This window comes from Dyella acidiphila, assembly GCF_014863405.1.
Lineage (GTDB): Bacteria > Pseudomonadota > Gammaproteobacteria > Xanthomonadales > Rhodanobacteraceae > Dyella_B > Dyella_B acidiphila.
In genome coordinates this window covers 1-56,314 of the sequence record NZ_JACZZA010000014.1, presented here as the reverse complement: position 1 = coordinate 56,314, position 56,314 = coordinate 1, and the positions used below count along the sequence as shown (strand labels likewise).

Below are 56,314 nucleotides of genomic sequence, written 5' to 3'. Positions count from 1 at the left end.
GGGCGCTGCCGAATGAAAACAGGTTGGCCGAAGCGCCCGTGGCGGCATCCACGGCGAGCACGGCGCTCCGTGGCGCTTCACCTGGCTTGCTGGCGGGAATCAGGGTACTGATCAAAACACTGTTGCTATCGAACAGCGCGGTTGGCGTAGCCACCACCCGCTCGCCGGGCGAGGTCAAGTCGAAATACCAGCCATCGGCTGCTGGCGCCAGCGGATGGGCCGTAAGGTCGCGCAGCATCGCCCCTGAATCTGCGGCGCTCACCTCGCTCAGACGTTGCGCTTGCAGCGTGCTGCGCGTTGCCGTGATGGGATGACCTTGAGGGTCGATCCTGTCACGAATACCATAGACCGATTGGAGCGGAATCGCGGACGTTCTATCGCCGTTGCCCAGGTATTTGCCGGTGCCGAATACCACGATGTAGCGGTTGTGCGCCGGATCGGGAAACAAACGCGGCATCACGGTAATGGGCTGCGCATCCGGCGTCGCTGGACGGTACGCCAGGCTGACGGTCCATTCGGCCGGATGGGTCGATGCCAGGTCGAAGCGCCAGAGATTGCCGGCAAGGTCGCCAGCGAAAGCTATATCGTCGATCTGGTCACCGTTGTAGTCACCGAGTACGGGCGTGGCGAGACCGTAGCTGGCGGGACTATCCGCAGGCGTCTTCAGCTCGCGGATCACCGCGCCGGTTTGCGCATCGAGCACGAACAATGCGCTTTCACGCACAGGCGCCGCTGCCGCATCTTCGTTGCAAGCGGCGAAGACATCGGCCCGGCTGCAGTCGGGAAAATAACCCGTTGCAACCAGTACCGCCCAGCTGCCGTTGCCCAGCCGGGCAATCGCCGGCTGACCGTAGACGTAGCCAAGATCCGCCGGGTTGTAACCATCGCCCGATGCAGCGATGCCTGATGCAGCATCCGCATCGAACTCCCACAACACCGTGCGCGCAGGAAAGGCTTCGCTTGCCGCACCTGGATCCGTGATATCCAGCGCATAAACACCCCGACCGCCAAGGCCGAGCCCGCCGACCAGCAAGCTATGCCATTCATGGGCACCGCGCTGGCTGAAGAACACGTCGCGCATTACCGGCGTGGCATCCACGGTGGGATGAAACTGGAACTCGTCGCCGCGCGTGAACGCACCAAGATGGGCATACGCGGCACGCGGCACATAGGCCCACAATTCCCTGCCCGCATCCGATGGCAGCTGGCAGCCGCCGTCTTCGCCACAACGTGGAAACGGCGTATTGAACGCGTGCAACATGCCGTCGTTGGCGGCAACGTAGAGCACCGGTGTGCGCTTGGCATGTCGCTCCACGAAACTGGCATACGTTTCGGCACCCGGTGCCGCTTCGGGCGCACGTACGGGCATGCCGTGGATCTTGTTCGGCCAGCGCTCGCGATAATGAGCGGCAGGGTATGCCACATGCAATGCCTGTGCATGGACGATCGGGCCAAGCAGGCTGCTGCGAACGCGCATGGTTTTGCCTTCGGCCGCACGCACTCCGCGCAAGTACTCCACCCGTGCACCAAGCGTATCCGCTGCTGCGTCCGAAGCAGCCGGCGCCATAAGACCGCTGATTTCGCCGCTGTCGAAGGCGGCTGCCGGCCGGAATGCCATGCCGGTGACGGCGCCTGCTGCATCCATGTGCGCGGTAAGCAACACCCTGCGATCGGGCGGTGTCGCCAGCGCATCCGAAAGCATGACACCGGCATTCCAGACCACCTGCTTGCGCGAGCCATCACTGTGCAGGCTTACCGCCTGCAACAAACCCGACCAATCCGCCGGATCGTAGCCACCTTCAAAGGCAAGCAAGCCTGCGCTCGCCACGCTGCCGCTCAAGCCCAGCACGGCCAGCGACGGCGTGGCCCGCGAATTGTCCAATGGCAATGGGCTGAGTTCCACCGTGCCGGCAAGCAGGCCCTGCGCGGCGAGCAGATTTCCGGCAAACGCCGTCGCCAGGATCGACCACGCAAGCATTCCCGTCATACGCTTTGACATCGGCATGATCGTGGCTCACGGCGCGGCCGGCGCATTGAACGTGCTCTGCACCACGCGCACCACATCCGGATGGCCGCCGGTGCCGCGTGCCGTTATGCGATAGATGTGCATATCCGGCTGGCCGCTCATGCCGCTGTCGGGGCCGGTGTTGCCCGTTTCGCGCAAGCCGCCGGCACTAGGCGGCTGTTCGCTGCCGAGATCCTCGATGAGATAAGCCGGATTTTCAGCCAGTGCGGCCGAGGGCTCCCAGCTGTCGCGCGTGTAGCCGTGCCGCTGAGCGCCGGTATACGTTTTGCCGATACCCGCTAAGCGGCCAGTCGCACGCATGAACTGGGTGACCGCACCATGGGCTGCGTAGAGCGCGCTGGATGACCGATACACCACGCACCCGTCATCCGGCGAAATGCTTGCTTCCTGGCAATGCAAGCGCAGGCCGGCCTGACTGGCCGTCGACCAGATCTTGTACTCCGCGCCTCGCAATGCAGTCTCTGCACTCAGGCGTGCCTGCTGCGCATGACGCAGGCTGCCGGCCATGCGCTGCTGCAATAGGGCATGCTGCGACATGCTGAGGGCCAGCATCGTGATCAGCAGTAGAAAGACCAGCGCAGTGAGCAGCGCAAAGCCACGCTGCACATTGCATGCCGCTCCCGATGGACAGAGCCTGTTACGGTGTAAAAGCATGGTCGTTTCCTTGCCGCTCATCGGCCGCATTCAAGGATTGAAATTGCGCAAGGCCACCACGGTGGTGAACTCGCGCCGCAGCAGTGGCAGTGGAAAACCCTGCTGCACTGGTGTCACCTTGCGCCCGGCAGCATCGGGGGCGGCCGGCGTGAACAAACCATCGCTCGCATAGGTGTAGGCCAGCTCATCCGATGTCAGCGTAGGCAAGGGCTGCTGGCCATCCATCAACAGATCGATCTCGATCAGGCTCACCGAACGCCATAGACAACCGTGATCGTCACTGCCGCGAAGAGGCAGCGGCAACGCAGGGCAATCGACGCTGGTGCTGTTGTCGACCTGCTCGGCGCTGTAATAGCGAATGCGGCCATCGCCCAGCTGCACGCCGTATTTGAAATCCAGCCGCTCCACACCGCGTGCCACTTCTTCGGAAGAACCGCCGTGTACCGCAGTATCGCCGCCATTGATGCGCCGGATCAGCGCACCGGTGGTATGCCCCTGGCCATCGCCGCTATCCACCACCTTGAGAAAATAGGTAACGGTGCGCCAGTCGCGGCTGGGATCGAACAGCTTGGGCGCTGCCATGCTGTGCGGCATGGCCGGCTGGATGAAATTGCCGCCGGTAGATGCCAGCCGACTGCTGCCCTGCCCGGTTACCGCAAAGATCTGTGCCGTATTGCAGTCGGCCAGCATGGCCAACGGATCGCCCACCGGGAAAACCTTGGATTCCGCGCCGGATGCCATGCCCAGATCGATCGACAGCGAACCATCCGCATTCACCGCCAAGCCACTGCCGTCAGCAGCAAGCGTCCAGCCAGCGGACGGATCGAGATAGCGCACCGTCAACACCGATGCGCCAATGACACGGCTATCTACTGCCTTGCCCATCGCCGGAATGCCGAAGCCCTGCGCACTGCGCTTGCTGCTGGGATCGAGCGGCTTGCACTGGCTGGCAGAACAATCGTAGCCGCGCATGGTGAGGAACGCCGGCACCGAATAAGGCTCGGCCGGTGCCGGCGGATACGGGCTGCCCCAGGACGTGGTGACATCGCTCATGGCCCCCATCAGCGCAGCGGGATCGCTGGCATACACCGTGGGTGCACGGGGCGCATCCAGATAAAACCCCGCCGCCCCCCATCGCGCAGCACCGCCCGAGCCGGCGCAATACTGGCCGCCGCTCATCAACAGATCATCCCGGATCTGCGCCATGGCGAATCGGCCCTCTTCCTGCAGGCGCACCAATTGCTGCTGCACCGAGCGACTTTGTGCGGTGGCGGTGAACACGACCACCACGCCCGCGCTCACTAGCAGCCCCAGCGCCATCGCAATCATCAGCTCGATCAGCGAGATGCCGTGCGGACGCGTCAGACCGCCGCTCACGGCTGGAACTCCCAGGCAAACGTCTGCCGTGCATGGCCGCCATCGGCGAAACCCAAGGCACCGATACCTTGCTCGATCCAGCGAACCGTCATGCGGCAGCTTCCGCCGAAGGGCGGCCGCAAGGCCAGCTGCTCCGCCGTGGGCAAATAAGCGAGACCGCTGCTGTTACAGGCAATGCTCGCCCGCGTATCCGCAGTGAGCAAGGCAGCCAGCTGGCTGCTCCAGGCACCCTTGTCATACGCAGCCAACTGATTGGGCGTACAGCCGGTCGCGCAATCCCGCAGCGCCGCACCGGGATACACACCGTCGTAGTCGCCGCTCCATACCGCAAGCGGATTGGCCTGCATCCGATCCGCCATACCCTGCGCCAGCAAGGTCACCTGGCTGCGCAGATACGCCGAATGCGTAGACCGCGCCGACATCGCCAGCATCCCACCGGCACCCATCAGCCCCACGCTGAGCACCAGCATGGCGACCAGCACCTCGATCAGGCTGACACCGCACTGAGATGACCGATCCGGCATGAGCGACTCCCCGTTATCCAAGCCGCTACTTTGTTCCGGCCGCGGCCCGGCGTAAGTCGTCCCAAGCCCCGCCGCGGGGTACGGCAGGCGCTCTTTTCCTTGCCGTGCCGCCGGCCGTGCGCCCATAGGCGCATTCCGATGGCCGAGTCAGCGCCGGGCGGCTTGCAGCCCAAAGGAAGCCCCCTTAGACTATGCGGCTCCGCCGGAATAGCTCAGTTGGTAGAGCGGCGCATTCGTAATGCGTAGGTCGTAGGTTCGATTCCTATTTCCGGCACCAGATACTCGTCCAACCCAGTCCAACGGCGTTCGACAAACCCCTTAAAACCCGCCGCTTGGCGGGTTTTTTTGTACCATATCGTCCGACGCCGTCCAACCCGATCCGGCTCCTTCTGGGGGTAGATTCGGGGGTAGTTTTCAACCAGGGGCATCCACTATGCCCCATATACCCCCAATTGACTTTCAGCGTCCTTGATCGCTGCCGGGGGTCACGCATACCTGCTCGCGCGTCCTCGCTCGATTGTTTCACTAGCGTTTCAAAAGAGGACACAGCGATGGCTGCTGACACTGGCAAACTCACCGTGCTCAAGGTCAAGTCCGCGCCACTCGGCAAGCACTTCGACGGTGGTGGTTTGTATTTGCATGTGACCGAATCGGGGCGCTACTGGCGAATGAAGTACCGCCATAGCGGCAAGGAGAAATTGCTGGCGCTGGGCGTGTTTCCCGAAGTTAGTCTGGCTGAAGCTCGCAAGCGTCGTGATGAAGCCCGCGCCCTTCTCCGCGACGGCACAGACCCTGGGCAGGTGAAGCGCCAGGAGAAAGTTGCAAATGCTGAAGCCACTGCAAACACCTTTGGTGCGATCGCCGAAGAATGGCTGGCGAAGCAGCAGAACATGTCCCCCGCGACATTGGAGAAGGCGCGATGGACCTTCGATAGCCTAGTCAATCCATGGATCGGCAATCGCCCTATTTCCGAGATTGACGCTCCGGAGATGCTCAAGCTCCTGCAGCGGATCGAGGAGCGCGGCGCTCACGAGACTGCCCACCGCACAAAGCAGCGGTGCGGGCAGATCTTTCGCTATGCGATCGCCACCGGCCGCGCCCGGCACGATCCTACGGCTGACCTACGGGGCGCCCTCACGCCGGCGAAGGTCAAACACCGCGCGGCAATCACGGGCCCGGCCAGGGTAGGCGAGCTGCTGCGCGCCATCGAGGGCTACACCGGCGGTCTGGTGGTGCGCACCGCCCTGAAGCTGGCGCCTCTGCTATTCGTTCGCCCTGGAGAGCTGCGGCAAGCGGAGTGGGCGGAGTTTGACCTAGACGCTGGCCAGTGGCGCATCCCCGCCAGCAAGATGAAGATGCGCGAACTCCACATCGTCCCCCTCCCCACCCAGGCTGTGGTCGCCCTCCAAGAGCTGCAGCCGCTGACTGGGCGTGGTCGGTACGTCTTCCCGGGAGAGCGCAGCCGGCAGCGCCCGATGTCTGAGGCCGCAGTCAACGCCGCGCTGAGGCGCATGGGCTTCGACAAAGACACCATGACCGGCCACGGCTTCCGGGCCATGGCCTCCACCCGACTCAACGAAATGGGCTGGTCCGCGGATGTCATCGAGCGCCAGCTAGCCCATGCCGAGAGAAACAAGGTCCGCGCTGCTTACAACCGGGCCCAATATTTGGCAGAGCGCAAGAAGATGATGCAAGGCTGGGCCGATTATTTGGACAGCCTGCGCGTCGGCGGAAGGGTTGTAGCGCTAAAGACGGCCCAGCTCTAACCAGACCCTTCGTGTCAGGCTTTTGCCTCAAGTCGGTGCATCCTTGGTATGTGACCTATCCGCACTGACCAGCAGGTCATTCATGGAAGAGATGCTCTGAAACTCACGAAGAAATTCGGGATTGTGAGCAGCCAGCCAGTTGACCACCACCGCATTGCCGAGTAACTGGGTTAGATATCCGCGCATTCGCTCACATAACCATCACAAATCAGGCGGCGGGAAAGTGACTATTTGCATAGAGGCCACGGAAAGACGGCGCATACACTAGTAAAGCCTGCATTGTGTGGGCAGTGCACAGAAGGTGCGCGTTATCTAGCAAAAAGGAAGAGAGCTATGAAAGCAATCATCGGATTGTTTGCTGCATCGGCTTGCGCGGTAGGGATGTTCGGCTATACCCCTTCCGTCTTTGCTCAGTCGTCAGGAATCAGCCTCCACTGTGGCGGAGGGATCTGCACGGTTTCCGACCTTCCCGTAGGCACGGCCCACTGGGACTGGTCAGCGTCATCATCGGCCGCCGTCTCCTCGCCGACCAATTGTAGCGACCAGAACCAGTGCCAATTCGAATGCCCAGGCGCGACCGGGCATCCCTCCGTACTCGTTACAGTGACTGCGCTGGGTGGTAGCGACCAAGTTCTCGGCACTGCCTCGGTCTACGGGACGTGTTCAACAAGCAACAATCCTCCGGAATAAATCGCAGACGATGAAAAAGGGCTGAGCAGGCACTTAGCTGCGCAGCCCTTCCCCGGACGCAGCAACACAACGCACATCAATGCGCCCGCTTCGTGTGCTACATCGACGCTGATCACAATTTACGGCAAGCTAATTTCGGAACATTCGGTGCATCCCCAGTAATGCACCGAAGCCTAAGCCGGTGTTCGCTCGCCCGAACCCTAGCATCACCCAACGCGATCAGTTGGTTACGATTTGGAATGGAACCGGGCAGGTTGCTACTTGCGGGTAGTAACCGACGCCAGGGCAGTAGTAGTAGACGTTCCCAGACGGTGGTGGTGCCGCGGTGTCTTCCTCTTCAACGGGTTGCCCTTGGTCCACGGGCTCCTCGTAGTAGACGTCGGAAACATAAGCCGGATAGGGGTAGATCGGTTGGTCGTAGAAATACCAAGCACCGCCCGCAAACCACCACCATCCCAACCGTCCGTCACGGTACTCGTGGCGCCACCCGCCGCCCCGCCACATAGCTTGGTCTGCGGGAGAGAAATGCGCGAAATCGCGACCTTCGAAGTGATGGAAATTGGCGGACCTGTGGACATACGCGCCAGGGGCCCCGGGATCATGCGGATAAGCCGCACCGGGTACTGGCCCGTGGCCATACTCTCCTGGTCGATATGGAGCGTGGCCAGGCTCCGGATGCGCCGGCGTGTGCTGCCGCTGATCTCCATGTTCGTGCTGGGGAGGCTGGTCCTGCGCCACGGAAGCGGTGAAGGGTGCAGCTGCCAAGATCGCGAAGCAAAGTAGTTTCCGCACAAAGTTTCTCAATGGCCTAGGACGGCTAGATCATTGCTTGCGGATGGCTAGCGCTGCCTGAATGCTGGCGGGTCCAACTTAAGCATCCGGCCAGTGCACCAGGGTGTGTATCGAGGTGCATACAAGAGAGGGTCATTGCGTTGTGTAGGAATCCGCCTATAAGAGAACGTGGTGGCGCCATATAGGTGAGCAGCTGCAGATTCCGGCAATGGCTGACCATCATTCCGGTAACTCCTGACCAGCTCGCTGATGCTGACCAGAGCACTAAGTTGCGGAATCCGATCACCCTCTGCACTCCGTCACTTTGATCCGCTGGAGCTCACCAGCCAAAAGCCGGCCAATGGCAGTCCTTCAAGGGGGACGCCGATCGGGCATGCTCCTGGTGCGGCCCAACAGCGGGTAGTCGTGCTCGTGTCATACCCATGCCGGGCTACTGTCGTCACGATGGGCAGTCGCAGGGAGGATGATGGCGAGGTCTGGACATCTGTCGCCGAGGAGCCCCAATGCACATCAACAGCATCCGACTTCGAGAGCTGCGCGCCGCCCGCCAGTGGTCGCAGGAACAATTGGCCAAGCTCAGTGGCCTGAACCTGCGGACCATCCAGCGCCTCGAATCAGGCGCAAAGGTCTCGACGGAGTCCCTGCGGGCACTGGCCGCCGTCTTCGAGGTATCGGCCGAGAGCCTGCTGATGGGCGAGTCGACTCCCAGCCAGCCAATCAAGGCCATGCGCGAGGGCGTTCTGCGTGGCCTGGAGTTCACCGGAATTACCACTCGCGCGGATTTCTGGTGGTTCGCACTCGCCGTGGTCATGGTGCTGGCCTTCGCTCAATCGCTGCATCAGCGTTGCCCAGTTCCAGTTCACACTGACCCAATCGGAGATGGATAAAGGGATTGCCTAATCCGCCCGGACAATTGAGAGCAAAAGTGACGGCGTCCCTCCCACTCTTGAATTTTCCAGATAAGAAGCAAGCATCGCCAATTGCCGCCAGGAGCCACGTGCTCGCCTCCCAGGTCGCTTTGGGTTCGGGAATTAGTTTCCATGCTTCGTTGTACTTGCCTATTGCATTCAAGAACTCGCCACAGTCGGCAAGCATGTCACCCTCAGACGAAAGGGTAACAACTTCCTCATAAACCTTAGCTGGCATTTCCATTGTCGCCGCCCCCGTTGTGTGCTGCCCTCAAATCGACCAATTTTTAAACTTTTCGAACTATCCGCTTCGGGTCGAAAGCAGACATGGGACAGTCAAAGGTTAAAAACGATCTTTACATTAACGACCAAATGCAACCAACTCCAATAAAACATGAAAGTTGCGAACGAAATCAACCAAGCGAATGCCGGCATTCTCAGCTTGGAATGGAGGGCATGAAGCAATTGAGGCGAATCGGCCCCCATGACAAAAAGGCCGCCGTTAAGGAACGTGGGAATATTGATCAGATGCAGATCCCCGAGCAACACGACTAGGCCAAGCACCAAAACGATCACCCGCACGAATTGCTTTTTATCGTCGCCCTCCGGCAGCGCTTGCTCGCGCTTGACTGCTTTGTCGATGGCAACTTTAACAACCTTGGAAAAGGGTGATAGGAAAGCGAAAAAAACGATTGGGTAGATCACCACCAGCAGCCACTGCATGGTCATCACGAACGCCGTGGAATCAGCTGCATCTGGAAGCCGCGCCGCCTCCCTTACGCCAGCTATGTGCTGTGAGCCAAACGCAGATATTTTCGACAAAATCACGCTTGTTCCGGCGCGATCATAGGCCATGCTCGACAAGAAGCTGGCCGCAAGCATGAAGAACATGGCGAAGTAAGCGGGCCTTAAATCCAACTTTCCCAACATCGCAAGCTTTCTAGCAACTCGCGTATCCCCCAAATTCGATCGTCTCATCGCGCATCCCCCATGATGCTTCCTCCCTGCCATTTTTCTGTTTGGTCCGCCTTGGGTAGGAAGCGGACATCGCTCGGCTCATCTGGGCATTAGTCGCACAATCCGTTAATAATCCTTCCAAATTGAATTTTCACTAAGCGGAGAGGGCTGCGCAGGAGCGGCGGCTCTTGTTGCCGCACCTTTGCGGTAACGGCGTTCCTGTAGAAACCACATCAGTAAGCCGTATCCGGCGCCAGCTGTCGACCAAAGCATCGCGTTCTGCAGCACGGATAGCTTCGGATGCGGTACTAGATAAGTCATGACGCAAAACATGGGCATACCCCATGCCAGAACACCCGCCATCAGTACATATCGAAATAACCCCTTTTTGCGGACATTTCCCCAACGCGCAAACTCCTTTTCATGCCTTGATCCTTCCGCCTGCTGAGATCGGTTGGTCCAAGGACGATCCCATATAACACTGCGCAAAAGTCCAACCCCGCAACATATCCAGATTACGGCTAGCAGACAACTCATAACGACACTTGAGTATGCGTCGGCGATGTCGCTTCGAAGGCCGCCAGGGCGACCACTTATGAAGGGTCTATTGATTCTTGGATCTTTAACAAGGTATTTCACCGCAAGAGTAGTTTTGCCGTTTTGAATCGCGCTCCAGTCAGCCTGACTCACCTCGGACCACAAGTTTGTTCGTCCAAATTCATCCTCGCGACTATAGGTGTGCGAGCCGACATCAAAGACATATTGAACTTCAAAGCTCCTCAATATCCGCGTCTGCCGCACATCGGCCTGGACAATTGTTACCTGTCCGGAGTCTTCTAGCGCCCTTGCGTTTTGAACCGTTCTTATCGAGATAGGAAACAACAACAGGACGCAGGAAGCGCATACCCATATGAGTATGCCCACCCAACGCTTACGGATACCCACCAGAACCTGTCGAAAGCTCATGCGTGAATGGCCTCTATGTGTGCACATGGGTCCGTTCCGTGTCGAAAGCGGACATCAGGCTTCGGATCGAAAGCTGCCATCTAACGTCCAACTGCTGGAGGCTCGCGTATAGCCGTCACATCCTGGGTGGTGGTTGCAATCGCAAATGCGGGTGATTTAACGTCAAAGCTTTGGAATTGCCACTCGCCGTCGCGTTGAACCAGTCGAACGGTAAAATAAACTTCGCCATGCTCCATCGTTGCCTCTGCAATATATGAAGCCGTGACAACTTTACCTTTGGCGGCATCCAGAAATACGTTTGCACCACCACGCGATCCTTCGTATTTCTTGAGAGCTCCCAATTTCGCAAGAGTCAAAAAAAAGGCCTGGAACTCTCGTGGCTTGGATTCCGCAGACTGCTTAAGTTCTACGGATGCACGATTGAGCAAATTATCCTTCGACCAAGTCGCCGCAATCAGAGGAATCGATGTATCCACAAAAGCCTTGCTGGATGCATTGAGCCCAGATCTAGCGTGGCCTAGATAGCCGAATATCCCGCACGCAACGACAATAATTGCAAGAAATACAACGCCAAGAACTGATAGAAACCTTCTCACCAAGATCCCCTTACTCAAAGGTCCGCTTCGGGTCGGAAGCAGACTTAACCCAGCTTGCTGGCAATTTAACCCTGTGGCAACGCCATCGCCTTGCCCGTGCTGGCACTGAATCGGGTCCCGCGCAGCAGAATCTACAGCTTGCCGCTCAGCACAGCAGGCCGGGCACTCCGCAGGGCGGTCGAAATTGAATTCGATGCCATCGATGGACTTGATCCGCTGGGCGATCTGGCGCCCATGCTTCGCACACGGTACTTCCAGGTCCACCTGCTGGATATCGACGTTTATACGAGGCTCCCGAGCGATTCGGGTAGCTCTTCCTCGAGCGAGCTCTCGTAATGGGACTGAGCAAAGCTACAAAAAACGGGCCGGAGGTAGTTAAAAACGATTAGCCACCGCCTGCCTGCCCCCCGGCAGCCACTCCAGTGATTCAAGCCTCCGAATCATCATCAGGCTCACTATCGATCTCTCGAAGAGAGTCCTCGATGCGTTTGCGGGCCTCTTTCTCCCACGTCGCCTCCTCTGCACCAGAAGTTTCCAACTGCAGGGGTTCGAGCAGCTCAATGCGCCCCTTCCGGCTATCGGTATTCATGTCGTACTCGTGAACAAATGCGATGCCCATGTATTCGCCGTGAACTTCCACTGGTTCCTCCTTTGGCTAGCCTTCGACGCAGAAGCGTACATCACCGCGACGGCTCGCGAAGCCTTGAAAGTATTGTCGGAGGCAGGAGCTGCAAAGCATGCTTGAGGTAGCCCTCCAAGCCATCATCGGGCCAAGTAAAAATCCAAAGGGATAAGCTCAACGACCCATCCGCCTTCCTCGCCCAACATGGCGGCTGGGTGCATGGACGCGATGCGCAACGCCTCGTCGCGGCTGTCGGCTTCGATGATGAACAAGCCACCCACTACTTCCTTCGACTCGGTGTAGGGTCCATCGCTGACATTTGTCTTGCCGCTGCGCGGACGAAGCGTCCTCCAGGTTTCCAGATCGCCAAGCGACGCGGAAACCAGAACCTTGCCGGTAGCGCGCATCTTCTCGTCCAATGCCGGGCATTGGCTCACCAACTGCTTGACGTCGTCCGGCGCCATAGCGGCGAACTGTTCGGGGGTGAAGTAGGCCAGGCCGAGATATTTCATGGGAGATCCTTTGGACGGTGATGCATTGGCGACGAAGCCGATGGTCGGAAATCGACAATGCTCCTGGAGAGTTTGTGGTGGTTCCCCCGCCAGCCCGTCTGCCTTGGGCAGCGGATATCAGTTTATGTGTGCCGCCATACGCTTCCTGGCCTCGCCGACCACTTCCGTTACCACCCGTACGACCACGTCCGGATGAGAATTCTGGATGTATTCCGAGCTACTGCTTACGAGTACCTGCCTGCCTTGCGACGAGTGTGAGGCCAGGGCAGCCTGATTCGCCAACATGGCTTTGCCAACCTTGATTCTTTCGGCAAGTGGAAGTGCCCCCAGTTCGCCTGTCCCACTCAGCACAACGAATGGTTTGTCGCCAAAATCAAAATGAAGGTCCTGGAAAGCTAATTCGGCCTCAGACAAGCCGCCATCCGGCGCAGGACCGGTATCCAGGTCCTCCGTGAGCATGGCCTCCTGCTCGGAGGGCCGTGCCAGCTGTGCATTCAGCAATCGATGAAGCGCGGGATCGGCATTCGGCGGATCGTCCATACATTTTGGGTATCGTGTGGGATAGCGCGCCAATTCGCCGCCTTGCGCCAACGTTAAACAGAGACGCGCCTGCTTGATGTCGTCTTGATCGCTCTTGCGCCAGTTATCTAGCCAAGGTTGATCAAGCACCTTGGTTGCCGCCAAATCCAAGCCTGGGCTATCGGGATCGATCAAAACCAGGCCTGCCACGTCGTGTGGATGGTCGGCCGCATAAAAAGCGGCATACAAGCCGCCGTCGGAATGGCCAACCAAAATGACCGGCAACGGTATGGCCGCCTTTTCGATCAGTGCGTGCAGATCGTCGACTACGTGGGGCGCAGTCGCCGGCGCGTTGGAAGGGTCGCTGAAACCCATCCCGGCTCTGTCATAACTGCAGACGCGCGTGACAGCAGCCAACCTTCCCTGCACACGTCGAAAGCTCAAACTGTCGTCGCCAGCTCCTGCCTCGAAGATGACCGCGGGCGAACCCTTTCCCATGCAAAATAGATTCAGCCGACGGCCGTCCGGCAATGCAATCAAGGCCTGAGCATGCTCGTAGGCTGCGGAAGGTATGTCACCTAACAACACCCTGGATTTTTCAGCGTTGACGTCAGAGGCAATGAGCAGCAACGCAAGCCCTAGATATACACAGACGGCACGCCAGTCGAATCGCTGCATAACTGAATAATTGTCCAAGTTCGCGTCTTACGACGGATATTCTCTACGGGATTCGAGCCGCCGTCTCGATTCGAAAAGCTCACCCATAACCAGGCGAGCCTACTCCAGCATCCGGCCTTCGACCAAAGGTGCTCTCGCACTCATCGCTTCAAACCAACGGTCACTCGGGTAGGTAAAAAGCAAATAGGCACCCTAGAAAGTAATAAAAAGCGTACCCCAAGCAACTACTACACATAGCGGGGAAACAGGCCACCACGTCTCTGACATGGTAAACATGGCCCCGATGCTGAGTGGCACCTTCATAATTAAATAAGTAGCGCGCGCCCAACTCTTGCCGCGCGCGACGAGGCGCAGAAAAAACCATGACAAGAGGATCGATATCGCCAGCTCGAGCACAACCCATGTCAACCTTTCCTGCATGCGAAAGACCAACGCATTTATCAAGCTGTTGGCCGCACTGACACCAATCGCGATCCAGAGCGCAGCGATACCCTGGCGCACTTCAATCGGCCTTTCCGGCTTACTGGCGCTCACCACAATCCACCGCGCACACCGACGCAACAGTTTGCCGGCAAAAACTCGCGCTTGGTGGTGCCTCTACACCTGTCCATAGACAACCCCATCTAGAGAACCTTCAACGACCCGCTGCCATCATGGCCTGGACATCACTTTAGTACGAAGGCGCATGCCCACTGAATCAACAGGGACCATCACTTGTTGATCTGATCCAAATGAGCCTTGTCTTCCTCCAAGGTGGGAAGACCTATCTCCCTTCTTTGCGCCTCAGTAATCACGTCCGGCTCCGTGGGATAAAGCTCCCACTTTCCCGTCGTTTTGGACCGCACGTATTGCGTTCCATACCATTGAGGCTTGCCGGCACGCGTCATGACGCGATCCCAGGCGTCGGCCGCCAGAACCCGGGCATCCCGGTTGGCCGGATCGATTCTCGCTGCCACCGTGGCAAGGGCCAGCGCCAGCTGTGCATCCTGCATGGTGTCGCCATGCTGAAAAATCAGCGCTGCATCGAAGTAATCCTCGGCGGTGCGAACTTCGCCCGAATTAAGCAGCTGAGTGACCTGTTCGCGGCGGGCAGCATCGCGCTTCCCCACCACGCTCCAATCGATTTTGTTGGTACCAGCCTCGCGGTCCGCCTGGTCAGCTGCGGCAAGGCGCGCCAGCGTGTGATCGGAGGATGCTGCGGCAGCCACCTGGAACGCTTGAAGAAGGACAACCCCGAATGCAATTTTCAGTATTGCTGATGCTTTCGCACAATCGAATCGATGCATATATGACTTCCATGGTCTGAGGTTTCGGCCAGATCGGCTTTGGTTCGGAGGGCGGACATGGCGCATGCCCGCGACGGGCGGAATGTTTCAAACCCCGCCCGTTCTTGCAAACCTGCGCAAGCTCCAGCGATCAGCCGCCGGTTTGGCCAGATCGAGTGGGTGCCGGAGGCGGCACCTGCGAGCCGTTATCCGGCGATGCGCTACCTTGCGTTGCCGATTCCTTCGACGCGCCGTTTGAATCGCCATCCGCCTTGGCTTGTCCGCGTGAGTACACGATGGCTTTATTGCCTTCGCATTGCCCCACCACCTTGCCGCCGCTCTTATCAGCCTGATCGGCGTCCACCACATCCAGACTGTAATGGCTCACGCCATTGGCTTTGATCTTTGCGTCGATGCTGGATTTCACGGCATCGCAAGAGGCATGCACGACCAGCGGCGACGCCATCAGCGTCAGGGCTGCGATAAATATATGCGACTTCATAGTTCCTCCCTGTTGGTTTTTAAACAGCGATATCGACTCCCAAAGCCCGCAAGAGCCCGGGAATTACCTGCCACGCGATATTGCCGTAAAAGTTTTACCCCAGATAGACATAGACGATCGATTCCGATCGTATTTCATATCCCCAGCCATACAAACAGAAAGCCCCGAACCATGGCCCGGGGCTTTTTTGATCAAGTCAGTTAAGTGAATTCATTCAATGGCCATAACGGGCCACCTCGAACTCAGCTACGCCTAATCCAACTTGCTGTCATTGCTCTTGGCTGCCGGCGCGGCATCTAGCGTTACGCCCAGTGACGTTCTTCCGGTGCAATACGACTTGTAGTCCTTGCAGTCTGTGAGGTTGCCTGCCTGGCATCCGGCCTCCCACGTTGCGCAGCTTTGAGGATCTGCTTCGGCATGCACTGCAGGTGCCTGCACAAAAGCGCCAATACCCAGAAGCAACGCGGTCGCTACGGCCGTAGAAAAGATCTTCATGAGAATCCCTCCTGTGTGGTCCATTACCACTGGGCGGTTCTAGTACTTGAACAGGTAGGGGACAATTGGACCTACGTGAAAATGTGATGTCGCGCATACATTGCGCATGACCATGCGGAGAGGGCAAAACATCTTACGAACTGCAACAGTTCGGGTGATTCTGCCGGCCCCTGTCGACCGGGGCGGTCCGCCATAGCTCGTCCCGCGTCCCCATCCGGGGCTTTGGAGCTTTTGTAGGAATTCGCCTACAGCACAAAGCGAAAGCGCCCGATACCCCTACCCCCGGCGTTTACGGAGAATACGCCCATGCCCCGTGAGTCCAGCCGACGTATCGGCTGGTGGCACGGATGTCAGGGTGACAGGGAGGTCGCTATCAGACGAGCGGGGCAGCACCAATCACAGGATGTGTCGAAAGCCCCGGCCCTGCCGGGGCTTTTCGTTTCCGGGGCCAGGAACATCATGGGCGGGGCCCCTTCTCCGTGCCGCCCCTTCTTCGCTCCTAAGTAGGTGACTGCCTTGGCCAGGGCGCACTGGCCCCGCCCCGGCCACGGTTGGCTTGCTAGACTGGTCGCCATTGCACGTAATGGGAAACGCGCATGCATGCCAGATGGGGGATTCTTGGTCTTTTGCTTTTGATGGCCTCAACGGCCAGCGGCACGGATATCTACAAGTGCACAGGCCAGAACGGAGCCGTTTCCTATGCGGATACGCCCTGCCCCAGCCAGCAAGCCACTTTGCTGCACAAGGAGACGGCGATCGAGGCCGCCCAGGCGAAGCAGGGGCATATCGCCAACACCCTCTACGCAATGGTCGATAGCGGCCACCTGGATGAAGCCAGGTCCTTCGCTGCCGCAAACGGCGTCTCCGACCTCTTCCAGCAACGCGTCCAGACCAACATCCGGCAAGAACAGGAACAGCGCCAGCAGGAAGTGATCAACGATGCCCAGACCCGGCGCGCGAACGAAGCGGCAAACCAGGCCCGCCATCAGCAAGCGATGCAGGAATACCAGGCGAAACTGGTTCAGGCGGACGCCGAGCAGGAAAAGTTTCGCAAGGAGCACTGGAGTGAGTTGAAGCAGCAGAACCCGGACAAGGTACTGTGGGGCATGGCTGCGAGCTTCAATCAGGCCAGGGGCCAGTGGTGCACGGTCGGCCAGGATGGCTCCACCGTGTGCCATTGAACAAAGCCATGACCTTCTGAAGGCCGAAGACGCTGTCCACCGGCATTGATGCTCTTGATCGAAAAACCTCGGCTGCCAGCTCCATGCCCCTTGCGGACAACGCGGACGTGGAATCGCCAGCCGACATTCCTCAGGCGAATCGATAAATCTACGGGGCTGCCTGGGCTACATTGATTTCCCACGGCGTTCCAAAACGATCCGTCACCACGCCAAAACCGGATGACCAGAACGTCTCGCCAAACGGCAAGTGCACCTCACCTTGTTCCGCCAGCGCTTCGAATACTGCCGCAGCCTTATCCCGGTCATCGAACGTCAAAGTGACGAAGAAACCTTGTGGCTTGGTATAGCCGTGAGGAAAAGCATCGGCTCCAGTCAGCTCGATATCGCCCAGCGCGAGTGTGGCGTGAATGATCCGCCCGTGCCATTGCCCATCGACCTGTGAAGCCATCGGCGACTCGCCGTAGGTCAACATGGTCATGATCTGGCCACCCAATATTTTCTGGTAGGCGAGAAACGCCGCTTTGCACTGGCCGTCAAAAGTAAGATGCGGACTCACGCGCATACAGATTTGCTCCTGTAATCGCTTTCGATGCGCGGCCTTTGTGGAAGGAGCGGATAACGGGCAGCGATCCGGCCGGCATTAGCAAATGCTGAGCTCATCAGGCTGCAGCAATTTGCCAAAATCGTTCGTTTTATATGCCGGCCGGGAGCTGCCTCCAAGGCTGCGCTAGAGCTCCTTGATCAGCCCCAGAATCTTCTCATACTGCTCCAGCTGATCGGGCGACTTGATCATTTGTATCAACACGGCCGTCATCGCCGACTGCTTCACCACAGCCATCTCCGTATCTAGAGACACCTTTTGAAAATCCCACAAAGCGCGGGCTGCGGTGCTCATTATCTCCCCCACCGCGTGGGACCACGATTGGGCACCATCGAATTCAAGTTTATTCGCCGATCCAAGCACCTGCTCGATGCTGCCAGCCATGGCACTGGACGCGGCCGTTGTCACCGGCGACGGCTGCACGGCAAAAGCCTTATCCGCATCCATCGCTTCTGCTCTGCTCGCGGTTTGTATCGTGAACAGCAACATCACTGCCTGGGTGGTGGCTGCTTGCAACACGATGTTGCTTTGCTGCTGGCCATTGACCGCATTCTCCACGGCAATACCCAAGGCATGTGCCGTGGCCTGATAGAGATTGCCCAAGGCGGTGCCAGGCGCATCGTTCGGGAGTCGGATACCGGCGTCCGTCTCGGCATCGGTAATTGGACTGTTGGCAAGGGGTGACGTGGCCATGCGAGTTCCTTCAGAGTAGAGGTTCACCTGATGACGCTTTGATAGTCTGCGCAGCAGGCCAAGGTGTCCGTGGTTGTATAAGCCTCAATGCCTACAGTGCTGCATCAACCGTCAAAAACGTTTGCGGCAGGATCATCTCGCTACGGAGCAAGCTTCTCGTTGACTTGTGACGCCCGCGCCCGGTCAAAGCTGGCGGCTTCATATCGCCAAGAAAGCCTTTGCCCGACTGAATGACAGGCCCCGGGACCCTTATTGGCCTGCCATCGATCCGATAGCCACATTAATGGTTTTGCCATATGCCAGCCATCAGCAAAATGCTGATCTTTTTTGCACGGGGCGCCACCATGAGGCTCCATGCCGCCTAAATGCCACGCAACAACTTTTTATGCCCCGTGCGGCACTTGCTGGAACGCGACTGGATAATTTCCGCATCGGCTCAGGCCATGCACCAGGAACGATCATTGGGTAGGCGTTTTCGCGAGCCATGCCTTCCTGGATGGGCATGCATCCATGGCGCGCATGTAGCCTTCGCGCGCCTGCATGCGGGCCATATAGGACTGCTCTGCTTCACCGAGCGTGACGCCTGCGCCTTTCTGGGCCAGTTCCAAGGCATAAGTCACCGAAATATCAGCGGCCGTAAACACCTCGCCGGCAAGATACGGCGTTCGCGCGAGCTGCCGCGTCACCAGCGTCAACCGGCTTTCGAAGACGCTCAATGCCTGGCCTGCACTCCAGTTCTTCGCTTCGGACTTCGGCGCAAAGTTGCGTGCACCGACGACGAAGTAGATGGATGCAGCAAGACCGGCCTCACCCAGGTGGAGAAACTGCTGATAGGCCGGGAAGCTGGCATCGTGCGGATCCGGCGCGAGCGGCGTCGGCCCATGGCGCGCCATCAGATATTCCATGATCGCAATCGACTCAACCATCGTCACTTCGCCGTCTTGAATCGCGGGAATGAAACCGGCGGGATTGATGGCGAGGAATTCGGTGTCGTTCTCGACGCCGTCCAGGAGATTCACCGGCCGCAGGCGATAGGCAAGCCCCATCTCCTCCAGCAGCCAGATCACCCGGAAGCCTCTTCCTTCACCGTAGACGGTAATCATCGCTCGAACTCCTTGGTTGATTCGGCCTTAACGACCTTGCCTTGGAAAGACGAACGAACATGGAGCAAATCGACATCGTTGAGGTAACTCGCGCTGGCTCAAAAGCGGACGCGCAACCGCGTTGCTCAGAGCTGCCGGCGTTGCTGGAACACAAGCGTATTGCCGCTTGGGTCGTCGATATATACCTCCCGCGTGCCCCAGCTTTGATCCAACGGCGCTTCGTGCACAGGTGATCCGGCGCGCGAGGGCAACGCAAGACCTTTCGCCTTGAACGAAGCAAATAACGCATCCACGTCGTCGCAAAGCACCACCGCCGAGCCGTGCCCATGGCGACCATGCTCCGCAGCAAGAGCCAGGTGCAGTTCGTCCTCGCCGCGCACAAGACCGGCATAGATGGAACGCTGCTCAGGCCACGCGAATGCAACCCGAAAATCCAGTACGCCGGTGTAGAAGCCGATCGCTTCCGTCACGTCCCGCACACTCAAAATCGGAATCAGCATACGTATCTCCCGCAATTGAGCGGATTTAGCCGCTTTGGTTCCGGAGCGGAAGCTAGCATCACGGCTGCCATCCTTTGTTGCCACGCAAAAAAGGCCGGCTTGAAGCGCTAGAACCGCACCTGCTTCCATGGTGACTGTATACGCCAATATCTTCACGCAGCCGTCACGGAGCCCCTGCCGTGCTGAATCTCGGCAATGCACTCACCAATTTTTAGCGAGCCGCAATGCTAGATTGCTCGCTTATTCGGAGCGGGCATCCACCATCTATGAAAAGGGGATTTTGATATGAAGATGTCACGCGCAGTGCTGGCAGTGGGTCTTGTGCTTGGTCTTTCCGGAGCTGCGTGGGCGGGTACGCCCGCCGCCGGCCTGGGCCAGGCATGGCCGAACACGACCGACCTCAGCCGTTCTCCGCACTATCACGTCTATTCGTTTACGCAAGGAGGCGTGCGCTATATCCAGGTGAATGCCCTGGATGGAACCGTGCTGGGCGCGGTGGGCACCGTCGGCGGTGAATTCATCGTGCTGCCGATGGGCAATGCGGCCCGGGTCGCCACCCCGCAGCAACCGGCTGCCGGTAGCGACGCGGCAACGCCGGCCGCTGCACCCACGCCGGTTTACCGCGACAGCAGCACCACCATCACCGCCACGCCGATGTCCGATGGCTCGACCCAACTGCAAGCGACACCGGCCGTTACCACGGACGTGTGCGATGCCGTCACCTGCAGCACGCATGGCGCCTGAGTAATACGGACCGTAGAAGCAGGAAGGCCCGGCATCTGCCGGGCCTTCTGTTTTACGGATCCAGCATCAGGCAACTGATGCTTCGGCCGTCAGGCCGCTCGCGCATGCGAACCCTGCCCTCGAAGCTGGCGGCCCGGTCCCGCAATGCCTTCATGCCCAGGCCGCTGCTGGATCGCGTGAGGCGCGGCGTCAGCTCATCCCAGCGCACTTCGCCCGCATCCAGCGCCTGCCCACGGGAAAACCGGACCTGGGTGGCTACCACCAGGCGATCGGCCATGCGCCGGCTGCGCACGCGCACGCGCACCGCACTGACATCCTCGCGGCTGCACCCTTCGGCGACGGATTCGCAAATGGTCCGGTAGATGACCAAATGCAGCATGGCCGACAACTCGCTGACCGGCCCGTGCAGGTCGCACTCGTAGCGCACGCCGGCCTCTCTGAGCGTCCGCGCCATCGGCCCTTCGCGCAGGGCTGCTGGCAAGCCGCGCTCGCGCCAAGAAAGCGGATGGAGGCTGTCTGCCAGCCGCAGAATTTGATCCTGCGCTGACGATGCCACCCGCCGATAGCTCACGTCATCCACTGCAGGCTGCAAATGGCGCAGGCGGCCCAGCATGACGGCGTAGCCGCCGCGCACGCTTTCCCGGATCTGATCCAGCGCATAGGACGTGGCCCGCATCTGCAGCTCGCCCATATGGAAATTGCTGCGGGCAAGTTCGAGCGCCAGGCGCAGGTCGGCCTGTTCTTTCTCCGAACGCTGACTGAGCACGCCAATGCGGGCGCCTACCAGCAACATCGTGCTGATGGCGAAGGCCACGATCACTTCGGCTTGCAAGGTGCCGTGGTCGAATTTCTCCGGCATCAACACCACTACCGCCAGGCTGCCGAGGGTGCCGCCGATGGCCGCACCCTGCCAGCCGTGGCGCAAAGCCAGCCACACCACCGGAAGGAACATGCAAACCTGGGCGATACCGCGTACATGCGGCAACGTGAAACCAATCCACAGCAACACCGCCAGCATCGGCATCGTCAGGCAGGCGCTTTCGAAAACGATGCGGTTTTCGCCGGCCTGCTGCCACCATCCCTTCCATCCATGCTGTTTCCAGACCTGGTGCATGGCCAAGGCAAGCGGCACCAGCGTCAGGATGCCGAGGAAGTTGCCCAGCAGCCACTCAGAGGCCAGCTGGTCGTAATGCAGTGTCGGATAGTTCGCCGGCAGCGTGGCAGTGGACACCATCAGCATGTTGTAACCGGTGCAGACCGCCGCCACACCGAGCGCGACTACCAGCAGCACCCCGACGTGGACATGGCCGGTACGCCCCACCAATGGACCGCGCTGCCGGGCGGCATACACGATGGGGGCGCTGAATGCGGTGGCAGGCAGCAGATTGAGCAAGCTCCACACCGGCCCCAGTTGCGCCCAGCACGCGATGGTCATCGGCACCAGCGCGAATTCTTCGCCGACCATCAGCGCCGGCCAATAGCGATACGGCACCAGCGTCAGCGCCAGTACGCGCATGCCTGTCATCAGCACGTAGTGAGGGATGACAAGTTGGCGAAACAGCCAGAGGCCTGCCGCATAAGCCAAGGCGACGGCAATGTGCTTCCATCCGTTCTTCGCCCATGCCCTCGCAAGTTCCTGCATCGTCTTCCAGCTCCCCAAGTGGATTCATGACGCTTGGAATAAATGCGGTGACAATCCGGGTTCGGCCGTGAAACGCAAGTGAAGTTCGCAAGCTCCTTTCCCTATCAACGTTTTACCGTGGCAGGCCAGGGCAATACGGCCGGATCTTGCGCAAGAACGCGCCCATCGAGCAGCAGTCCCTCGGCACTGTCATGAGACAACCTGTCCCGTCAGGCCAGCCTAGGCCGCCAAGGACAAGCCATCCATGAGAGAGCTAGGGAAGAGCGATGTTATCGCGCGGAAAATTTTCGCTTCAGGGCATCGCCACGATGGCGACATCGGGACGTCCTTTGCGTATCGCCGCACTGATCTGCTCATTGCTTGCCGCTGCGGTAGCGAGCACGGTCAGCATTTCGCGCTGTCCCTGACTATTAAGTACCGCCACCTGCAATGAGCGCCTGGACGCTGCCGGATGACGAACCAGCGCGCGGCTATAGCGGCTGAGACATTGTGCAAACCCCACATCGTCGACATCGCAATACGCCATGTGCTGCGCCTGGCCGGAGGCTGCATCCATGCGCGCTTCGCACTGATCGGCATCGCTGGCGGAGGCCAGGCATACGGAAGTGATTTCTTCTTCCGCTTCGGCAGAACGTGCCGGCGCTGCGGTAGACGGTGCAGGCAGCGGCAGGCGGGACGGCGCCACCACGGTGGGATAAATCGAGCCAGCTATATGCAATGCATCCCGCTGGCTCCCGGCGACGGGCACATCCGCTTGAGAAGACGACTGCGCCATTGCCCAAGCGGGCCACATCAAAACAAGCGCCATGCCACGCCACCTGTAAATACTCATATGCGCACCGTCCAGGTCCGAGCTATGAGATTGGCCGGCTTGCATCATGGATCAACAGCAGATGCTCAATCAGTATCAAGCATCACAAAATCCACGCGATCACAGGACACGAAAGAACGCTTCGACCATCCGCCAAAGCAATCGCATACACATTACTCACGGCGCAGTAACAAATGCCGCAAGTGAGCGTGCAGCCTGCAAGAGATGGCGCTGGCAGTAACGTTCCTGGGTGGCGGCATTCAATAGCGTGGCCACTCCGAGCTATGCGGCATCACCGCCCCGCCCCATGCGCCCCCAGGCTGCGATTGAAGGCGACCATCAATCGGCGTAACGTCCGCCCGACCCGAAACCAGGGCTTCCAGGGTTACTTGCGATGAAAACGGCCGCAGATCCGATGCAGGAGCGCAGCAATCGATCGTCCGCTGACGGAGTTTCCCAGGCAAAAGCCGGCCAGGAATCCCGCCTCCCCTTTCCGGACAACCGGGACCAGGCTGCCGTTCAGTTGAAAATGCAGGCGCTTGCAAACCAGAGCGCGCAGGCAGAACGGTTGACTCAGTTGCAGGCAAAGGCCGATTCGTACGGCTCGAGTCATCTCGATAACGGCGCAGTCATACAAGCGCTAACTATCGGGTATACCGCAAACGATCTCGGACACCCCATTGCGCCCGTACCCTTTGCCCACGAAGTCATTCAACACATTGTCTATCAGCGGGCAAGCATACCCGCCGCGGTGAAGGCCGCGGTCGACCACTTCGGAGATGGTCCCGCCGCCGGAACCTACAAGCACTTCGTCGGGCACATGGTGATTGCGAACAACCTGATTAACCGATGCCTCAATCAATCAAGAACGAATATTGTTGCCGATCTATCGAATATCCTGACAAACATAAACGTCAATATCGCCGGACTCCAGCCGCTCAATAACGTCGTCGCCTTCAACACCTGGCTAGACGAAGCGTTTGTCGCCATTTGCGATTGGCCCGAGAATATCTTCCGCGGCCCCTCTGACGACGGAGAGCCGGATTCCCCCACCCATCCCTCCGCCGATCTGATAGACAGATTGTTCGTTGCGCACAACACCCTGCTGACTGAGCATTTGGCCTGAATACTCGCCAGGGCGCCGACCGCCGTCAGCGATCCACCAGCGCCATCATTTTGTCGCCATAGCGGAGTCCGGCAATCTTGCCCGGCGCCAGGGCCTGGTCCAATGCCTTGATTTGCGCATCGTCGAGTGCGATCGAGGCCGCCGCAATGTTTTCTTCCAGATACGTGCGGCGCTTGGTGCCGGGAATCGGCACGATGTCCTGCCCCTGGTGAAGAATCCATGCCAGTGCGATCTGCCCGGGCTTGGCATGCAGGTCCGCGGCGATATCGCGCACCACTTGCGCGGCCTGCATATTGGCATCGTAGTTTTCGCCCTGATAGCGCGGATCGTGGCGGCGAAAATCGGTGGCCGGATAATCCTCTGCCCGCTTGACCTCGCCCGCGAGAAATCCGCGCCCCAGCGGCGAGAACGACACCAGGCCGATACCGAGTTCGCGCAGCGCAGGAATGATCTCCTGCTCCAGATTGCGCTCCCACAGTGAATACTCGCTCTGCAGCGCCGACACGGGATGCACGGCATGGGCGCGGCGAAGCGTATCGATACCTGCTTCGGACAAGCCGAAGAAGCGCACCTTGCCTTGTTGCACCAAGTCGCCGACGGTGCCGGCGACATCCTCGATCGGCACCTGGCGATCGACGCGGTGCTGATAGAGCAGATCGAGGTGGTCGGTGCGCAGGCGCTTCAACGACGCATCCACTACCTCGCGGATATGTTCCGGGCGGCTATCCGTGCCCACGTTCTTGCCGTTCTCGATCTTGAAACCGAACTTGCTGGCGAGCACCACCTGATCGCGCTTGCCTTGTAGCGCACGTCCCAGCAGCTCCTCATTGGCAAACGGCCCGTAGACCTCCGCAGTATCGAGAAAGAAACAGCCGAGCTCGATCGCACGATGCACCGTGGCGATGGATTCGGCTTCGTCGGCCGGTCCGTAAGACTGGCTCATGCCCATGCAGCCCAGGCCCACGGTTGACACTTCCAGGCCCTGGCGACCGAGCTTGCGCTTCTGCAATGACATGGCGGCGTTAACCTCAAGATGCTGGCGAGACTGGCCAGCATACCCCGGTCATTGCGAACTCTATGGCAAACCCGGGTAGAAGCCTCAGCCGCCCAGCCAGCGCTGCACGCCGCCATGGTGCGAACAGGTACCGCTGTGATGCAGGCTGAAGCTGTAGCTGCCATCCCGGCACTGGGCCGAGGCGCCCGCCGGCACCGCGCCGGAAACCGTATGCGCCGGGGAATGGACGACTACGCCATCCCGGTTCACGTAGCTGCCCTGCTCGATCAGCTGGGTGGAGCCATTTGTGACGCTCGGCGTCGGTGCAGAAGGTGTGTACGGCTGCACCTGCTGCGCGGCCGCCATGCCGGAAAAACCCAGGAACAAGGCCAGATAAAGGCCTACCAAGCTGCGCATGCTTTCCCCCAGTGCCAATCAAGTCATGGAAAACCAGGCAAAAGGCTTGCCAGCCGCACATGAGAGCCGGAGGATGGGTACCGAAACGTTGCATGCATCGGGCCTGGCGTGGCCGAGCAGATCCAGCTGTGCACTCACTCAACTAGCCGCTGCCACGGGATATGAAGATCCAGAGCTGGGCACCGAAGGTCTACGTTCCCCTAGTGGCCGCGCATCTGGTCGTGCTCGTCGTGGAACCGGCCCGGGTGCTGTCGTGGAGCTATGCGCTGGTGCTGGCCACCCTGCTGTTCACGCTGTTTCTGTGCTGGCGGCGACTGCATTTCAGCGTGAAGCACAACCGTCCTGCCTGGGCGTGCCTGCTGCTGGCGCTGGTGGTGCAGACCGCAGCCTTTGTGCTGCTGCTGATCGATTCATTGAAGAATCCGCTGGGCACCCTGGTCGCCTTCGATCCCACTTTTTATTTCTGCCTCAACAGCCTGATCCTCACGCTGGCGGCAACGTATAGTCCGATCGGCCCGCTGCAGCGCTGGAGCGGCGCGATCGACGCCGCCCTGGCCTGTGTGATCGCCGTGCTGTTCTACCTGCTGCTGCGCAGGGTGATCGGCGAAAGCTCGACGGATCCGGCTGCCGCCCGCTTCATCATGTGGATGTTCGATGCGATGGCGCTGTTCGTCGCAAGCTTCGTCACGCTGCGTTTTATAATCACCAAGCGTGCGGACGAGCGGCGCTTTTATTTTGTGCTGCTGATGTTCTCCTGGGCGGAGATGATTTTTCCCGCCGTCCACAACCGCTTTATTTTATCCAGCGAATCCTATGTGCCGGAGATTTTCCTGGATCTGCCCTTTGTGGTGCTTGGCGTATTGCTGAGCTTCCGTCGCACCGTGTGGTTTCGCGGCTACCGCCCCAAGCCCAGGGTACGCGTGATCGCCGGCAGCATTACGCCCTTTATCCTGAGCGCGGCCTTGTGCCTGCTCGCACTGGGCTATCTGGGGCATAACGCGGTGGTGGCCATCGGCGCGCTGATTCTCGGCATGATCTCCTATGCCGTGCGTGTCGCGCTGGTGGTGGGGCACCATCTCGCGCTGGAAGACGAATTGCGCGGCATGCATCGCCACTTGCAGCAAACCGCCATTCACGACGATCTGACCGGCTTGATCAATCGCCGCGGCTTTTACCGGATACTCAAGCGCGACTGGGCCAGCGCCATGGCCACGCAGACAACGCTGACCATCGCCATGATGGATATCGACAACTTCAAGGCCTACAACGATACCTACGGCCACCTGGCCGGCAACGATTGCCTGGCGGCCGTAAGCGGCGCCCTGAAAAACGAAGCCGGCTTGTACCAGGGCGTAACCGTAGCCCGTTACGGTGGCGAAGAATTCGCGGTGCTGCTCAGCGGCTACGATCACGCTGCCGCCGAACATATTCTGCAGCGACTGCGGCTGAGCGTCGAAGCCCTGCAGATCCCGCACGGCCGCGGCACCAACCGGATGGTCACGGCCAGCGCGGGCATCGCTGCATCCGCCGAAGGGCACTACGTGAAGATCGAGCCCTTGCTGGATGCTGCCGATGCGGCGCTGTACGCGGCAAAACGTGCCGGGCGCAATTGCGTACGCTGGTTTGCAGCGGACATGGCCGCGCGCGAGCCGGGCAAACACAGCCTTGCCGATAGCCAGCGATCGCGTTCCTAGCCCACCATTCCCTCAGGCATTCGCCAGCAGCGCATTCGCCGCGTCGAGAATCGCCCTGGTATCCGCAATCCACTGCTCGACCAGCTGTTCGAGCTGATCGAGCAGTGCGTGCTGCTCGGGCGATACGCATTCGCCGCGCCAACGCGACAGCTGTTCGCGGCACATCTGGGCGTAGCGCGCCGTGTCCTGATACACCAGCCGCAGGCGCGCCAGTTCGATGTGGTTGATCAGCTCGGGCCGGTCCAGTGCCAGGCGCATGTTTTCCGCCTGGACACAGCTGGTTTCGGCAGCACGGCTGATCGCAAATTTGAACGCCGGCATCAATCGGATCGGACGCCAGCGCTGTTCCGGCTCGGTCATATCGTCGATGGCACCTTGGGGCTTCGGCGCCGGCAGAGGCGACGCACCCGATAACCCTCACTGCGGCGCCTAGCCTGCGCTTTCGGCCGCCATTGGTCCAGCCGGCGAACCCCGGGGCCGCCCCGATAGGCAGGCACGCAGTTTCGGAATCCTCTGATTCGCCGCCTCGATACCTGCGCACACACTATCGCCACTGGGCAGGGCTATGGCGTGGCGATATCCGTGCAACCAGTGCCCACAGGTTACGTGAGCCTGCGGTGATAACGCCTGGCGGCTGCAGGATTCCTCCTCCCCCTTGGGTCCGCCGCTACCGGGTATGTCCGTTGCAAGTGTGGGGTATGCCAGGCATGGCTTTCCAAGCAGTCATGCCTGGCCTTTTTTTGAGCGCAGTTTCCTTTCTTCCAATTTTGCGGAGCAACGTGCATGGCAACTCACGGCATCATCGCCTGGCTGATCATCGGCGCCGTCGCCGGCTGGCTGGCCGGTCAATTCGTCAAGGGCAGCGGCTTCGGCCTGCTGGTGGATATCCTGGTGGGTATCGTGGGCGCCTTCGTGGGCGGATGGCTGGCGGGCGTGCTGGGCATCAGCCTGGGCGCGGGCTGGATCGCCTCGATCATCACCGCCACGATCGGCGCGGTGATCCTGCTGTTCGTGGTGCGCATGTTCAAGCGCGCCTGAGCCACGAAAAAAACCTCCCGTGCATGCACGGGCGAGGCGTTCTTACTACTGCTTTCAGGTGATATCGTCCCCCTGTTCATCTGAGCAGGGGGATTTTTTATGCCTACGGAGCGAGGGGCGGCGCCCAGACGGCCTGTCGCGTTCGAGGGGCGTCAATTCAATTTTTGCCGCAATTTAGCCATCGCCGATGGTCAACGAAATGCGGGAAGCCATCGTGCTCTAAGCCTTGCATCCGTCCCTTAACTTAATGCTGATGCGCCAATTCCTTTACAATCTTTATGAGCTTCTCTTTTTCATAGTAGCTCGCAAGCAAATTTTGGTGAACATGATATAGCTCCCTATTTGGTGCGCGAAAGCGCGTTGCGAAGAGCGATCAGAGAGCGGCGTTGTCGGCGTGAGCTCTCAATAACCAAGTAATACGTTTCATTGCCGCGATCGACGCGTACGTCAAAGGGCGCGATCAATCGGCGGCTAGCGAGTTCTTGGCCAATGAGAACCTCCTGAGCGGCGACTATGCCAAGCCCGTCTTGTGCCGCCTCATAAGCCACTGCCGAACTTTCAAATATTCGTTGCCGCACCATTGCTGTCGCGTCAAAACCTGCCTGTGCACACCAGATGGACCAGTCATCAGGGCGCGCACTCACCACCAAAAGCGTCTGCTGAGCAAGCCAGACCGCGTCGACAGGTCGGCTCGGCTGCACCAATGAAGGCGCGCAAACAACCACGAGCACATTCGGGACCAGTGGCGTTGCTTCATAACCGGCCCATCGGCCGTTGCCGAGACGGACGGCGGCATCGCAATCGGCGCCTGGAGTCCATTCGGACGAGGTCGTCAAATGGACGTCTATACCAGGATGAGAAACTTGGAATTGGCTCAGTCGCGGTATCAACCATCGCGTAGCAAAGGTCGTGTGCGAGTGCACGCGAACAACTGTTCTGTTCTCGTGGTGTTGGAGCTTCGCAGTGGCCTTGCGGATGCCTTCAATGTGGGCATGGATGCGCTCGAAGTAAGCCGCGCCACTGGGCGATAAAGCCAGCCCTCGCCCTCGTCGTTCGAAGAGATTCGTCTCGAAGAATTCGTCGAGCAGCTTAAGCTGCCGGCTGATCGCGCCGGGCGTGACAAAAAGCTCTTCGGCGGCAGCGCCGACGGATCCCGTGCGTGCCACGGCTTCAAACGCTACCAGCGCATTAAGCGGTGGGAGGGGGCGCATGACAGTTTCCAAAAACTCAATAGTGGACTAAAAATAGTCGATTGTTCTGGCAGGGTCCAGTGACGAAACTTCATTCCACGCCACGAATCTCCCGCGGCGACGTCCAAAACCCGAGGATCCAACCATGATCAAGGTCTATAACCCGGCCGACGGCTCCCTTGTGGGCGAGGCCCCAGAAATGACTTTTTCCGAAGTCTCGGCCGCCATCGACCGCACCTGCGCGGCTTTTCCAGCCTGGTCACGCACCCTCGCCAAGGAGCGCGGAGCGAAACTTCGCCGCTGGTTTGAACTGGTGAGTGCGGACCGTCAGGCGTTCGCCGAACTGATGGTGAAAGAGAACGGAAAGTGCCTGTCCGATGCCATGGGTGAAGTGGCCTACGGTCTTGGCTTCGTCGAGTGGTACGCGGAAGAAGCCAAGCGCGTGTACGGCGACACTATTCCGACGCATGCCGCCAACGCAGCCGTGCTGGTGACCAAGGAGCCAATCGGCCCGACAGCATCGATCACGCCGTGGAATTTTCCTTTCATGATGATCACCCGCAAGGTGGCTACGGCGCTGGCCGCCGGCTGCACGATGATCATAAAACCGTCGGAAGAGACGCCGCTGACGGCTTACAAGCTGCTCGATTACGCCCGAGAAGCCGGTATTCCCGAAGGTGTGTTTGAGATGGTGACGGGTGATCCTAAATCGATTGGTGAAGCCTTTACGAGTGACCCGCGTATTCAAAAGATCTCGTTCACCGGCTCCACGGCTGTGGGGAAGCTTCTGGCCAGAAATTGCGCCGAAACACTGAAGAAAATGACCATGGAGCTCGGCGGCAATGCTCCCTTCATCGTCTTCGACGACGCGGACATCGACACTGCGCTGGCTGGCCTGGTGAGTGCCAAGCTGCGCAATTCGGGACAAGTATGCATATCGCCCAACCGCATCTATGTTCAGAACAGTATTTATGATGCCTTCGCGGAAAAGCTGAAGGTGGCCGTCGAGCGCATCCGCGTAGATCAGGGTTTTCAGGACGAGTTTGTAGTGGGGCCACTGATCAATCAGTCGGCGATCAATAAGGTTGATGCGCTTGTCGCCGATGCGGTGAGTCATGGTGCAACTGTACTTTCCGGTGGTGCGCTGGCGAGGCCAGACTCGCTCTTCTACAAGCCAACTATTCTGACCAATGTGCCTGACACCGCGCAGGTTTGTCAGACGGAGATCTTTGGTCCGGTATTTCCGTTGTATCGCTTCGATACAGAGGAAGAGGTCGTCGATCGCGCCAACAATACGGAATATGGTCTGGTTGCTTACGCATACACGCCTGATCTCGGGCGTTCATTCCGGATCTCGCGCAACATCAAGTCCGGCATGGTCATTCTCAACAGTGGTTCCGTGGGAACGGAATCGGTGCCCTTTGGTGGCGTAAAGCAATCAGGCTACGGCCGCGAAGGCAGCTACTACGGCATCCAGGAATACGTGAGCGTCAAGTACACGCTGATGGCGGGCTTGGATCGCTGAGGCTACACCCGTTTACCAGGCGCCGTTGTGCTTTAGTCGCGGCGGCGCCTCTTTTCTGGCTGCAATGCTATTCATCAAAGCCGTTTGTGCGCCCGCTGCAGCGCCTGATCAATCCAACATTCTGCGAATCAAACTATGGCCATCCATGGCCGCGAACTTGGAGAATTTTATGAGAATGGTAGGCAGACCTGTTATAGACCCTGTGGGCATGTGGGTGACGGAGGATGGTTACATTCGCCAAGAGCTGCTTGCGGACCACCGCTACGACGAGGCCCGCGGGAATCATAAACACGCCTATCAAGGACGATATGAAGTGACCGGTCATCATATTCACTACTGGGACGACACTGGTTTCGAGGCAGACGGCAACTTCGTCGACGGCGTTCTTCACCACATTGGCATGCGCTTTCATCGCACTTAAAACGGAGGCGAATCGTCGCGCCTGAATTAGTTTTTGTCACTAGTCACAGCGATGTACGACCTGGCAGTGCCATGCAAACCTCGTACCTCGAGGAGAGCTCGTCATGCAAATCACGCAATCAAACAATGATCGGATGTTGACGCTCTCGGATGCTGTGTTTGCCGTCTTGATTACCATCCTCGTCCTCGATATGAAGCCGCCGCACGGCGTTGGCGTCACCGATCTGTTGACTTTGTGGCCAACTTCGATCGCTTACGGGCTGAGCTATCTTTTTATAGCCACCGTGTGGGTCAATCATCATCACTTGCTTGCGTTTTTCCAACGTGGTTCGTCGTCACTTTTGTGGGCGAACCTGGGGCACCTTTTCTCGGTTTCGTTGCTACCCTTCACAACCGAGTGGATGGCGGAAAGTAGATTGTCCGCGTGGCCGGTCGCGATCTACGCAGCGGTCTTTGCTCTCGTCAACGCAACGTATCTCCTGTTGAGTCACGAGGTTTTCAACGTTAAAGAAGTAAACAGCTTGCTGGTCGCCGAACGTATTCGCATGCGCCGGCGTTCATCTATGACGCTGTGCGCCTTCGTGTTGGCGGGGATCATCGCGGTCTGGTATCCGATTGGGGGTCTTGTCGTCATTGTGACTTGCATGGCGATGTATCTGCGGCACAGCGACCCCATCGGCTTCGTGTGAAGCTGAATTCATGAATATGACCACTTCAGGAAAGCAGGCTTAGCTCAGTCACGAGCTGGCATCGGCGAAAAAGGGCGAGGTGGTTAGGAGCCGCTGACTACCTCGCCATCGGGCTTAATCGGGCAAGCAGAAGGGCCGCTCTTGGGCGATCCTTGGTTCGATTAATCAAAATAATGATTTTTAATCAATTACTTGCCTTTGGGGTATCAGCTACCAAATAGCGCGCTAAGGGCAAAAAACCCCAGGACAATCGCCTGGGGCTTCTTGATCATTTGCGGAGCACTTTCGGACCTTCCTAAGCGGCATCAACAACAAGTGAGAACGCCTCGCATGCACGGGAGGTTCGGGGTTTCGCTTCAGACCGAGCTTTGGATCAATGCTTCTGCCGGTAGATATTGCGGCTGTTGTGATTCTCGGAATGATTGAGGTTTTTCTGTTCCTGCTTGGTCAGGTGGCCATCGTGCTTGGCCTCGTCCACGCTTTCGCGGCGGGCGATATTGCTGTCGTGCTTTTCGTCGCGGGCGGCCTGGCCTTGCGTCATGGTGCCGTTCTTCAAACCGTTGTTGATGCGGTTCTGCTGGTTGTCCAGGCGGTTATTGACTTCGTTGACGCGCGGATGGCCCGGCACATCGGTTTGCGCCATCACCGGACTGGCGATCATCGCTGCACCGATGACCAGGCCGATAAGGCCGAACTTCGACTTTGCATTCATGGCAGTTCCTTGAATTAGCGGACGTTACGTTCTGGAATCTGCCGCCTCGCCGTTTGCTGGAGAAAGCGGCTTGCATGCGTCGAGCGGGGTCATCTGCTTTCGTCGCCGATGGTGTCTCCTCCAGCCTCCTGCTTCCATCGCGTGCCCCTCGCCTCCCGCAATCGCCATCAACGAGCGGATGTGGCCCACGTTGACAAGCGCACCGGCCGGCGCCGGAACGGTTCAGCTCGCGCACGAATTCGGGCAAAAAAGACTGGAAAAATGCCGCCGAGCTTTCATCCGGCTGACGTTTTCGGCGCCACAGCGGTGCGCTGGAAGGTGGTGCCCCCGATACGATTCGAACGTACGACCTTCCCCTTAGGAGGGGGACGCTCTATCCAACTGAGCTACGGGGGCAAGGCTGGCAAAGCCTGATGGGGCGCGATTTTGGCATGGATCGCCGGCCAGTGCGATCCGCCAAAACCCGGCCGCATTCGCGCCCCTGATAGAATAGGCGTTTCCCCATTCAGGGCGTCAGCGAACGCCACGACCCAGGAGCACGCATGTCCCACGAAATCCTCAAGGCGCTCGGCCTCAGCGGCGAGCAGTCGGGCACTTATCTCGGCCAGGGCGAATGGTCCAAGACCGCCAATGCGGGCAGCCTGCAGCCGTTGAACCCGGCTACCGGCGAGGTGATCGGCACCGTGCATGCCTCCAGCGCCGCCGATTACGAGACCATCGTCAAGCGCGCCCAGGCCGCCTTCAAGGTATGGCGCACCACCCCGGCGCCGCAGCGCGGCGAAGCCGTGCGCCTGTGCGGCGAAGCGCTGCGCAAGCACAAGGACGCACTGGGTTCGCTGGTGGCGCTGGAAATGGGCAAGATCAAGCCCGAGGGCGATGGCGAAGTGCAGGAGATGATCGACATCGCCGATTTCGCCGTTGGCCAGAGCCGCATGCTGTACGGCTACACCATGCACTCGGAGCGCCCGGGCCACCGCATGTACGAGCAGTACCAGCCGCTGGGCCTGGTCGGCATCATCAGCGCCTTCAACTTCCCGGTGGCGGTGTGGGCGTGGAATGCCATGCTGGCCACCATCTGCGGCGACATCTGCATTTGGAAGCCCTCGCCCAAGACTCCGCTGTCGGCGATCGCCACCATGAAGATCTGCAACGAAGCGCTGCAGGCCGGCGGCTTCCCGGATCTGTTCTTCCTGTTCAACGACGCCGGCACCGAGCTGTCGCAGGCGTTCGTGGACGATCACCGCATTCCGCTGATCAGCTTCACCGGTTCCACCAAGGTCGGCCGCATGGTCGGCGAGCGCGTGGCCAAGCGCATGGGCCGTTCGCTGCTGGAACTGGGCGGCAACAACGCCATCATCGTGGACGAAAGCGCGGACCTGAAGCTGGCCATTCCGGCCATCGTGTTCGGCGCGGTCGGCACGGCCGGCCAGCGCTGCACCACCACCCGCCGCCTGTTCGTGCATGAGTCGATCATCGGCGAGGTGACCGACAAGCTGATCACCGCCTACAAGCAAGTGGAAAGCAAGATCGGCGACCCCACCCAGGCCACTACGCTGATGGGCCCGCTCAATAGCAAGGAAGCCGTGAACGGCTACCTGGCCGCGGTCGAAAAGGCCAAGGCCAGCGGCGGTACTGTGCGCACCGGCGGTGCGGCGCTGACCGATCGCAAAGGCAACTTCGTGCTGCCCACCCTCGTCACCGGCCTGAAGAACAGCGATGACGTGGTGCAGACGGAAACCTTCGCACCGATTCTCTATGTGATGCCGTTCAAGACCCTGGACGAAGCGATCGAGCTGCAGAACAGCGTGCCGCAGGGCCTGTCCTCGTCGATCTTTACGCAGAACCTGAAGGCGGCCGAGCAGTACCTGTCGGCGGCGGGCTCGGACTGCGGTATCGCCAATGTGAATATCGGCACCTCGGGTGCGGAGATCGGCGGTGCGTTCGGCGGCGAGAAGGAAACCGGCGGTGGCCGCGAATCCGGTTCGGATGCGTGGAAGGTGTATATGCGCCGCCAGACCAACACCATCAACTATTCGAATGCGTTGCCGCTGGCGCAGGGCATCAAGTTCGATTTGTGAGTTGGGCTTGCCCTCTCTGCCGAGAGGGTAGCCAACCGCTGACAGGTGAAGGACGCCGTACCGCCGTCATTCCCGCGAAAGCGGGAATGACGGCGAGGTAAGCGTATCCTCCGCGGCAGACCCAGGCCTCCGACACGGGGACAATCCGAGAAGGATCACGGCGTGACCTCACCCTCCCCCTTCGATCTACACGGCTACCGCGTCATCGTCGCCGGCGGCAGCAAGGGCATCGGCCGCGGCATGGCGCTAGCCTTCGCTGCGGCAGGCGCGGCGGTATCGATCTGCGCACGCGGACAAGCCGCACTTGAGGAAACCGGTGCAGCCATCGCCGCGCATGGCGTACCTGCGCACTGGCAGTCCTGCGATCTCGGCGATGCGGCCGCGATCGATGCCTATATCGCGCATGCCGCGCAATCCCTGGGCGGCATCGACGTGCTGATCAACAACGCCAGCGGCTTCGGCTTCGAAGACAGCGAAGAAGGCTGGGCGGCCGGCATCACTATCGATTTGCTGGCGGCGGTACGTGCCTCGCGCGCAGCGCTGCCGCATCTGCAGGCATCGCCGCATGCAAGCATCCTGCACATCAGCTCGATTGCCGCCTTCTATCCCAATACGCACAACGGACCGTATGCGGCGGTAAAGGCCGCACTGAATCACTACACCACCTCGCAGGCGCTGGATCTTTCCAGGCATCGCATCCGGGTCAACGCGATTGCGCCCGGTTCGATTGAATTTCCCGGCGGCCTGTGGGAACGGCGCAAACACGAAACGCCAGAGCTTTATCAGCGCACGCTGGGCAAGATTCCGTTCGGCCGCTTCGGCACGCCGGAAGAGATCGCGCACACCGCCTTGTTCCTGGCCTCGCCATGGGCGGGCTGGATCACCGGCCAGACCCTGTGCGTCGACGGCGGCCAACTTCTTTCAGGATAAAAAACATGCCGGACCTGAAATCCACCGAGCGTTTCAGCAACCGTGTCGCGGACTATGTCCGCTATCGGCCGACCTATCCCGCCGCCCTGCTCGACTGGCTGCGCGAGGCACAGGGCGTCACGCCGGATTGGCGCGTCGCCGATGTAGGCGCCGGCACCGGCATCTCCAGCAAGATGTTCCTGGCTGCCGGACACCCGGTGACGGCAGTGGAACCGAACGCAGCCATGCGCGAGGCGGCGGTAAGCTGGCTGGGCGCCGATCCGCACTTCCGGGCAGTGGATGGCCGCGCCGACGCCACCACGCTGGACGATGCCAGCATCGACCTGGTGTTCGTGGCGCAAGCCTTCCACTGGTTCGACCCGGCCGGCACGCGGCGGGAATTCCACCGCATCCTGCGCCAGGGCGGACTGGCGGCCATCTGCTGGAATTCGCGCCGCCTCACCGGCACGCCGTTCCTGGTCGGCTATGAAGCCCTGCTGCAGACCTACGGTACCGACTACACCAGCGTGGCCGAACGCTACGCCGACGAACCCTCCATGCGCACATGGTTCGGCAGTGGCTGGCACGACACCGCCGTGTTCGACCATCGCCAGCTGCTGGATTTCGACGCGCTGCGCGGACGCCTGATGTCTTCCTCGTATGCGCCCAAGGAAGATCATCCGCAGCACGCGCCGATGATCGCGGCCCTGCGCACGCTGTTCGACACGTGCCAGGTCGACGGCAAGATCAGCTTCGATTACGACACCCGCGTCTACGTGGGCGAGGTTCCCTGAGCATGTACGACTGGATCCGCCCGCTGCTGTTCAAGCTCGACGCCGAGACCGCGCACGGCCTGACCTTGTATGGCCTGGATGTCGCGCATCGCAGCGAGCTCGGCCGCTTTGTCGCCACGCCGCCGCAGGAGCTGCCGGTAGAAGCATTCGGCTTGCGCTTCCCCAACCCGGTGGGCCTGGCTGCCGGACTGGACAAGAATGCCGCGCACCTCGATGCACTGGGTGCCTTGGGCTTCGGCTTTATCGAAGTGGGCACGGTGACGCCGCGCCCGCAGATCGGCAACGATCGCCCGCGCCTGTTCCGCCTGCCGCAGCACCAGGCCATCATCAATCGCATGGGCTTCAACAACGAGGGCGTGGATGCGCTGGTGCGCAATGTGCAGCAGTCGAACTACCGCGGCGTGCTCGGCATCAATATCGGCAAGAACAAGGACACGCCCAACGACAAGGCCGTGGACGATTACCTGTTTTGCCTGGAACGCGTGTATGCACATGCCAGCTACATCACGGTGAACATCTCCTCGCCCAATACCAAGGGCCTGCGCGACCTGCAGGAAGAAGCCACCCTGCGCCGCTTTATCGAAACCCTGCGCGAAGCGCAGGAGCGGCTCGGCGCGCAAGCCGGTGCGCGCAAGCCCATGCTGCTGAAGATCGCCCCGGACCTGAGCGAGGCGGAGCTGGACAGCATTGCCGACGTGCTGCTGGCTACACAGATCGATGGCGTGATCTGCACCAACACCACCGTCGACCGTTCTTCCGTGGCCACGGATCCGCACGGCGGCGAGACCGGCGGTTTGTCCGGCCGCCCCCTGCTGGCACGCTCGAACGAGGTGGTGCGCGGCATGCGCCGCCGCCTGGGCGAGCGCGTCGGCGTCGTCGGCGTGGGCGGCATCCTGGAAGGCCAGGACGCCGTCGAAAAGCGCGCTGCCGGTGCGGCGCTGGTGCAGATCTATTCCGGCCTGATCTATCGCGGCCCGGCGCTGATCGCCGAATGCGTCAATGAAATCCGCCGCCAACAGGAACCGCGCGATGGTCGCTGAGCGTATCGACATGGGCGGCTATACGCTGATCGAAAACGCACCGCTGGCAGCGCGCAACACCTTGCGCGTCGCTGCCCGCGTCAAGTTGCTGGCCGAAATACGCGATGCCGCCAAGCTGCCGGAGCTACTCGACTTCCCCGCCATCCGCGCCAGTCGCCTGATGGTGCTGGGCGAAGGCAGCAATATCCTGCTTACCGGCGATCTCGACGGCACCGTGCTGGCGATGGAAACGCGTGGCGTGCATGTGGAACAGGATGGCGAAACGGCGCGCATTGCCGTGGCCGCGGGCGAGCGCTGGGATGACTTTGTGCGCTGGACCCTGGGCCAGGGTTTTGCCGGCCTGGAAAACCTGATCCTGATTCCCGGCACCGTCGGCGCCGCACCGATCCAGAATATCGGCGCCTACGGCACGGAAGTAGCCGAATTTATCGAGAGCGTGGAAGCCTGGGACCGGATCGAGCGCCGCGTGGTCACGCTGGATCGCCAGGCCTGCGCCTTCGCTTATCGCGATTCGCTGTTCAAGCACGAGCCGGAACGTTTTATCGTCACCGCGGTACGTTTCGCCCTGCCGCGCAGCCATGCCTTGCGCCTGGATTACGCCGGCATCCGCGAAGAACTGGAACGCATGGGCGTGGACAAGCCGGCACCGTTCCATGTCGCCGAGGCGGTAGTGCATTTGCGCACCAAAAAATTGCCCGACCCGGCGGTGATCGGCAATGCCGGCAGCTTCTTCAAGAATCCTATCGTCGATGCCACCCAGGGCGAAGCCCTGCAGCGCGAACATGCCAGACTGGTCGCATGGCCCGGCAATGACGGACGCTGGAAGCTTTCCGCGGCATGGTTGATCGAGGCGGCCGGCTTCAAAGGCATGCGCGAAGGCGATGCCGGAATCTCCAACCGGCATGCGCTGGTGCTGGTGAATCATGGCAAGGCCAGCGGACAGGAACTGTGGGCGTTTGCGCAGCGGGTGATCGACGGAGTGCAGGCGCAGTTCGGCGTGCGGCTGGAGCCGGAGCCGATGGTAATTGGCGCACGCTAGACCCCAGCGAAACCACGTAGGTTGGGTTAGCGCAGCGTAACCCAACAGTTCTCCATCGAAGCCAGGCATTGTTGGGTTACGCTGCGCTAACCCAACCTACCCGGGCGCGCGCGTCTTTACGGAAATCAAAGCTAGCCTTTGCCAAGATCAGCAGCCCTGCCCTGATCATGGAAAGGTGGTGCGTGATGAGCATCCGCAACGTTGCCGATGTGCTGGTCGAAACCCTTTATCAGGCCGGTGTCAGGCGCATCCATGGACTGGTCGGCGACAGCCTCAACGGCATCACCGAATCGCTGCGCCAGCGCAAGGACATGCAATGGATTCACTACCGGCATGAAGAGTCGGCCGCCTTTGCCGCCGGCGCGGACGCGCAGCTGACCGGACAGCTGGCGGTATGTGCCGGCTCCTGCGGACCGGGCAATCTGCATCTGATCAACGGCCTCTACGATGCACAGCGTTCGCGCACGCCGGTGCTGGCCATCGCCGCGCATATTCCTTCCGCGGAAATCGGCAGCGGCTATTTTCAGGAAACGCATCCGCAGAATCTGTTCCAGGAATGCAGCCACTATTGCGAGCTGATCAGCAGCCCGTCGCAGATCCACCGCGCCGTGGCTACGGCCATCCGCACCGCGGTAGGCCAGCGCGGCGTATCGGTGCTGGTAATTCCCGGCGATGTGGCGCTGGCCGAATCCAGCGGCCCGGTCGCCACCGCCTCCGGCCTGCTGCCGGTGGCGCCGACGGTCATCCCCTCCGAGGCGCAGCTCGATCAGCTCGCCGCCCTGCTCGGCAGCGGCCGCAAAGTCACGCTGTTTTGCGGGCGCGGTTGCGCCGGTGCGCACGATGCCGTGATCAAGCTGGCCGAAACGCTGAAGGCGCCGGTGGTACACGCGCTGGGCGGCAAGGAGCATGTCGAATGGGATAACCCGTACGACGTCGGCATGACCGGCATGATCGGCTTCAGCTCCGGCTACGAAGCCATGATGAGCTGCGACACCTTGCTGCTGCTCGGTACCGATTTTCCGTATCGGCAGTTTTTCCCCGAAGACGCCAAGATCTGCCAGATCGATCTGCGCGCGGAAAACCTCGGACGCCGCTGCCGCCTCGATCTCGGCCTGGTCGGCGATGTGGGCGCCACCCTGCAGGCGCTATTGCCGCGCCTGAAAACGGCCACCGGCGACAGCCATCTGAAAAGCAGCCTGGAGCATTACAAAAAAGCGCGCGAAGGCCTGAACGATCTCGCCGTGGGCAAGCCCGGCAGCAAGCCGATCCATCCGCAATACGTGGCCAAGGTGGTAAGCGACGTCGCCAGCGAGGATGCCGTATTCACCTGCGATGTGGGCACGCCCACCATCTGGGCTGCACGCTATCTGCATATGAACGGCAAGCGCCGCCTGCTCGGTTCCTTTGTGCACGGCTCGATGGCCAATGCGATGCCGCAGGCGATCGGTGCGCAGACGGCTTATCCCGGCCGGCAGATTGTCAGCCTGTCCGGCGACGGCGGCTTTGCCATGCTGATGGGCGATCTGCTCACCCTGGTGCAGCAACAGTTGCCGGTAAAGATCGTGGTATTCAACAACGGCACGCTGGGTTTTGTGGAGCTGGAGATGAAGGCGGCCGGCTTCCTGCCCACTGGCGTTACGCTGGACAACCCCGACTTTTCCGCCCTCGCCCGCGCAGCCGGCATCTACGGCGTGCGCGTGGAAGATCCGGGCGAGCTGGAACAAGCCGTGCGCGATGCGTTTGCGCACAACGGCCCGGCGTTGGTGGATGTGGTGACCAACCGCCAGGAGCTGTCGATGCCGCCGAAGATCCAGATCGAGCAGATGAAGGGCTTCAGCCTGTGGGCACTGCGCACGGTAATGAACGGGCGCGGCGACGAATTGATCGAACTGGCGCTCAGCAATCTGCGCCGGTGAGGGTCACATCTTTCGCAACCACAGCAAAAGCCCCATTACCACGCCAAAAAACAAACCTGCCACTACCGATGAAATCAAAATCGTGACTAGTCTTGCTGTAGTCAGCTCGATATTTTGGAGTGAATAAGCGAAGCAAGTAAAAACGAACATCCAGACAGGAAAGGAGCAGATTGCCATCGCCTCGAGGTACCCGGCAGCTTCCTTCTTGCGCAGCAGCGGCGCTGGATTCTTTTCCATGACATTCCTTCAAACAGGCGCCATCCAAAAGGATGGCGCCTGTCAAACTACATTCGGCCAGCAAGCTATTTCCATGCAAGACGGTTGATCACCGGCGACGTGCATATGCACAGTCGACGGCCGCTGCAAACATCCCGCCAACACTACCGAGCACCGCTCCGCCCAGCCCCAACAACGGGCCACCGGCCAGCAGGCCGGACACACACCCAACAAAAGCTCCACCTACTGCCTCCGTTTTGGCAGCGGGAACGTATTCCCGACCCGGACGCTAGCGCAGACTCTTACCCAAGTATGTCGTACCAATCAGATTCGAAAATCACCACCGTTGACGACGATCCATACCGTTTTCTTGAGTGCTTCCATCAGTAGCCATGGCCTCCAGGCATTCGCCGTCATCAAGCAAAGCGATAGCGCCCACGAGCTATCTCTGAAAATTTGGCGAAAGTGGCAACTGCCCTGCACAGCCGAAATTTCTTTCAGACGCGTCAGCCGATACCGATCCGACGCAGCACCTTGCCCAATACCTCCACGCAAACCTTGATGCGCAGCAGATAAGCCACGGCAAAATAGACTATGCCGTAGGTGGATAGCACAAACATTGCGGTAACGATGGGCCCATACCCGTGCAGGTAGTGCTCCAGCACGCAAGCGACCAGTGCCGCCACCGCGGCGCATACCCACAGCTTCGCCATCATCGCTGCCGCCACACCCGTGGCGCCGATGCTCTGATTCAACTTCCGGCGCAGCAAATGGAATTCGATCCAGCCCGCTATGCCCGCAGATGCGGTCAGGCCTACCGCGCCCCATTGCAGCGGGACGTCGAGCAGTTTGGGCAGCCACAAGGCGCTGCCCAGTCCAAGCACCGCCGTGAAGGCCAAGCGCACCATGGCAAAACGCAGCGGCGTACGCGTATCGCGCATGGCGTAATAGGTGGAGGCGTAGAGTCGCCCGAAGGTCGAGGCCAGCAAGCCCACGCCGGAACCGGCGAGGATCGCCCACACGTAATACGAATCCTTGCTGGTAAACGCACCGGACTGGTACAGCGCCGCTACCACCACGTTGCCCAGGGCAAAGAAGGCCATGGCCGAGGGCACGATAAAGAAGGCAATCCGCTCCAGACCGTTATTGAGGCGCGCCGACAACTTTGCGGCCACCTCGGCATCGAACGTATCGCCCGCCATGCGCGACAGCGTCGGCAGTTCCGAGGCGGATATCGCCATGCCGAACAGGCTCACCGGCAACAGGTTGATCGACGACGCGGTGGTCATGCCAGCAATCGCACCACTGCCCAGCAGCGTGGAAATGGCTTGATCCACAAAGGCGCTGATCTGCACCACGCCGCGCCCGACGGCCACGCCCAGAAAACTGCCGCCCACCTGTCGCACATGCAGATTGCGCAGATCCAGCCGTAGGCGCAGCCCCGGTACCAGTTTCAATACCGGCCCCAGCTGCACCAGGAACTGCAGCACGCAGCCCAGCACCGTGCCCCAGGCCAGATACACGATCAGTCGATCGGCCTGCAGCTGGCGGAATACCAGCATGGTCACGATCATCGACAGATTCCAGACCACCGGCGCTGCATAAGAAAGAAAGAACTTGTGATGGCTGTTGAGGATGCCCAGGCACCACGCCGACCACACCAGGATGCCGGTGCCGGGAAACAGAATGCGCACGATCAGGATGGTCAGCTCGCGCTTTTCGCCGGTGTAGCCCGGCGCAATCGCCCATAGCAGATAAGGCGTGGCCAACACGCCCAGCGCCACGATCACCGCGATGATCAGCGCCAGCGCCGCGGCAATCGCGCCGGCCAGGCGATCGGCATCTTCCTGCTTGTGCTGCGCCAGCAGCCGCGCATACACCGGAATAAACGAGGCAGAGAGCACCCCCTCGCCGAACAGGTTCTGCAGGAAGTTGGGCACGCGCAGCGCAGCGCTGAAAATATCGGCGGCGTCGGATAGCCCGAAATAATGCGAAAACACCCGTTGCCGGACCAGGCCAAACAGGCGGCTGCACAAGATGCCTGCGCCCACCAGCAAAGCGTGTCCGCGGCCTGCCTCTTTGGTCATACCCATCCGTTATTGGAAAAGCGGCAAGGGTAGCATTTGCCTGGATGGCGTTCCGCGTGGGGAGAGGCATCCATGCGGCAAGTTCATGGCAAGAGCCGGCCTGAGCGCAGGCCTGAACAACCTAGTCCCCGTCCTCCCCTGCCAGCAGGGGAGGACGGGGATGGCATGCGGATCAGCGGCGCGCCTTGGACAGCAGGCGCAGCAATTCCATGTACAGCCACACCAGGGTGACCATCAGCGCGAAGGCGCCGTACCACTCCATGTACTTGGGCGCGCCCTGCGCGGCGGCGCGGTCGATCATGTCGAAATCCAGCACCAGATTGAGCGCGGCCAGGCCCACCACCAGCAGGCTGAAGCCGATGCCCAGCGCGCCGGTTTCGTGGATGAAGGGAATCTGGATATGGGTGAAGGCGCGCAGCGCGATATCCACCACATACAGCAAGGCAATGCCGCCGGTTGCAGCCACCACGCCCATGCGGAACTTGTCGGTGACCTTGATCCAGCCAGAGCGGTAAGCCAGCAACATCACCGCCAGCACGCCGACGGTGAGCATTACCGCTTGCAGCACGATGCCCGCATAGCGCATTTCCATCACGGCCGAAATGCCGCCCAGCGCAAAACCCTCGGCGATCGCATACAGCGGCGCCGTCACGCCTGCCCAGCGTTGTGCGAAACAGGTCACCATGGCCAACACGAAGCCCGCGATCAGGCCACCCCACATGAAGGGACTGATCGCCGCCAGCGCGGTGGAAATATCGCCGCCTGCCGCCACATCGGCAAAGCGCTGCCAGGTCCAGCCACCGGTGATCACCGCCAGCGCCAGCAGCAGCACCGTGCGGGTGATCGTCCCGTTCATGGTCATGCGTTCGCCCGTTACGGGCAGTCCCTGAAACGCCTTGCTGCGCAATACCGGATTACCTGAAGGCATAGTCGCTCTCTTCCCTATGATTCAAACGCAAATGGATAAGCCACCGATGCTAGCCAATAGACCGCTAGCGGCTTGTTAACGCGGCGAGGCCTGCTCGTCGACCACGATGTAGTGGCGCTCGCCGCGCTGCGGATCAAAATACACCGCGGTCAGCTCCCCGCTGCCGGGATCGACGAAACGCTCGCCTGTATCCTGCCAGGCCGGATCCGGGCCGCTGCGCAGCAACGGCTTGTAGCGCCAGCGTTCGATCGCCAGCCCGACCACCAGCAGCAAGCCGCCGAACACCAACTGCGGCAGCAGCGCCACCAGCACGCCGGTCAAGGCGGCGATCAAGGCGCCCAGCAGCAGCAGGCTGCCTATGACGTACAACACGATCGGCAACATGCGCGGCGCCGATCAGGTCGGCGGATCGACGACCACGGCGGTGCCGTAGGCGACGATTTCGCTCATGGTCTGGCCGATTTCCGCCGAATCGAAGCGCATCATCACCACGGCGTTGGCGCCCATCGCCTTGGCGTTGGAAACCAGCCGATCCAGTGCGTGCCGGCGCGCTTCTTCCAGCATCTGGGTGTATTCGTGGATCTCGCCGCCTACCAGCGAACGCAGGCCAGCCATCACGTTGCCGCCGATGCCGCGGCTGCGCACTACCAGGCCGAACACCTGCCCCTTTACCTGCACTACCTGATGGCCAGGCACATTTTCGGTCGTTACCACCAACATGGTTACGCTCCTCCCCAGGGCTGCCAAGATGTTTCGCGCACAATACGCCGCCTCGGCGGGGATCGATAGTGGTGCACGTCAGCTTCCGGCACGTAGGCGCATGGCGGGCACTGTGGCACCATCCTGCGGTCTACCGTTGTCTACCATAAGGAACTGCAGATCATGTCGAGACCCTTCAAGACGCTGGCATGGAGCGTGATGCTAGGCATGGGGCTGGCAGCCTCCGGCATGACGGCGCGTGCCGATGCGCCGGCGTCCTCGCCTGCCGTCGCCAATGACAGCAATGTGCTGCATGCCACTCTCGACAATGGCCTGCGCGTAGTGATCGTGCGCGAGACGCTTTCGCCGATGGTCACCACCCAGATCACCTACCTGGCCGGCGGCTATCACACGCCCGACGGTCTGCCCGGCACGGCGCATGCGCTGGAACACATGATGTTCCGCGACAGCCAGGGCCTGACCGGTGCCCAGCTCAATGAAATGACCGGCAAGATGGGCGCCGAGAACAACGCCTTCACCACCAACGATGCCACCCAGTATTACTTCGTGGCGCCGTCGAACTACCTGGATATCCTGCTGCACATCGAATCGGCGCGCATGGAAGGCGCGTTGCTGACGCAGAAGGACTGGGACCGCGAGCGCGGCGCGATCGAACAGGAAGTGTCGCGCGATATTTCCGATCCGGGCTATCTCGCCTTCCAGAAGGCCGAACGCATCCTGTACTCCGGCACCGGCTATGCGGAAGACGCACTCGGCACGCGCCCCTCGTTCGACAAGACCACCGCACAAGATCTGCAAACCTTCTACAAGAACTGGTACGCACCCAACAATGCCTTGCTGGTGATCGTGGGCGATGTCGATCCGCAGGCCACGCTGGCCAAGGTCAAGGATCTGTTCGGCAAGATTCCGCAGCGCGAACTGCCCAAGCTGGCGACGATGAAGCTGCAGCCGGTGAAGCCCGAAACAATCGCCACCACCACGCCGCAGGGCACCGGCTCGGTGCAGTTCCTGTACCGCATGCCCGGCATGAAGGACAAGGACAACGCCGCGGCGCAGGTGCTGCTCGACGTGCTCAACAACGCGCGCAGTTCGCTCAACGCACTGGCAGTGGAAGGCAAGGTGCTGAGCGCCGATGCGCAATTGCAGCCTTTCAGCAACGGCGGCGTGGGCGTGATCGAAGTCGGCTTCCCCAAGGGCGGCGATGCGAAGAAGGCGCAGGCCGACCTGGAAGCTGTCATCGACGAGATCCTCAAGCACGGCGTGCCAGCCGATCTGGTCGAAGCGTCCAAACAATCGGAAATCGCGCAGGCCGAATTCAACAAGAACAGCGCCGTCACGCTCGCCACCGCATGGTCGCAGGCGATCGCCTGGATGGGCCTCGCTTCGCCGGATGAAGCCGAAGCACAGATCCGCCAGGTGAGCGTGGATGACGTCAACCGCGTCGCCCGCGAATACCTCGCGCGCGAGCAGCGCGTCACGGTGGTGCTCACCTCCGACAACAACGGCCAGCGGCCGCCGGACAGCGCCGGCTTCGGCGGCTCCGAATCGTTTGCCGGCAACGACAAGCTCGACGCACCGCTGCCGGAATGGGCGGCCGCCAAACTCGGCAAGCTGGAAATGCCGCGCTGGACACTGGCACCCGTGCAGATGACGCTGGCCAACGGCATCCACCTGATCGTGCAGCCGGAAACCATCAGCAAGACCGTCACCGTGCTCGGCCATATCGACAACAACGCCAAGCTGCAGGAACCGGCCGGACAGGAAGGCGCCGCGCGCTTGCTCGGCAGCCTGTTCGACTACGGCTCCGCCACGCTGGATCGCGATGCCTTCCACAAGGCGCTGGACGATATCGCCGCCAATGAAAACGGCGGCACCGACTTCGGCCTGGCCGTGCTCAGCGAACACTTCGACCGCGGCATGCAGCTGCTGGCCGACAACGAACTGCACCCTGCCCTGCCGCAAGAAGGTTTCAGCGTGCAGCAGGAAGCGCTGGCGCGCACGCTGGCCGGTGAAATGCAGTCGCCCGAATACAAGATGATGAAGGCGATGATGGAAGGCCTGCTGCCCGCAGGCGATCCGGATCTGCGCCGCCCCACGCCGGATACGATCGGCAAGCTGAGCCTGCAGAACCTCAAGGACTACTACGCAAAAACCTATCGCCCCGATCTCACCACCATCGTGGTGGTAGGCAATGTCACGCCCGCACAGGCCAAGGCCACGGTGGAACGCTACTTCGGCCAGTGGCAGGCCGAGGGCGCCAAGCCCAATGTGATCTCCAAGCCGGTACCGACCAATCCGGCCGGCTACACCGTGGTCGAGAATCCGTATGCCTCGCAGGATCAGGTGCTGATGGGGCAGATGATCGAACTCACCATGCACAACCCGGATCGCTACGCCTTGCAGCTGGGCAACAACGTGCTGGGCGGCAACGGTTTTGCTTCGCGCCTGATGACCGATATCCGCGTCAAGCACGGCTACGCCTATGGCGCGGGCTCTGGCCTGCGTTTCGACCGCTCGCGCTCGATCTTCTTCGTGCAATACGGCAGCGATGCGGACAAGGTTGCGCCGGTCGACGGCCTGGTGCGGCAAAACTTGGTCGACATGCAGACCACGCCGATCAAGAGCGCGGAGCTGGACAACGCACGCCAGTATGAAATCCGCTCGATTCCGCTCAGCGTTTCCAGCGTCAGCGGCATTGCGCACTCGCTGCTCAGCTGGGCCTGGCATGACGAACCGCTGGATCAGCCGATGGTCGCCGCCAAGCACTACCTCACTCTCACGCCGGAGCAAGTGCAGGCGGCATTCAAGAAGTATTTGAAGCCGCAGAGCTTGATGCAGGTGGTGCAAGGACCGCCGCCGGCGAAGCACTGAACAAAAAGGCCCGCAACTGCGGGCCTTTTTTTATGCCTTGGCCAACTTGCGCCTCGGCCGTTCCAGATCGGGCAGAAAAACCGCGAGCACACCGATCAAGGGCAGATACGCACATAAGGTGTACACATAGTCGATGCCATGCGCATCCGCCACGCGCCCGAGTACTGCGGCGCCGATGCCGCCCATGCCGAAGGCAAAGCCGAAGAACAACCCGGACACCATGCCCACACGCCCCGGTATCAGCTCCTGCGCATAGACCAGGATCGCCGAGAACGCCGAGGAAAGAATCAGGCCGATCACCACCGTCAGCACACCGGTCCAGAACAGATTGGCGTGCGGCAGCGCCAGCGTGAACGGCGCCACGCCCAGGATCGATACCCAGATCACCCACTTGCGCCCGATGCGGTCGCCCACCGGGCCGCCGATCAGCGAACCCGCGGCAACCGCGAACAGGAATACAAACAGATGCACCTGCGCGTTCTGCACCGACACGCCGAAGGTGTGGATCAGATAGAAGGTGAAATAGCTGCTGATGCTGGCCAGGTAGAAATACTTGGAGAAGATCAGCATGCCGAGGATGGAGATGCACATCGTCACCTTGCCGCGGCTCAGCGCCTCGCCCGCAGCGTGACGCACGGCCTTGCTGCGGCTGACGTGATGCATCCGGTACCAGCGCCCCACCTGCAGCAACACCACCATCGCCAGCAAGGCGGCGAGCGAGAACCAGGCCACGCTGCCGCGCCCGTGCGGCACGATGATCCACGCTGCCAGCAGCGGCCCCAGCGACGAGCCGGTATTGCCGCCCACCTGGAACAGCGACTGCGCCAGCCCGTGCTGGCCGCCCGAGGCCAGTCGCGCCACGCGGGAGGATTCCGGATGGAAGACCGACGAGCCGGTGCCTACAAGGCCCGCCGCCAGCAACAGCACCGGGAAATTCGGCGCCACCGCCAGCAGCAACAGACCGCACAGGGTGAAGCCCATGCCGACCGGCAGCGAATACGGCATCGGCTTGCGGTCGGTGACCATGCCGACCAGCGGCTGCAGCAGCGAGGCGGTGACCTGGTAGGTCAGCGTGATCAGGCCGACTTGGCCGAAGCTGAGGTTGAAGCCGCTCTTGAGCAGCGGATAGATCGCCAGGATCAGCGACTGGATCATGTCGTTGAGCAGATGCGAAAAGCTGATCGCACCCAGGATGCTGTAGTCCGTGCGCTGCGCGGCAGCGGGGGCTGGCGCGCCCGCCGGCAGGGAAATCGAATCGGCTGAGTTCTGCATAAGCACTCGAAGTGGGGATGGGGGCGAGATTGCCTCGCTGCGGATGCCACCTTAAAGTAGCCATCTGCGGCCCGCATGCACTATCGGGTCAAGTTCTGTAGAAATCGGGCCAAACCAGAGGCGCTGCCCCATGCGCAACACCCGGGTTGCCAATTACGAGGACACCCCGCGCGACGTGATCGCCACCGGCAATGAATACGTTTCCGGCACCCTGCTGCCCAGCCATACGCATAAGCGCGGCCAGTGCCTGTACGCCGTGGCCGGCGTGCTGACCGTGATCACCAGCGAAGGCAGCTGGGTAGTGCCGCCGCGGCGTGCCTTGTGGATTCCGCCCGGCATGCCGCACACCGTGCAGATGGGCGGCCTTACCGCGCTGCGCAGCGCCTATCTGCTGCCCGAGGTCGCAGCCCGCGCCGGACTGTCCGCCCATTGCACCGTGCTCAGCGTGTCGCCGCTCCTGGACGCCCTGCTGGCCGAGGCGGTGGACCTCCCGGCCGAATACCCGCTCGGCGGCCGCGACGAGCGCGTGATGCGCCTGCTGGTGGATGAAATCGCCCATATGCCCAGCCTGCCCCTGAGCACGCCGCTGCCACAGGATCCGCGCCTGGCCCGCTTGTGCCGCGCGCTGATTCACGCGCCCTCGCTGGAAATCGATATCGACACCATGGCGCACCAGGCCGGCATGAGCCGGCGCAATTTCACGCGCCTGTTCCGCGAACAGACCGGCATGAGCTTCAGCAGCTGGCGCCAGCAGGCTTGCCTGCTCTCCGCGCTGTCGCGGCTGGCGCGCGGACAATCCGTGACGCAGGTGGCGATCGAGCTCGGCTATAGCAGCAGCAGTGCATTTACCGCCGCGTTCCGGCGTACGCTGGGGGCTGCGCCGAGCCATTACCTGCTGCCGCAGGCCGCGTAATGGCGATGGCGCCTGCGATGTCACACCCATGTCAACGCGTTGCCGCAACATGTCAACGCAGTGACCCTACCGCATGGGTACGGCGTCGCCACCCAGTCACCCGGATGGTGTAACGATGAGCAAACGCAACGACCAAGACGCCATGTCCGCCGCCAGCGCTACCGCGCCCGAAACACCTGCGGCCCCCAGTGCGCCGGCGGTCGACCTCAGCGACAAGACCTATTACATCCATCGCGAGCTGTCCCAGCTGCAGTTCAACAACCGCGTACTGGAACAGGCACTGGACGAACGCACGCCGCTGCTGGAGCGGCTGAAGTTCCTGCTGATCTTCTCCAGCAACATGGATGAATTCTTCGAGATTCGCGTCGCTGGCCTGAAAGGACAGCTCGCCTACGGCCACGAGATCGTCGGCCCCGACGGCATCACGCCGAAGCTGGCGCTGGCCGAAATCAGCGACATCGCGCACCGGCAGATCGCCCGCCAGTACAGCATCCTCAACGAGCGCCTGCTGCCGGAGCTGGATCGCCACGGCATCCGCATCGTGCGCCGCGAAAGCTGGAACGCCGCGCAGAAGCGCTGGGTGCAGCGCTACTTCCGTCAGGAAGTGGCGCCGATGATGACGCCGATCGGGCTGGACCCCACCCATCCGTTTCCGCTGCTGGTCAACAAGAGCCTCAACTTCATCGTGGAACTGGAAGGCGTGGATGCCTTCGGCCGCGATTCGGGCCTGGCCATTCTGCCGGCGCCGCGCGTACTGCCGCGCATCATCCGTCTGCCGGACGATGTCTGCGAAGGCGGCGAGAACTATGTGCTGCTGTCCTCGATCATGCATGCGCATGCAGAGGACCTGTTCCCCGGCATGGAAGTGCGCGGCTGCTACCAGTTCCGCCTGACCCGCAACGCCGACCTCACCATCGACCCGGAAGAAATGGACGACCTCGCCCGCGCCCTGCGCGGCGAACTGTCCTCGCGCCGCTTCGGCGACGCCGTACGCCTGGAAGTAGCCGACAACTGCCCGCGCCCGCTGATCGAATACCTGCTCAAGCAGTTCGGCCTGACCGAAGCCGAACTGTATGAAGTAAATGGCCCGGTCAATCTCACCCGCCTGTTCGGCATCGTCAGCCGCAGCGAGAGCCCGCAGCTGCAATACGCGCCGTTTGTGCCGGCGATTCCCAAGGCACTGAAAAAGGCCGAAGACCTGTTCCAGGTGATCAGCAAGCAAGATGTACTGCTGATGCACCCTTACGAATCGTTCGCGCCGGTAGTAGACCTGGTGCGCCAGGCGGCGAAAGATCCGGCTGTGCTCACCATCGAGCAGACGCTGTACCGCACCGGCGCCAATTCCGAAATCGTCGACGCACTGGTGGAAGCCGCCCGCGCCGGCAAGGAAGTGATTGCGGTGGTGGAACTGCGCGCACGCTTCGACGAAGAATCCAACCTTGGCCTGGCCACGCGCCTGCAGCAGGCCGGCGCGGTGGTGATCTACGGCGTGGTGGACGTGAAAACGCATGCCAAGCTGATGCTGATCCAGCGCCGCGAAGGCAACAAGCTGCAACGTTACGCACACCTTGGCACCGGCAATTACCACAGCGGCAACGCGCGCCTGTACACCGACTACAGCCTGCTCACCTCCGAGCCTGCCCTGTGCGAGGACGTGCACAAACTGTTCAGCCAGCTCACCGGCATGGGCAAGCTGCTGAAGATGAAAAAGCTGCTGCACGCACCGTTCACCCTGAAAAAAACGCTGCTGGAAATGATTGCGCGCGAACAGGCACATGCCGAAGCAGGCAAGCCGGCGCAGATGATCATCAAGGTCAATGCGCTGACCGACGCCAAGATGATCCGCGCGCTGTACAAGGCCAGCGGCTCCGGCGTGCAGATCGACCTGCTGGTGCGCGGCACCTGCTGCCTGCGGCCCGGCATTCCCGGCGTATCGCAGAATATCCGCGTGCGCTCGATCGTCGGCCGCTTCCTGGAACACAGCCGCGTGTACTGGTTCGCCAATGACGGCGACGAAAGCATGTACCTGGCCAGCGCCGATTTCATGGAACGCAATCTGGACCGCCGCGTGGAAACCGCGTTCCCGATCGGCGAGCGCAAATTGCGCCAGCGTATTCGCAAGGAGCTGGAGCTGTATCTGGGCGACAACACCACCGCGTGGCAGCTGCAGTCGGATGGCAGCTATGTGCATCTGCAGCCGGACGAAGGCCAGGAGCCGCATGATGTGCAGCAGCAGTTGCTGGAGAAGTACTGCGGAGTGGGTAGCGCGCCGGTGCGGTAACACGCAACCGTCATCCCGGCGAAGGCCGGGATAACGGCGAAGCGAAGGCAGGACGCAGCCGGGCGGCTAGTGCGCCACGAATCGCTTCACCCACGCCACATACTTGTCGACAAACCCCTGCAGAAACTTCTGCGTGCTCTCCACGCCGATGTGCCCATCCGCATCGATCAAGCCATCGGTGAACTTCACGAACACCTCCGGCTGCGCCAGCACCGCCACATCCAGGTAGGCCAATACATTGCGCAGGTGCTGCTGCGCCAGCGCCGTGCCGGTCGCACCGATCGACGCACCCATCACCGCACCCGGCTTGCCCGCAAAGGCATTGGTGCCATACGGCCGCGAGGCAATGTCGAGCGCATTCTTCAGCACGCCGGGGATGGAACGGTTGTATTCGGGCGTGACGAACAGCAGGGCATCGGCCGCCTTGATCTGCGCCTTCAGCGTGCCGCAGGGGGCCGGATACTCGTGATCGAAATCCTGGTCGTAGAACGGCAGGTGGTCGATCTGCACATGCTCGAAAGAGAACTCCGCCGGCGCCAGCCGCTCCACCGCACGCGCCAGCCGGCGATTGAAGGAATCCTGGCGCAGGCTGCCAATCAGCACCGCCACTTTGATACCAGCCATATACCCTCCGCAAAAAGTGAACTGACCTAGCCTGTCACACGCCTCGTCACGGCGTGACAAAAAGATACGCGCGCCGCGCGCAATTTCGCGTATAGCCCCGTTTTACAAGCCATTGACCGGCTGGCACGCCCCCTGCATGGGGTAAAAGTCGATCACCGATTGCACTAGGGCGCTGCCGGCAGGTAACAATGGCAGCGCCGTCGGTGAAGGGGAACCGGCGATCGCGCACAAGACGCAGAGCGACCGGATCGGGGTGCGGCCTGCTGGCAACAGGTGCAGGGCCGCTTCAGCACAAGGGGCAGCGGTGAGGGACGTTTTCTTCTTCAAAGGCTGGCGCAGGGGGCTGCTTGCCGCCGTGCCGATGGCCTGGATGCTGTGGTTCTCCCTGCTGCACGCTGGCACCGGCGCTCCCCTGCACGGCGCCTGGCGCGAAGTGGCTCGCGGCGACGCCCCGGCGCAGATACTCAACGCCTTCCGGCACGGCACGCTCAAGGCCTTCAACCCCGCCATGCTGCAGCTGTTCCCGCGCGATGCGATGGGCAGTTGGGTGGTATTGCAGCCCGAACCGTCCCATACCGACGAAGAACGCGTGCTATCCATCTACCCCGCCCCACTGGGTGCCATCAGCCTGTATGACGATCAGGGGGCGGTGCGCACCCTGGCACTGGACGATTTCACTGCGCACCTGCACGGCCACGGGCGACTGGCCTTTCGCCTGGCGGTCGATCGCGGACAGGCCGTGCCGATCCTGCTGAAGTTCGAAGCCAGCGGCAGCATGTCGGCACCCGAACGCTTCGAGCTGCAAAACCTGGACGACTTCCTGCAGGCAGACGCCAACTGGCTCACCTTCGCCACCGCCTGCTTTGCCGTGATGGTGGCGATGGCGCTGATGGCCTTGTGCTTCGCGCTGATGCTGCGCGACATGACCTTCGCCTGGTACACCGGCTACATGCTTTGCTACGTGATCGTGCAAAGCGTGCAGACCGGCTTTCTGTTCCACCCCCTGGGCCTGAGCTGGCTGGCCGGCTCGGAACTGCTGGTCGGCATCTCCGCCACCGCCTTGTCGGTATCGTTCGCCTCACTCTTCGTCGCCCGCTTCTGCGACCTGCCCCGCTACGCGCCGCTGCTGCGCGCCCCCGTGGTAGCGCTGGGCATCGGCATGCCGCTGATCGTGCTGCTGCGCTGCAGCCAGATCGCCGAACTGGTGGAGATGGCCCGGGTACTGGTCAATCCGGTGCTGATTCTCGGTGCGCTGCTGCTGCTGTTCAGCGCGCTGATCGCCGGCATACGCGGCTCGCGTCCGGCCTGGTTCTTCCTGCTCGGCTGGACCCCGCTGCTGGTGCTCACCGCCATGACCAGCGCGCAAGTCACCGGCGCACTGCCCACGCTGGACTGGCTCAACGACGCCAGCATCGGCATGGGCGCGTTCGAAGCGATTGTGCTGTCGCTGGGCCTGGCCGACCGCGCACTGACCATGCGCCGCGATCGCGACAGCGTGCGTGTGCTGGCCGATCGCGATGCGCTGACCAACTTGTTCAACCGCCGCGCGTGGACCGAAGCCGCACATCGCATGCTGGCCGAAGGCATGGAACAGAACCAGCCGATCGCGCTGCTGTTCCTGGATCTGGATCATTTCAAGGTACTCAACGATCGCCAGGGCCATGCGGCCGGCGACCGCGCCCTGGTAGCGGTATCGGAGGTACTCAACAACGAACTGCGCCCCAACGATTTGCTGGGCCGCTATGGCGGCGAAGAATTCGTGGCCATGCTCTATGGCGTCAACGAAGAACAGTCCCTGCAAGTTGCCACGCGCCTATGCCGACGCGTACATCGCCTGGAAATTGCGGTGGACCAGAACGACCTGCTGCTCAGCATCAGCATCGGCCTGGCCATGCGCAGCCTGGGCGATACGCTGGAATCCCTGATCGAACGCGCCGACCAGGCGATGTATTACGTCAAGCTCAACGGACGCAACCACGTGCATGCCTTCGAGCGGCGTGCGGAGATGCATGGCAAGTATCAGCGTCCGCATTCGAACCAGGGGCATGGGCGGTAGATCGCCGTACATCTGCGAGGCATGGCAATGCTGCAATCGGAAGCAGCTTTGTTGCCGGTGCGAATATCAGCAATCGGATGGCACGCACGTTCGATCCACCGACTCCAGCAATCAACTCAGCACACTTTGACGTAGATCATCAAGCAGTGAAATCAAAAACAAGCGGCCATCTCGCATGAGATGGCCGCTTGTTTTGTGGCGTCTGCAATCGATACGAACTGTCAGCATTCACCGACAGACAAGCGTTTCGACAAGTGCGAAGGTTGCACTGTCGGGCACGCTCTCTGTTGCGAGATTCAAACCGTGCCCGACAGGATGTGATGTAGAGAAGCGCGGATTGCATGGGGTGGCACCCACACAATCCGCTGGCCACAACCAACTACTAGGAAGTTAGATCATGGTTACATTCGATCATACGGCACGTGCACGTCTCAGTGCCTTCGCAGTGCCCATCCCCGCTGCTTCACCGTTGTCCAACTCGGACAATGTCGAGCCCCTAAGGGCGTTGTGTCGAACCGGAAGCGTAGCTTTCCGACATTGACCGCAGGATTTTTCCTGTAAGCCCTGCACGCCGTGCGCAAGGTGCGGCGTGTTTACCAACATGGAGCAAAGACAATGAACGATGCACGACATGCAGCGGCAGCCGGGGTTTGCCTGGCACTACCGGAACAGGCCCATAGCAAGCTGGCGCAATTGCGCGATCACTTGGGTCTATTGGCGCAAATGACTTACGCAGTAACGAAAGAAGAGGAAGACGAACTGCTGGAAATTCGGCGTTCCGTGTTGGGCACGTGTTTCGAAATGGCCACCGTGCAACTCGAAGATGCCCTGCACGCCGTAGAACACGCCAGCCACGCGAACCACCGTTCTTCCTCCTCTCCCCTGCGGGGAGAGGATCGAGGTGAGGGGCCAACCTCGCCGTAAATCAACATCGAAGCCACGCTTCGAACCACCATCGCCGCAAGAGTGTCCCCCTCACCCCAACCCTCTCCCCGCAGGGGAGAGGGAGCAGAACGCGGCGAAACATAACCGCCACGCGAACCACCGCTCTTCCTCCTCTCCCCTGCGGGGAGAGGATCGAGGTGAGGGGGCAGCCTCGCCGTAAATCAACATCGAAGCCACGCTTCGAACCACCATCACCGCAAGAGTGTCCCCCTCACCCCAACCCTCTCCCCGCAGGGGAGAGGGAGCAGAGCGCGGCGAAACACAATCACCACGCGAACCACCGCTCTTCCTCCTCTCCCCTCCGGGGAGAGGATCGAGGTGAGGGGGCACCCTCGCCGTAAATCAACATCGAGGCCGCGCTTCGAACCACCATCACCGCAAGAGTGCCCCCCTCACCCCAGCCCTCTCCCCGCAGGGGAGAGGGAGCAGAACGCGGCGAAACATAACCGCCACGCGAACCACCGCTCTTCCTCCTCTCCCCTGCGGGGAGAGGATCGAGGTGAGGGGCCACCCTCGCCGTAAATCAACATCGAAGCCACGCTTCGAACCACCATCACCGCAAGAGTGTCCCCCTCACCCCAGCCCTCTCCCCGCCGGGGAGAGGGAGCAGAGCGCGCCGCGAACATGCTGTACGAACCACCGCTCTTCCTCCTCTCCCCTGCGGGGAGAGGATCGAGGTGAGGGGGCAGCCTCGCC

52 protein-coding genes, 2 tRNA genes and 1 pseudogene (1 of these 55 cut by a window edge) are annotated in these 56,314 nt (G+C 61.0%); 22 read left to right on the top strand and 33 right to left on the bottom strand.

What is annotated here, in order from left to right; genetic code table 11:
- From IGX34_RS19255 to pilV, 4 genes are all read right to left on the bottom strand, one after another.
- A protein-coding gene (locus tag IGX34_RS19255) for a pilus assembly protein (RefSeq protein ID WP_192557371.1) crosses the window boundary here: on the bottom strand, window positions 1-1,999 show its 5' portion. 194 nt of this gene lie to the left of the window's left edge; 1,999 of the gene's 2,193 nt are visible here — the first part of the coding sequence; it begins with the start codon at window positions 1,997-1,999; its stop codon lies beyond the left edge, outside the window.
- A 15-nt stretch (window positions 2,000-2,014) separates the two neighbouring features.
- On the bottom strand, window positions 2,015-2,632 hold the full coding sequence (locus tag IGX34_RS19250; protein WP_192557370.1) for a PilX N-terminal domain-containing pilus assembly protein: 618 nt from the start codon (window positions 2,630-2,632) through the stop codon (window positions 2,015-2,017).
- 78 nt (window positions 2,633-2,710) lie between these two features.
- Window positions 2,711-4,057 (bottom strand): PilW family protein, encoded by a 1,347-nt coding sequence (locus IGX34_RS19245; protein WP_192557369.1) that lies wholly within the window; start codon window positions 4,055-4,057, stop codon window positions 2,711-2,713.
- A complete protein-coding gene (gene pilV / locus IGX34_RS19240) occupies window positions 4,054-4,581 on the bottom strand; it encodes a type IV pilus modification protein PilV (RefSeq protein WP_192557368.1) in 528 nt (175 codons plus the stop codon). The genes IGX34_RS19245 and pilV overlap by 4 nt, the downstream gene beginning before the upstream one ends.
- 201 nt (window positions 4,582-4,782) lie before the next feature.
- Between pilV and IGX34_RS19235 the strand changes: the two genes are divergently transcribed.
- The 3 genes from IGX34_RS19235 (at window position 4,783) to IGX34_RS19225 (ending at window position 8,716) form a co-directional block, all read left to right on the top strand.
- Window positions 4,783-4,858 (top strand) — tRNA-Thr (locus IGX34_RS19235).
- Between the two features lie 274 nt (window positions 4,859-5,132).
- Entirely contained in the window at window positions 5,133-6,347 is a 1,215-nt protein-coding gene (locus IGX34_RS19230) for a tyrosine-type recombinase/integrase (RefSeq protein WP_192557367.1), read from the top strand.
- Window positions 6,348-8,332: 1,985 nt separating this feature from the next.
- Entirely contained in the window at window positions 8,333-8,716 is a 384-nt protein-coding gene (locus IGX34_RS19225) for a helix-turn-helix domain-containing protein (protein ID WP_225737616.1), read from the top strand.
- A 357-nt stretch (window positions 8,717-9,073) separates the two neighbouring features.
- Here the strand turns inward: IGX34_RS19225 and IGX34_RS19220 are convergent, their stop codons facing one another.
- The 10 genes from IGX34_RS19220 to IGX34_RS19175 all read right to left on the bottom strand — a co-directional run bounded on the left by IGX34_RS19220 (window position 9,074) and on the right by IGX34_RS19175 (window position 15,849).
- Window positions 9,074-9,667 (bottom strand): hypothetical protein, encoded by a 594-nt coding sequence (locus IGX34_RS19220; protein ID WP_192557366.1) that lies wholly within the window; start codon window positions 9,665-9,667, stop codon window positions 9,074-9,076.
- Window positions 9,668-9,820: 153 nt separating this feature from the next.
- On the bottom strand, window positions 9,821-10,660 hold the full coding sequence (locus IGX34_RS19215; protein WP_192557365.1) for a hypothetical protein: 840 nt from the start codon (window positions 10,658-10,660) through the stop codon (window positions 9,821-9,823).
- Between the two features lie 80 nt (window positions 10,661-10,740).
- Window positions 10,741-11,520 (bottom strand): hypothetical protein, encoded by a 780-nt coding sequence (locus IGX34_RS19210; protein ID WP_192557364.1) that lies wholly within the window; start codon window positions 11,518-11,520, stop codon window positions 10,741-10,743.
- A gap of 163 nt (window positions 11,521-11,683) precedes the next feature.
- Window positions 11,684-11,896, bottom strand: a complete 213-nt coding sequence (locus IGX34_RS19205) for a hypothetical protein (RefSeq protein WP_192557363.1) — start codon at window positions 11,894-11,896, stop codon at window positions 11,684-11,686.
- 122 nt (window positions 11,897-12,018) lie between these two features.
- Window positions 12,019-12,390 carry a YciI family protein gene (locus tag IGX34_RS19200; RefSeq protein WP_192557362.1) on the bottom strand — a complete coding sequence of 124 codons (372 nt, stop codon included), beginning with the start codon at window positions 12,388-12,390 and terminating at the stop codon, window positions 12,019-12,021.
- Between the two features lie 117 nt (window positions 12,391-12,507).
- The gene (locus tag IGX34_RS19195) at window positions 12,508-13,587 is read right to left on the bottom strand and encodes an alpha/beta hydrolase (RefSeq protein WP_192557361.1); all 1,080 of its coding nucleotides are present in this window, start codon (window positions 13,585-13,587) and stop codon (window positions 12,508-12,510) included.
- Window positions 13,588-13,779: 192 nt separating this feature from the next.
- On the bottom strand, window positions 13,780-14,121 hold the full coding sequence (locus tag IGX34_RS19190; RefSeq protein ID WP_192557360.1) for a hypothetical protein: 342 nt from the start codon (window positions 14,119-14,121) through the stop codon (window positions 13,780-13,782).
- Between the two features lie 176 nt (window positions 14,122-14,297).
- Window positions 14,298-14,873, bottom strand: coding sequence for a hypothetical protein (locus IGX34_RS19185; protein WP_192557359.1), 576 nt, complete (start codon window positions 14,871-14,873; stop codon window positions 14,298-14,300).
- Between the two features lie 130 nt (window positions 14,874-15,003).
- Window positions 15,004-15,318 (bottom strand): DUF1161 domain-containing protein, encoded by a 315-nt coding sequence (locus IGX34_RS19180; protein WP_225737615.1) that lies wholly within the window; start codon window positions 15,316-15,318, stop codon window positions 15,004-15,006.
- A 288-nt stretch (window positions 15,319-15,606) separates the two neighbouring features.
- A complete protein-coding gene (locus IGX34_RS19175; protein ID WP_192557357.1) occupies window positions 15,607-15,849 on the bottom strand; it encodes a hypothetical protein in 243 nt (80 codons plus the stop codon).
- 596 nt (window positions 15,850-16,445) lie between these two features.
- On the opposite strand from IGX34_RS19175, the gene IGX34_RS19170 reads away from it, so the two are divergent.
- Complete coding sequence (locus tag IGX34_RS19170) at window positions 16,446-17,030, top strand: DUF4124 domain-containing protein (RefSeq protein ID WP_192557356.1); 585 nt, start codon at window positions 16,446-16,448, stop codon at window positions 17,028-17,030.
- Between the two features lie 148 nt (window positions 17,031-17,178).
- Here IGX34_RS19170 and IGX34_RS19165 read toward each other — a convergent pair whose 3' ends face one another.
- The 4 genes from IGX34_RS19165 to IGX34_RS19150 form a co-directional block, all read right to left on the bottom strand.
- Entirely contained in the window at window positions 17,179-17,592 is a 414-nt protein-coding gene (locus tag IGX34_RS19165) for a VOC family protein (protein WP_192557355.1), read from the bottom strand.
- A 165-nt stretch (window positions 17,593-17,757) separates the two neighbouring features.
- The gene (locus tag IGX34_RS19160) at window positions 17,758-18,324 is read right to left on the bottom strand and encodes a RebB family R body protein (RefSeq protein WP_192557354.1); all 567 of its coding nucleotides are present in this window, start codon (window positions 18,322-18,324) and stop codon (window positions 17,758-17,760) included.
- Between the two features lie 458 nt (window positions 18,325-18,782).
- A complete protein-coding gene (locus IGX34_RS19155; RefSeq protein ID WP_192557353.1) occupies window positions 18,783-19,427 on the bottom strand; it encodes a glutathione S-transferase family protein in 645 nt (214 codons plus the stop codon).
- Between the two features lie 125 nt (window positions 19,428-19,552).
- The gene (locus IGX34_RS19150) at window positions 19,553-19,927 is read right to left on the bottom strand and encodes a bleomycin resistance protein (RefSeq protein ID WP_192557352.1); all 375 of its coding nucleotides are present in this window, start codon (window positions 19,925-19,927) and stop codon (window positions 19,553-19,555) included.
- Between the two features lie 285 nt (window positions 19,928-20,212).
- On the opposite strand from IGX34_RS19150, the gene IGX34_RS19145 reads away from it, so the two are divergent.
- On the top strand, window positions 20,213-20,671 hold the full coding sequence (locus IGX34_RS19145; protein ID WP_192557351.1) for a hypothetical protein: 459 nt from the start codon (window positions 20,213-20,215) through the stop codon (window positions 20,669-20,671).
- A 52-nt stretch (window positions 20,672-20,723) separates the two neighbouring features.
- Here IGX34_RS19145 and IGX34_RS19140 read toward each other — a convergent pair whose 3' ends face one another.
- Together IGX34_RS19140 and IGX34_RS19135 are read right to left on the bottom strand one after the other, a co-directional pair.
- Window positions 20,724-22,313: an MASE1 domain-containing protein gene (locus IGX34_RS19140; protein WP_192557350.1), complete on the bottom strand. Its 1,590-nt coding sequence runs from the start codon at window positions 22,311-22,313 to the stop codon at window positions 20,724-20,726.
- Between the two features lie 292 nt (window positions 22,314-22,605).
- Window positions 22,606-23,031, bottom strand: coding sequence for a hypothetical protein (locus IGX34_RS19135; RefSeq protein WP_192557349.1), 426 nt, complete (start codon window positions 23,029-23,031; stop codon window positions 22,606-22,608).
- A 487-nt stretch (window positions 23,032-23,518) separates the two neighbouring features.
- Between IGX34_RS19135 and IGX34_RS19130 the strand changes: the two genes are divergently transcribed.
- Window positions 23,519-24,250 (top strand): hypothetical protein, encoded by a 732-nt coding sequence (locus IGX34_RS19130; RefSeq protein ID WP_192557348.1) that lies wholly within the window; start codon window positions 23,519-23,521, stop codon window positions 24,248-24,250.
- Window positions 24,251-24,275: 25 nt separating this feature from the next.
- Here IGX34_RS19130 and IGX34_RS19125 read toward each other — a convergent pair whose 3' ends face one another.
- Together IGX34_RS19125 and IGX34_RS19120 are read right to left on the bottom strand one after the other, a co-directional pair.
- Window positions 24,276-25,259, bottom strand: coding sequence for an aldo/keto reductase (locus IGX34_RS19125; protein ID WP_225737626.1), 984 nt, complete (start codon window positions 25,257-25,259; stop codon window positions 24,276-24,278).
- 90 nt (window positions 25,260-25,349) lie between these two features.
- A complete protein-coding gene (locus IGX34_RS19120) occupies window positions 25,350-25,661 on the bottom strand; it encodes a DUF3761 domain-containing protein (RefSeq protein ID WP_225737614.1) in 312 nt (103 codons plus the stop codon).
- Between the two features lie 161 nt (window positions 25,662-25,822).
- Between IGX34_RS19120 and IGX34_RS19115 the strand changes: the two genes are divergently transcribed.
- Window positions 25,823-27,355 (top strand): GGDEF domain-containing protein, encoded by a 1,533-nt coding sequence (locus tag IGX34_RS19115; RefSeq protein ID WP_192557346.1) that lies wholly within the window; start codon window positions 25,823-25,825, stop codon window positions 27,353-27,355.
- Window positions 27,356-27,367: 12 nt separating this feature from the next.
- On the opposite strand, the gene IGX34_RS19110 is transcribed toward IGX34_RS19115, so the two are convergent.
- Window positions 27,368-27,715: a hypothetical protein gene (locus IGX34_RS19110; protein WP_192557345.1), complete on the bottom strand. Its 348-nt coding sequence runs from the start codon at window positions 27,713-27,715 to the stop codon at window positions 27,368-27,370.
- Between the two features lie 423 nt (window positions 27,716-28,138).
- Between IGX34_RS19110 and IGX34_RS19105 the strand changes: the two genes are divergently transcribed.
- Window positions 28,139-28,393: a GlsB/YeaQ/YmgE family stress response membrane protein gene (locus IGX34_RS19105; protein WP_192557344.1), complete on the top strand. Its 255-nt coding sequence runs from the start codon at window positions 28,139-28,141 to the stop codon at window positions 28,391-28,393.
- Between the two features lie 338 nt (window positions 28,394-28,731).
- On the opposite strand, the gene IGX34_RS19100 is transcribed toward IGX34_RS19105, so the two are convergent.
- Window positions 28,732-29,604: a LysR substrate-binding domain-containing protein gene (locus IGX34_RS19100; RefSeq protein WP_192557343.1), complete on the bottom strand. Its 873-nt coding sequence runs from the start codon at window positions 29,602-29,604 to the stop codon at window positions 28,732-28,734.
- A gap of 124 nt (window positions 29,605-29,728) precedes the next feature.
- Here IGX34_RS19100 and IGX34_RS19095 point away from each other — a divergent pair, with 124 nt between their 5' ends.
- The 3 genes and pseudogenes from IGX34_RS19095 to IGX34_RS19085 all read left to right on the top strand — a co-directional run bounded on the left by IGX34_RS19095 (window position 29,729) and on the right by IGX34_RS19085 (window position 32,217).
- On the top strand, window positions 29,729-31,108 hold the full coding sequence (locus tag IGX34_RS19095; protein ID WP_192557342.1) for an NAD-dependent succinate-semialdehyde dehydrogenase: 1,380 nt from the start codon (window positions 29,729-29,731) through the stop codon (window positions 31,106-31,108).
- A 202-nt stretch (window positions 31,109-31,310) separates the two neighbouring features.
- Window positions 31,311-31,529, top strand: a pseudogene (locus tag IGX34_RS19090) (Atu4866 domain-containing protein); the annotation flags it as partial.
- Window positions 31,530-31,632: 103 nt separating this feature from the next.
- Entirely contained in the window at window positions 31,633-32,217 is a 585-nt protein-coding gene (locus IGX34_RS19085) for a TMEM175 family protein (protein WP_225737613.1), read from the top strand.
- 373 nt (window positions 32,218-32,590) lie between these two features.
- Here IGX34_RS19085 and IGX34_RS19080 read toward each other — a convergent pair whose 3' ends face one another.
- Together IGX34_RS19080 and IGX34_RS19075 are read right to left on the bottom strand one after the other, a co-directional pair.
- A complete protein-coding gene (locus IGX34_RS19080) occupies window positions 32,591-32,929 on the bottom strand; it encodes a hypothetical protein (protein ID WP_192557341.1) in 339 nt (112 codons plus the stop codon).
- A gap of 319 nt (window positions 32,930-33,248) precedes the next feature.
- Window positions 33,249-33,325 (bottom strand) — tRNA-Arg (locus tag IGX34_RS19075).
- A 146-nt stretch (window positions 33,326-33,471) separates the two neighbouring features.
- Here IGX34_RS19075 and amaB point away from each other — a divergent pair.
- The 6 genes from amaB to poxB all read left to right on the top strand — a co-directional run bounded on the left by amaB (window position 33,472) and on the right by poxB (window position 40,705).
- Window positions 33,472-35,007 (top strand): L-piperidine-6-carboxylate dehydrogenase, encoded by a 1,536-nt coding sequence (gene amaB, locus IGX34_RS19070; RefSeq protein ID WP_192557340.1) that lies wholly within the window; start codon window positions 33,472-33,474, stop codon window positions 35,005-35,007.
- Between the two features lie 162 nt (window positions 35,008-35,169).
- Complete coding sequence (locus IGX34_RS19065; RefSeq protein ID WP_192557339.1) at window positions 35,170-35,937, top strand: SDR family oxidoreductase; 768 nt, start codon at window positions 35,170-35,172, stop codon at window positions 35,935-35,937.
- A gap of 5 nt (window positions 35,938-35,942) precedes the next feature.
- Window positions 35,943-36,710: a class I SAM-dependent methyltransferase gene (locus IGX34_RS19060; RefSeq protein ID WP_192557338.1), complete on the top strand. Its 768-nt coding sequence runs from the start codon at window positions 35,943-35,945 to the stop codon at window positions 36,708-36,710.
- Window positions 36,711-36,712: 2 nt separating this feature from the next.
- Window positions 36,713-37,750: a quinone-dependent dihydroorotate dehydrogenase gene (locus IGX34_RS19055; RefSeq protein WP_192557337.1), complete on the top strand. Its 1,038-nt coding sequence runs from the start codon at window positions 36,713-36,715 to the stop codon at window positions 37,748-37,750.
- A 10-nt stretch (window positions 37,751-37,760) separates the two neighbouring features.
- Entirely contained in the window at window positions 37,761-38,789 is a 1,029-nt protein-coding gene (gene murB, locus IGX34_RS19050; protein WP_192557423.1) for a UDP-N-acetylmuramate dehydrogenase, read from the top strand.
- Between the two features lie 185 nt (window positions 38,790-38,974).
- Window positions 38,975-40,705 carry a ubiquinone-dependent pyruvate dehydrogenase gene (gene poxB, locus IGX34_RS19045; RefSeq protein ID WP_192557336.1) on the top strand — a complete coding sequence of 577 codons (1,731 nt, stop codon included), beginning with the start codon at window positions 38,975-38,977 and terminating at the stop codon, window positions 40,703-40,705.
- A 3-nt stretch (window positions 40,706-40,708) separates the two neighbouring features.
- On the opposite strand, the gene IGX34_RS19040 is transcribed toward poxB, so the two are convergent.
- From IGX34_RS19040 to IGX34_RS19020, 5 genes are all read right to left on the bottom strand, one after another.
- Entirely contained in the window at window positions 40,709-40,942 is a 234-nt protein-coding gene (locus IGX34_RS19040; protein ID WP_192557335.1) for a hypothetical protein, read from the bottom strand.
- A gap of 485 nt (window positions 40,943-41,427) precedes the next feature.
- Window positions 41,428-43,008, bottom strand: coding sequence for a murein biosynthesis integral membrane protein MurJ (gene murJ / locus IGX34_RS19035; protein ID WP_192557334.1), 1,581 nt, complete (start codon window positions 43,006-43,008; stop codon window positions 41,428-41,430).
- Window positions 43,009-43,180: 172 nt separating this feature from the next.
- Window positions 43,181-43,936, bottom strand: a complete 756-nt coding sequence (locus IGX34_RS19030; RefSeq protein WP_192557333.1) for a Bax inhibitor-1/YccA family protein — start codon at window positions 43,934-43,936, stop codon at window positions 43,181-43,183.
- A gap of 75 nt (window positions 43,937-44,011) precedes the next feature.
- Window positions 44,012-44,320, bottom strand: coding sequence for a hypothetical protein (locus IGX34_RS19025; RefSeq protein WP_192557332.1), 309 nt, complete (start codon window positions 44,318-44,320; stop codon window positions 44,012-44,014).
- Window positions 44,321-44,332: 12 nt separating this feature from the next.
- A complete protein-coding gene (locus IGX34_RS19020) occupies window positions 44,333-44,656 on the bottom strand; it encodes a YbjQ family protein (RefSeq protein ID WP_192557331.1) in 324 nt (107 codons plus the stop codon).
- Between the two features lie 162 nt (window positions 44,657-44,818).
- On the opposite strand from IGX34_RS19020, the gene IGX34_RS19015 reads away from it, so the two are divergent.
- Window positions 44,819-47,527, top strand: coding sequence for a M16 family metallopeptidase (locus tag IGX34_RS19015; RefSeq protein ID WP_192557330.1), 2,709 nt, complete (start codon window positions 44,819-44,821; stop codon window positions 47,525-47,527).
- A 30-nt stretch (window positions 47,528-47,557) separates the two neighbouring features.
- Here IGX34_RS19015 and IGX34_RS19010 read toward each other — a convergent pair whose 3' ends face one another.
- A complete protein-coding gene (locus IGX34_RS19010; RefSeq protein ID WP_192557329.1) occupies window positions 47,558-48,799 on the bottom strand; it encodes an MFS transporter in 1,242 nt (413 codons plus the stop codon).
- A gap of 130 nt (window positions 48,800-48,929) precedes the next feature.
- Here IGX34_RS19010 and IGX34_RS19005 point away from each other — a divergent pair, with 130 nt between their 5' ends.
- Both IGX34_RS19005 and ppk1 read left to right on the top strand, forming a co-directional pair.
- Window positions 48,930-49,712 (top strand): AraC family transcriptional regulator, encoded by a 783-nt coding sequence (locus IGX34_RS19005; protein ID WP_192557328.1) that lies wholly within the window; start codon window positions 48,930-48,932, stop codon window positions 49,710-49,712.
- A gap of 142 nt (window positions 49,713-49,854) precedes the next feature.
- Window positions 49,855-51,993, top strand: a complete 2,139-nt coding sequence (ppk1, locus tag IGX34_RS19000; RefSeq protein WP_425598808.1) for a polyphosphate kinase 1 — start codon at window positions 49,855-49,857, stop codon at window positions 51,991-51,993.
- Window positions 51,994-52,059: 66 nt separating this feature from the next.
- Here the strand turns inward: ppk1 and IGX34_RS18995 are convergent, their stop codons facing one another.
- A complete protein-coding gene (locus IGX34_RS18995; protein ID WP_192557326.1) occupies window positions 52,060-52,617 on the bottom strand; it encodes an NADPH-dependent FMN reductase in 558 nt (185 codons plus the stop codon).
- Window positions 52,618-52,921: 304 nt separating this feature from the next.
- On the opposite strand from IGX34_RS18995, the gene IGX34_RS18990 reads away from it, so the two are divergent.
- The gene (locus tag IGX34_RS18990; RefSeq protein ID WP_338015510.1) at window positions 52,922-54,673 is read left to right on the top strand and encodes a diguanylate cyclase; all 1,752 of its coding nucleotides are present in this window, start codon (window positions 52,922-52,924) and stop codon (window positions 54,671-54,673) included.
- Between the two features lie 615 nt (window positions 54,674-55,288).
- A complete protein-coding gene (locus tag IGX34_RS18985; protein WP_192557325.1) occupies window positions 55,289-55,597 on the top strand; it encodes an XAC0095 family protein in 309 nt (102 codons plus the stop codon).
- Window positions 55,598-56,314 lie beyond the last annotated feature (717 nt).

What these genes read in the sequence shown, in the direction of transcription:
- IGX34_RS19185 (WP_192557359.1), bottom strand. Translation starts at nt 14,873, where the DNA reads ATGCATCGATTCGATTGTGCGAAAGCATCAGCAATACTGAAAATTGCA.
- IGX34_RS19200 (WP_192557362.1), bottom strand. Translation starts at nt 12,390, where the DNA reads ATGAAATATCTCGGCCTGGCCTACTTCACCCCCGAACAGTTCGCCGCT.
- amaB (WP_192557340.1), top strand. Translation starts at nt 33,472, where the DNA reads ATGTCCCACGAAATCCTCAAGGCGCTCGGCCTCAGCGGCGAGCAGTCG.
- IGX34_RS19010 (WP_192557329.1), bottom strand. Translation starts at nt 48,799, where the DNA reads ATGCAGAACTCAGCCGATTCGATTTCCCTGCCGGCGGGCGCGCCAGCC.
- IGX34_RS19230 (WP_192557367.1), top strand. Translation starts at nt 5,133, where the DNA reads ATGGCTGCTGACACTGGCAAACTCACCGTGCTCAAGGTCAAGTCCGCG.
- IGX34_RS19165 (WP_192557355.1), bottom strand. Translation starts at nt 17,592, where the DNA reads ATGCGCGTGAGTCCGCATCTTACTTTTGACGGCCAGTGCAAAGCGGCG.
- IGX34_RS19225 (WP_225737616.1), top strand. Translation starts at nt 8,333, where the DNA reads ATGCACATCAACAGCATCCGACTTCGAGAGCTGCGCGCCGCCCGCCAG.
- IGX34_RS19195 (WP_192557361.1), bottom strand. Translation starts at nt 13,587, where the DNA reads ATGCAGCGATTCGACTGGCGTGCCGTCTGTGTATATCTAGGGCTTGCG.
- IGX34_RS19145 (WP_192557351.1), top strand. Translation starts at nt 20,213, where the DNA reads ATGAAGATGTCACGCGCAGTGCTGGCAGTGGGTCTTGTGCTTGGTCTT.
- IGX34_RS19095 (WP_192557342.1), top strand. Translation starts at nt 29,729, where the DNA reads ATGATCAAGGTCTATAACCCGGCCGACGGCTCCCTTGTGGGCGAGGCC.
- IGX34_RS19140 (WP_192557350.1), bottom strand. Translation starts at nt 22,313, where the DNA reads ATGCAGGAACTTGCGAGGGCATGGGCGAAGAACGGATGGAAGCACATT.
- IGX34_RS19120 (WP_225737614.1), bottom strand. Translation starts at nt 25,661, where the DNA reads ATGCGCAGCTTGGTAGGCCTTTATCTGGCCTTGTTCCTGGGTTTTTCC.
- IGX34_RS18985 (WP_192557325.1), top strand. Translation starts at nt 55,289, where the DNA reads ATGAACGATGCACGACATGCAGCGGCAGCCGGGGTTTGCCTGGCACTA.
- ppk1 (WP_425598808.1), top strand. Translation starts at nt 49,855, where the DNA reads ATGTCCGCCGCCAGCGCTACCGCGCCCGAAACACCTGCGGCCCCCAGT.
- IGX34_RS19220 (WP_192557366.1), bottom strand. Translation starts at nt 9,667, where the DNA reads ATGTTGGGAAAGTTGGATTTAAGGCCCGCTTACTTCGCCATGTTCTTC.
- IGX34_RS19020 (WP_192557331.1), bottom strand. Translation starts at nt 44,656, where the DNA reads ATGTTGGTGGTAACGACCGAAAATGTGCCTGGCCATCAGGTAGTGCAG.
- IGX34_RS18995 (WP_192557326.1), bottom strand. Translation starts at nt 52,617, where the DNA reads ATGGCTGGTATCAAAGTGGCGGTGCTGATTGGCAGCCTGCGCCAGGAT.
- IGX34_RS19130 (WP_192557348.1), top strand. Translation starts at nt 23,519, where the DNA reads ATGAAAACGGCCGCAGATCCGATGCAGGAGCGCAGCAATCGATCGTCC.
- murJ (WP_192557334.1), bottom strand. Translation starts at nt 43,008, where the DNA reads ATGACCAAAGAGGCAGGCCGCGGACACGCTTTGCTGGTGGGCGCAGGC.
- IGX34_RS19080 (WP_192557341.1), bottom strand. Translation starts at nt 32,929, where the DNA reads ATGAATGCAAAGTCGAAGTTCGGCCTTATCGGCCTGGTCATCGGTGCA.
- murB (WP_192557423.1), top strand. Translation starts at nt 37,761, where the DNA reads ATGGGCGGCTATACGCTGATCGAAAACGCACCGCTGGCAGCGCGCAAC.
- IGX34_RS19085 (WP_225737613.1), top strand. Translation starts at nt 31,633, where the DNA reads ATGCAAATCACGCAATCAAACAATGATCGGATGTTGACGCTCTCGGAT.
- poxB (WP_192557336.1), top strand. Translation starts at nt 38,975, where the DNA reads ATGAGCATCCGCAACGTTGCCGATGTGCTGGTCGAAACCCTTTATCAG.
- IGX34_RS19155 (WP_192557353.1), bottom strand. Translation starts at nt 19,427, where the DNA reads ATGATTACCGTCTACGGTGAAGGAAGAGGCTTCCGGGTGATCTGGCTG.
- IGX34_RS19015 (WP_192557330.1), top strand. Translation starts at nt 44,819, where the DNA reads ATGTCGAGACCCTTCAAGACGCTGGCATGGAGCGTGATGCTAGGCATG.
- IGX34_RS19110 (WP_192557345.1), bottom strand. Translation starts at nt 27,715, where the DNA reads ATGACCGAGCCGGAACAGCGCTGGCGTCCGATCCGATTGATGCCGGCG.
- IGX34_RS19105 (WP_192557344.1), top strand. Translation starts at nt 28,139, where the DNA reads ATGGCAACTCACGGCATCATCGCCTGGCTGATCATCGGCGCCGTCGCC.
- IGX34_RS19030 (WP_192557333.1), bottom strand. Translation starts at nt 43,936, where the DNA reads ATGCCTTCAGGTAATCCGGTATTGCGCAGCAAGGCGTTTCAGGGACTG.
- IGX34_RS19055 (WP_192557337.1), top strand. Translation starts at nt 36,713, where the DNA reads ATGTACGACTGGATCCGCCCGCTGCTGTTCAAGCTCGACGCCGAGACC.
- pilV (WP_192557368.1), bottom strand. Translation starts at nt 4,581, where the DNA reads ATGCCGGATCGGTCATCTCAGTGCGGTGTCAGCCTGATCGAGGTGCTG.
- IGX34_RS19170 (WP_192557356.1), top strand. Translation starts at nt 16,446, where the DNA reads ATGCATGCCAGATGGGGGATTCTTGGTCTTTTGCTTTTGATGGCCTCA.
- IGX34_RS19150 (WP_192557352.1), bottom strand. Translation starts at nt 19,927, where the DNA reads ATGCTGATTCCGATTTTGAGTGTGCGGGACGTGACGGAAGCGATCGGC.
- IGX34_RS19025 (WP_192557332.1), bottom strand. Translation starts at nt 44,320, where the DNA reads ATGTTGCCGATCGTGTTGTACGTCATAGGCAGCCTGCTGCTGCTGGGC.
- IGX34_RS19160 (WP_192557354.1), bottom strand. Translation starts at nt 18,324, where the DNA reads ATGGCCACGTCACCCCTTGCCAACAGTCCAATTACCGATGCCGAGACG.
- IGX34_RS19175 (WP_192557357.1), bottom strand. Translation starts at nt 15,849, where the DNA reads ATGAAGATCTTTTCTACGGCCGTAGCGACCGCGTTGCTTCTGGGTATT.
- IGX34_RS19100 (WP_192557343.1), bottom strand. Translation starts at nt 29,604, where the DNA reads ATGCGCCCCCTCCCACCGCTTAATGCGCTGGTAGCGTTTGAAGCCGTG.
- IGX34_RS19180 (WP_225737615.1), bottom strand. Translation starts at nt 15,318, where the DNA reads ATGGCGTCGCCGCTGGTCGTGCATGCCTCTTGCGATGCCGTGAAATCC.
- IGX34_RS19215 (WP_192557365.1), bottom strand. Translation starts at nt 10,660, where the DNA reads ATGAGCTTTCGACAGGTTCTGGTGGGTATCCGTAAGCGTTGGGTGGGC.
- IGX34_RS19115 (WP_192557346.1), top strand. Translation starts at nt 25,823, where the DNA reads ATGAAGATCCAGAGCTGGGCACCGAAGGTCTACGTTCCCCTAGTGGCC.
- IGX34_RS19060 (WP_192557338.1), top strand. Translation starts at nt 35,943, where the DNA reads ATGCCGGACCTGAAATCCACCGAGCGTTTCAGCAACCGTGTCGCGGAC.
- IGX34_RS19040 (WP_192557335.1), bottom strand. Translation starts at nt 40,942, where the DNA reads ATGGAAAAGAATCCAGCGCCGCTGCTGCGCAAGAAGGAAGCTGCCGGG.
- IGX34_RS19005 (WP_192557328.1), top strand. Translation starts at nt 48,930, where the DNA reads ATGCGCAACACCCGGGTTGCCAATTACGAGGACACCCCGCGCGACGTG.